Genomic DNA, 52,863 nt, shown 5'->3' with positions numbered 1-52,863 from the left:
TTTGCCTGGCGGCAACAGCGCGGTGGTCCCACCTGACCCCATGCCGAACTCAGAAGTGAAACGCCGTAGCGCCGATGGTAGTGTGGGGTCTCCCCATGCGAGAGTAGGGAACTGCCAGGCATCAAACCAGTAAAAAAGCCCCGGACGAGAGTCCGGGGCTTTTTTACGTCTGGCGATCGCTAAATCCACTTCACCCCTTGCAAAATCTCTCCCTAAAACTCCAGCTCTGTCACATTTTGTCATCCTGAACGGGCTCTGATTCCCCCGTACGGCCTACAGCTGCTTTACTCATTGCTTTAGCGATGTTCTTCGCAAGGAAATGAGGTAAAAGATGACCGACTTACAACAAAAATCGGCCCAGCCGGAAACGGCAGCCGTCAGTAAACAACGCATCTGGGCCATTGTCGGCGCGTCGTCCGGCAATCTGGTCGAATGGTTTGATTTCTACGTCTATTCGTTCTTTTCGCTCTATTTTGCCCATGTATTTTTCCCGGCCGGCGACACCACCACCCAGCTGCTGCAAACGGCCGGCGTGTTTGCGGCGGGCTTCTTAATGCGTCCCATCGGTGGCTGGCTATTCGGCTACATCGCGGATCGTCACGGCCGAAAAAGCTCGATGCTGATCTCGGTATGCATGATGTGTTTTGGTTCGCTGGTCATCGCCTGTTTACCCGGCTATGGCGAAATCGGCATTGCGGCGCCGGTGATTTTGCTGCTGGCACGCATGTTTCAGGGCTTATCGGTGGGTGGTGAATATGGTACCAGCGCTACCTACATGAGTGAGGTGGCACTGGAAGGGCGCAAAGGCTTCTACGCGTCGTTCCAGTATGTCACCCTGATTGGCGGTCAGCTGTTAGCCGTGCTGACGGTCGTGATACTGCAACAAATCCTCAGTGATGAAGCGCTGCGCAGCTGGGGCTGGCGAATTCCGTTCTTTCTTGGCGCGGTTCTGGCCGTGGTCGCTCTGTGGTTGCGTCGCTCACTGAATGAAACCTCCGAGAAAAAGCACCGGGAACATCGTGATGCCGGCAGCATTTTGGGCCTGCTGCGTAACCACTCGCGCGCCTTCCTGATGGTGCTTGGCTTTACCGCTGGCGGATCGCTGAGCTTCTATACCTTCACAACCTACATGCAGAAATATCTGGTGAACACGGCGGGTATGGATGCGCGCAGCGCCAGTGCGTTGATGACCGGCGCGCTGCTGGTATTCATGCTGATTCAGCCAATTGTGGGCGCGCTGTCAGATAAGATTGGCCGGCGGGCATCAATGATGATCTTTGGCGCTGGCGCGGCTATCTGTACCGTGCCGATTTTGATGTTGCTGCAGAATGTGCAAAGTAGCGGGCTGGCGTTCGTGCTGGTGATGCTGGCGCTGATTATTACCAGTTTCTACACCGCGATCAGCGGCATCCTTAAAGCGGAGATGTTCCCGCCGGAAGTGCGTGCACTGGGCGTGGGGCTTTCCTATGCGGTAGCTAACGCTATCTTTGGCGGTTCGGCCGAATACGTGGCGCTGTTGCTGAAGAAGCACGGCATCGAAACCACCTTCTTCTGGTATGTCTCGGCAATGGGTGCGCTGGCATTTCTGGTATCGCTGATGCTGCACCGCAAAGGCAAGGGGATTGCGCTGTGATTACTGGCTCAGGTTCCACAGCGCAATACCGCTGGCCGCACCGGCGACATCCCAGCTAAGATCCTTCCAGCTCCAGCCGCTCCCGGTTGCGCGGCTGTCCCAGGCTTCTTTGGCAACGCCGAAGCTCAGCGAAAACAGCATGCCAAAGCGCAGATTTTGCCCGCGGCCCTGATGTTGATGCTGAGAGATCTCACTGCCGGCGGCAGCCAGAGCGGCAGAGGAGAAAAAGTGTTGCGCTTTATCCTGGCCGGTCCAGCTGTCCTGCGCCACATGCGCACATCCGCTACACAGTAATACCGCACAGAAGATGAGCGCACGCATCGGCTACAGCAAACGACTGATGAGGCGATCGATACGGATGCGACGCAGGCGGCGGATCAGCTTGCGCACTTTGGCCGGATAGTCAGAAATGCTCTCCAGCTCGCGGAAATGTTTCACTACCGTGGTGTGCTGACGGATCAGCGTCAGTTCTTTGTCACGCTGCTCTGCCAGCTGGTTAAGCGGATCGTGGATCAGCACCGCATTTTCCAGATCGAGTCGCCAGGCGCGCGGATTGAGGTTATTACCGGTGATCATCATCCATTCGTCATCAACCCAAATGCCTTTCAGGTGATAGCTGTTATCACCATCTTTCCACAAGCGCACCGTCAGCTGGCCATTGTTGACGTAATACTGCAGCCGGCTGAGGAAACGACGAAGATTGATTTCATACAGGTAGGGTAGCGCACCGATAATCTTGAACGGCTCATGCGGCGGAATGTAGAAATCGTTGGCGGTTTTGTCACCGACAATGATCTCGACCTCTTTGCCCTGACGCAGCAGTTGAATCAGATTGCGCACCAGAATGGCCGGCAGGTTAAAGTACGGTGTGCACAGCGTAAGCTTACGCTCGGCGCAGGGCATTAAATGGAAGATGGTTTTGTTCAGCAGGCTACGTTTACCCAGCCCGACCAGCGGCGTGACGGCCAGTGATTCGTTGCCGGCATCACCGGTAAACTGATAGTTGAAGCTGCGCAGCTCCTGGCGAAACTGGCGGGTTTCATTCTTGATTTCCGGGCTGGAGGGACGTTCGGCCTGGTCGAGACGGTTAACGGCCTCAGAATGTTTGAGATTCTCACCAATCCACTGAAACATGGTGTCCGCCAGCTGCGGATTACGGATCAGCTGATAACGGTCATAACGGTATTTGTCATGCTGATGCAGATAAACATCGTTCAGGCTGGCACCGCTGTAGAGCAGCGTATCGTCAATGATAAAGCCTTTCAGATGCAGCACACCGAGCGCTTCACGGGTGTTCACCGGAATGCCATACACCGGAATCGCGATATCGGGATGCTGCGCCGCCATTTCGCAATACCAGTCGGCGTTCGTCAGGCCGCGCGCGGCACCGATACGGCCGCGCTGCGCACGATGCCAGTCCACCAGAATGCTGACATCCAGTTCCGGGCGCGCCTGACGCGCTGCATACAGCGCCTGCATGATGCTGCGTCCGCCGTCATCATTTTCCAGATACAGCGCGGCGATGCAGATGCGTTTTTCTGCCGTGGCGATTTTCGTCAGCAGGGTTTCACGAAACTCGGCGGGCGAGTAAAGCGTGGTCACATCCGACACGGACTGTGACAGTTTAGGCAGCTGTGCGAGGTGTTGTTGGTGTTTATTGCGTTTGAATTTAGACAACATCACAGTGCACTTCTTCTCTGTTCATTGTATGGCCTTTTGCCATCAAATCATGATCCTAACGGTAAATAATAACATCAACCGGCCGGTTAAGGAGGATTTTTACCTTTCTCTACAGCCAGGTCGCCAGTGTCAGCCAGCGGTAAATTCAGGCTGACAATGCCATCATCCAGTTGAATATTCACACGAAAATTGAGTTTTCGCGCCAGGGTAATCATGCCGGTATTGTGCGGCATGGTGATACCGTTCAATTGTTGCAGGCCGTGATCGCGCGTATAGCGGATCATCTTTTCCAGCAGCCGCCGGCCCATGCCCAGACCCTTCAGGTCGGAACGCACCAATACCGAAAATTCTGCGTCGATATTGTCAGCATCGGAGATCGCGCGCGTCACGCCGATGATCTCATCGGCACCGTTATGCTGGCGTACCGCGACAATCGCCATCTCCCGGTCGTAATCGATCTGCGTCATGTTCGCCAAATCGTCGTGGGTAAACTCATTGATCTCACTGAAGTAGCGATAGTAAAGGTCTTCTTTGGTGACCTGGGCGATGAAGGCACGTAGCTGCGGTTCATCCTCCGGCAGAATCGGCCGAAACAGGCAGCGCTGGCCATCTTTAAGCTGCACCTGCTCTTCCAGATGGTGCGGATAGGGACGAATCGCCAGCCGCGCCTCACTGTCGCCATCAAACGGAGCCAGCTGCAGCGTCACGTCCAGCAGGGTAAAGGTATTGGCGGATGCCAGCAGCGGGTGAATATCCAGCCGCTGAATCTCCGGACAGTCGACCACCAGGTTTGATACCTGCACCAGCAGCTGACTCAAACCGGTGATGTCCAGCGGTCGCAGTGCACTGCGGCTGCGCACTTTGCCGCTCTTCAGTGCCTGAATAACCAGATAGCGCGCCAGCGTCATATTCAGCGGCGGCAACGCCACGGCGGCCTGCTTGTCCGGCTGCCACTCCACACCGCCTTCGCCCAGCATGATGATTGGGCCAAACAGCGGGTCATGCTCAACCACCACCCGCAACTCCTGTGCACCGGCGCGGTTCGCCATACTTTGCACCAGCAGGCCGTCAATGCGCGCCTGCGGATGCGTTTCACGCACGCGATCGAAGATGGCGTCTGCTGCCTGTTCAACTTCTGCCGCGCTGCGCAGATAGAGCATCACGCCCTGTACATCCGACTTATGCGCAATATCTGGCGAGCGTAGCTTGAGCGCCACCGGATAACCAATCTGGTCGGCAATCTTAGCGGCAGACTGGCTGTCGCTGGCGATCCAGGTTGGCAGCGTCGCCAGCCCGTAAGCCTGCAGTATGGGCTGCACCTCGTGCGTATCCAGCGTGGTAATGCCGCTATCCAGTGCCTGTTGCAGCAGCTGATGTGCCTCGGCGCTGTTTTGCGTCAGGCCCAGCGGCAGCGCTGGCGTTTCGCGTAGCTGTTTCTGGTTACGCCGATACTCAACCTGGTGCATAAATGCCGTCACCGTGCCTTCTGGCGTGCGCCAGGTCGGAATGCCGGCCTGGGTGAATGCGCGGCGGGCTTCCTGCGAAGAGTGTTCGCCGCACCAGTTGGTCAGCAGCGTCACCTGCTTACCCCGCGGATGCGCGGCCACCGCCGCAATAATCTGCGCGGCGGTTTCACTGGCCGGAGAGACGGCGCTGGGTGAATGGATGATCATCAGCGCATCCAGTTCATGGCTGTCGAGCAACTGTGTTACGCAGGCCACGTACAGCGCGGGCGTCGCATGATCTTTCAAATCCAGCGGATTACCGCGCCCGATGCCCTCCGGCAGCAGGGCCGCCAGCGCCTGCAGCGTGGGCTCATCCAGCGTCGCCAGCTTGCCGTTACGCGCATAGAGTTCATCCAGCGCCAGCGCTGCCGGGGCTGCGCCGTTGCTGATAATCATCAGGCGCTCACCGCGCAGCGGGCGCATGTGGCTGAGCGACTCCACGGCGGAAAACAGCTCATGCGTGTCCTGCACGCGCAGCAGACCGGCGCGCTGAATGGCGGCATCCCAGGCGGCATCCAGCCCGCTGGCGGTGCCGATCATCGCCTGTGCCTGATGGCTGCGACCGCTTTTGATCACCAGAATCGGTTTATTACGCGCTGCGCTACGCGAGGCAGAAACGAAGCGCCGGGCGTCGCTCAGGTGTTCCAGGTAGAGCAAAATGGCGCTGGTTTTGCCATCGCGTGCAAGAAAATCCAGCAGGTCGTCGACATCAATATCCAGGCTGTCGCCCAGGGCGATAAACCACGAAAAGCCCAGGTTGCGCTGTTGCGCCCAGTCGAGAATGGTGTTGGAAACCGCCGCCGATTGCGAAATAAAGGCGATGCGTCCTTTCGCAATCGGTACCGGTGAGAAGCTGGCATTCAGCCCCTGCCAGGGGGCTAACAGGCCCAGACTGTTGGGGCCCAGCAGGCGCATCTGCCACTGGCTGGCACAGGCTTTCAGCGCCTCCAGCTGGCTGGCCGGGGCGGAGAGAATAATGCAGGCTTTACAGCCTTTTTCTCCCAGCTGCTGTAACAGTTCCAGGTTGCGCCTGGCGTGAGTGCAGATAATGGCCAGGTCGGGGGCGAAGGGCAGGCTGGCCACATCCGGCCAGGCCAGCACGCCGCTGACCGCCTTGTATTTGGGCGTGACAGGCAACACCGGACCGCCAAAGCCGCCCGCCAGCAGGTTGCGCATCATCAGATAGCCAGCGCGGCCCGGTTTTACCGACGCACCCAGCACCGCAATTGATTTCGGTCGTAACAGCGCTTCCAGTCCACGTTGGCTCATCATTCGCTCCTGCTCTCGGGATTGGCATGATTGTAAACGCTTTTACGCCGGTTGCCGATTTGTCGATGTCAGGCTGCGAGCCAGCTTCAGAAATTGTCTGTTTGTGCGTGTATCGGATGGTGGGGTTTGCCGGCCAGATAGGCCTGACGAAAGCGTTCAAAGTGCTGCTGCAACGCCTGCGCCGCCGAGGCGTCACCTGCCTGTTCCAGCAGCGCGGCGGCCACTTCGGCGGTGCAGTGCTGGCCCGGCGCATGGGCTTCGCGCAGCGTGTAGCGCGACGGTGTCGCCACATTCAGTGACATCACCGGAAAGCTATCCAGCCACGGACTTTTGCGGAACATTTTGCGCGCTTCGGTCCAGGTACCGTCGAGCATAATAAACAGCGGGGGCTTGCCGCCGGTGGGTGGCGTGGTCAGCACCTGGCGATCGGCATCGGCGTAGGCACCGGGAAAAACCACCATCGGCTGATAATCGGCCGTCTGCACTGCCGCCAGCAGCGCGGCGTCGGGCTCGGTGCGCGACCAGCCAAAGGCCTGGGTTTCCGGCAGAATGTCGGCAATCAGCCGGCCGGTATTACTGGGTTTCATTGGTTCAGTATCAAACATCACCAGGCAAAACCGGCTGCGCGCCTGTTGCGGCTGCAGGGTCGCGCACAGACAGTTTTTATGCGGCAGCAGGCAGCGCTGACAGCGCAGCACGCGGTTGCCTCGGGCGAGAAACGGGCGCGTGGCACGCGCTAAACGCTGCGCACGCAGGCGCAGGACGGCATTTTCAGACATAGCATCGCGGACAGGGAAAAACGCCAGTGTAATAGAAGGGCAAAAACAAGGCCAGCGCGTGGCTGGCCCTGGGGGATTAGAGTGATTCGTCGAGCCATTCGTTGAACGGCGCTTTCGGCATCGCACCATTCAGCATGTCCACCATCTCCCCATTTTTGAACAGCATAATGGTTGGGATGCTGCGGATGCGAAAACGCGTGCTGAGCGCAGGTTCCGCCTCAGTGTTCACTTTCACGAAGCGCACTTTGCCGCGCCGCTCGTCGGCGACGTCTTTAAACACCGGCGCGAAGTTCACACACGGCCCGCACCATGGCGCCCAGAAGTCGACCACGACCGGCAGATCGTCCTGCAGGTATTTATCCAGCGTGGCCGCCGTGGCATTCACCACTTCACCGCTAAACAGCGCATCGCCGCAGCGACCGCATTTGGCTCCGTCGGCCAAACGTTCCTCGGGAACGCGGTTAGTTGCCTGACAGGAGGCACATACAGTATTCATCGTCACCTCAAACCGGACCTGTAAATCTTAGGATTGGTGAACATTATGAAAAGGTTGAATGCTATGCTCAATCTGGATTAAGCAATAGGTTCAATAGTTGATAGCTAAGCGCCGACACATCAGGTAATCTTCGCGCTCTCAATGCTGGAGGAACAGATGAACGACGAATTTAAAGGCAAAAGCGGCAAGGTAAAAGTGATGTACGTACGTGATGAGGAGGGCGGTCAGAAGCCAAATCCCCGTACCGGCAAAGGCGGCCGTCCTGCTGCGCGCCAGGAAGAGAATCGTCGCTCTGGTCCTCGCAGCACCCGTAATAATGAAGAGAGCGGTCGTCCGCGCACCGCCCGTGGCGATGATGCCGGGCGTTCGCGTGGTCCGCGTGACGATAGCGCGCGCGGTCGCCGCAGCGATCGGGACGATCGCGGCTTCAGTGATTCACCGTGGCGCACCGTGTCACGTCCGCCAGTCGCCGCTGAAGCGGATGCGGGTGACGAAGCGGCCAGCAGCAAGCCGGTTATCGACCCGGAACTGATTCGCCGTCAGCGTCAGGAAGAGACGCGCGTATACGGCGAAAACGCCTGCCAGGCGCTGTTCCAGAGCCGTCCCGAAAGCATCGTCCGTGCGTGGTTCGTGCAAAGCGTCACGCCGCGCTTCCGCGAAACCCTGCGCTGGCTGGCGGCAAACCGCAAAGCCTATCACGTGGTGGACGACGCCGAGCTGGCGAAAGCGTCCGGGACTGAACACCACGGCGGCGTGTGCTTCATTATTAAGAAGCGCATGGGCATGCCGGTGGCGGAATGGCTGCAGCAGGCGCAGAGCAAAGACTGCGTACTGGCGCTGGAAGATGTCAGCAACCCGCACAACCTTGGCGGTATCATGCGCAGCTGCGCGCACTTTGGCGTCAAAGGTTTGCTGGTCAATGATGCCTCGCTGCTGGAGTCGGGTGCCGCAGTCCGCACGGCCGAAGGTGGTGCAGAGCACGTCCAGGCAATCAGCGGCGAAAGCTTTGCTGCGGGTCTGGAAGCGTTCCGCAAAGCCGGTTACACCATTGTGACCACATCCAGCCACGCCGGTACGCCACTGGCGCAGGCGGCGCTGCCAGCCAAAATGGTACTGGTGCTGGGTCAGGAGCGTGAAGGTCTGTCAGACAGCGCATTCCAGCAGGGCGATATCAGCCTGTCGATTGGCGGTACAGGCAACGTTGAAAGCCTCAACGTCTCGGTCGCGACCGGTATCCTGCTCGCCGAATGGTGGCGTCAGAACGCATAAATAAAAAAACGGGCCGCTGTGGCCCGTTTTTGTTTCTGTCACTCAGTGCGCGCCACCGCCGCCACCGCCCGCGCCAAACGGCGGACGGGCAAACCACACCAGAACCAGCAGGACCAAAAACACCCCCGCCGATGCCCAGAAGATCTCGTTAGCCGAGATAATCAGGCCCTGATTAGTAATTTGCTGGGCGATATAAGCCGACGCCTGCTGCTGCGTCATGCCCATGCTTTGCAGCTGGTCATACATTTGCTGCGAATTCGGATTGAATGGATTAACCGATTCCGACAGGTAGCTGTGATGCATCGATTCGCGGTCTGTCCACATGGTGGTGGTGATCGACGTTCCGATTGAACCCGCCAGCGTACGCACAAAGTTTGACAGGCTGGAGGCCGCCGCCATACGCTCTGGCGGCAAGCCGGACAGCGTAATGGTGGTCAGCGGCATAAAGAAGCAGGCCACCGCGAACCCCTGGATAAACTGCGGCCACGCGGAGGCACCGAAATCCATCCCCGGCTCAAACGTATACGCACGCCAGTAGAAGCACACCGCGTACATGATAAAACTAAAGGTTACCAGCCGCCGCATATCGAGCTTATGGGCGAAGCGGCCAATGATCGGCGACAGAATCACCGGAATGATCCCCACCGGCGCCGATGCCAGCCCTGCCCAGGTGGCGGTATAGCCGTATACCTCCTGGAGCAACTGCGGCAGCAGGACGATCGAGCCGAAGTACAGCATGTAAGCCAGACTGATCGACAGACAGCCGATGGTGAAATTTCGCTTCTTAAACAGCGACAAATCGACAATCGGGTGATCGTCGGTCAGCTCCCACACCAGCAGCACGGCCAGCGACACCACCGCGACCACCGTCAGCACGATGATTTCGGTTGAGCCAAACCAGTCGAGTTCTTTACCGCGGTCAAGCATCACCTGCAGAGAACCAATCCCCACCACCAGCAGCACCAGACCGACCATATCGATCGGACGGATCTCAGTTTTGGTTTCGCGCCCGCGCAGGGTTTGCAGCGTGAGCATCACTACCACCACGCCAATCGGCACGTTGATGAAGAAGATCCAGCCCCAGTGATAGTTATCGCTGATCCAGCCGCCGAGAATCGGACCGCAGATCGGCGCAACGATCACCGTCATCGCCCACAGCGACAGCGCCACGCTGCGCTTGGCCGGCGGGTAGTTGTTCAGCAGCAAACTTTGCGACAGCGGAATCAGCGGACCGGCCACCACGCCCTGAATCACGCGGAAGAAGATCAGCATCTCCAGACTTTCGGACATGCCGCACGCCCAGGAGGCCAGCGCGAACAGAATGGTCGACCAGGTGAACAGCTTCACTTCACCGACGCGTTTTGCCAGCCAGCCGGTGATCGGGATCGAGATGGCATTCGCCACCCCGAACGAGGTGATCACCCAGGTGCCCTGCGAGTTGGACGCCCCGAGGTTACCGGCGATGGTCGGGATCGCCACGTTAGCGATGGTGGAGTCGAGTACCTGCATGAACGTCGCCAGCGACAGGGCGATGGTCATCAGGACTAACGGCGCACCTTCAAGCGGCTTTTGTGCCATAACAGCCTCCCGCGAGGTTATTGCGCGTTGGCACGGACAATGTCAGCGATCAGCTGGTTAACCGGCGCAAGGTCGATTGCCAGCGCGTTACTTTCATACGCGGCCTGGGTGCGGACATTGCTGGCCAGCGCGGCGCCATCTTTGTTCTGGGTATCTACTTTCACCAGCGTGGACAGGCCGATACGCAGCGGATGTTGCGCCACTTGCTGCGGATCGAGTTCGATACGCACCGGCAGACGCTGTACCACTTTGATCCAGTTACCGGTGGCGTTCTGCGCTGGCAGCAGCGAGAAGGCGCTACCGGTGCCCATATCCAGACCAACCACTTTGCCGTGATACTCCACATCATCGCCGTAGATATCACTGATGACCGTGGCGGGCTGACCGATGCGCACGCCTGCCAGCTGCGTCTCTTTAAAGTTGGCGTCAACCCACAGGTTGGTGGCCGGCACCACCGCCAGCAGCGGTGTGCTGGTGGAGATCTGTGAACCGACCTGCACGCTGCGACGCGAGACATAGCCGTCCATCGGACTGCGGATGTCGGTGCGCTGCAGCGCCAGCCAGGCATCGCGCAGCTCAGCGGCGCTCTGTTTTACCGCCGGCTGGTTTTCGAGGTCGGTATTCAGGATCATCGCCTGGTTCGCGTTGTACTGCTGAATCGCCACGTCCAGCTGGGCTTTCGCCGTGGCCACGGCATCACGCGCGTGCTGCAGCTCTTCGCGACCAATCAGATTGGCGGCACCGAGCGGCTCGCGACGTTTCAGGTCGGATTCGGCCTGATCCAGCGCGGTCTGTTGCAGCTTGATGGTAGCCTGATACTGTTTGCCGTTGATCATCAGCTGGTGCGTCTGGCGCACGCTGGTGGCCAGCGCGGTCTGCGCTTTCTCGAATGCCTGCTGCGCATCGGTTTTATCCAGCGACACCAGAATGTCGCCTTTTTTCACCCGATCCGTATCCTCGAACCACACTTTATTCACGCTGCCGGAAACCTGGGCCATCACCTGCACCTGGTTGCCTGCCACGTAGGCGTCATCGGTTTCCTGGAAGTGGCGCAGCACCAGATACCAGTAAGCCAGATAACCCACACCAATCACGATAAACACGATAGCCAGCAGGATCAGCGCACCTTTGCGCTTCTTCTTTTTGTTCGCTGGCTGTTGCGGGCTTTGAGCTTCCGCTGTCGCACTCATGTCGTTCTCCACGTTTGCCATTTAGTCGGGATGTGTTGATCCATCAACACGGTCGCCCGAGTCGAAAAAGCCAGCGTTTGCAACGCTGGCCGGATAAAAGGGGATTAAAATAGCGATTTCGGTGGGTGATTGTGTCGCAGTTCTTGCTATTAACGCGACAGGGAAGCGATAACCTGATCTTCGTCCATTTTATCGAGACGGTTAAGCAACTTACGCGTGATGGCTTCCAGCTGCTCCTGCTCGGTATCAGTCAGCGAGGACCACAGATACTGCAGGCTCTGATGCTGTGGTGGCAGCAGCTGACGTAAGAATTCGTTACCTTTTTCCGTCAGGTGCAGGTGCAGGCAACGGCGATCGTTGTCGCTCTCACGACGCTCGATCCAGCCGCGCTTTTCCAGTTCATCAGCGATGCGCGTCGCGTTGGTGCGGGAAGAACCCAGCGCCGAGCTCAGCTCAGAAGGCTGAATGCTCTGGTTTTCCTGCGCGTCCAGCGTAATCAGCGCCATGAATAAAGTTTCGTTAATTCCCTGCGCCTTCAACATTTTGTTGCGATTATCCAGCAGCTTACCCTGCATGTGCATGCACAGACGGGTCAGGATGATCTCCTGCAGCGGAAAATCTTTGTGGCGATTAGCACGGATGTTTAGCATCTGCTCAATGGGAGTAAACGAGCTTTCCATTAAAAACCTCTTAGTTGCAACAAATATAATAATGAGGGTGACAGATTAAGCGTAGTCATATTTTCCGCCTGTGATTGTTTGCACCGTCACACTGTCAGCACCTGGCGTTCCAGGTCGGTCCATAACCCTGGGCTCTGCGCCCTGACCAGCCGCTTTGCAGACAAAGCCGCCATCGTCATCAATTCGCTAAGCGAAACCTTCAGTGGATTGAATAATTTCGCGAGTAAAAATAACTTAGGTGAATAACTGTGTGGCTAACCATAACAAAGCCAATCATTAATGAACAGTATCGCTCACCACTTTGCATTGATCTTTACGTTTTCTAAACACTTTTCCCGGCCGGCTTTGCTGGAGTAAATCAATGGGTTAATCGACAAGGCACCGGTTATTCCGGGTAACGCGCCAGCACCAGCGGCGTGATGAATTCCGTTCGTCGTCTGCCGTATAACCGGCCTGTGGCAGGGTGAATGCCACCGATAACGCAGACTCATCCTGGCGCAACGGACCTGATGCGGGCGGCGGAAAGGAGACATAGCTGGTGGGAAAAGCGGGTAAATAATCATATGTGGGTAATAATAACCCAAAAAATTATTTCAATGTTGTGTTAATTAACAGGACGTACCAGTGCGCTATAGCGCACGCTTCGCTTACTGACGGGGCGGGAGGGCGGAAAATGGCGGCACCACGTGGCTGAGACGAGATGCCGCGTGGGCTTATTTCGCCGCCGCCATGGCGTCGCTGACCCATTTATCAAATTCCGCCTGATGAGCTTTGATCCAGCCGTCAACGTGGCCGTTGATGTCCGCTTCTGAGGCGTGACCGGCATGCATCGCGGCGTTCTCGGCATTGATGTCGCCAATCGGCAGCTTCATTTCAGCAAACAGTTTTGCCGCCGCCGGATTCTTCTCCGCCCAGGCTTTGTTGGCCACGATATGCATGGTGTTCACCGGGAAGCCATAGTTGGCGCCGTTGGCCAGTCTGGTATCCACTTTGCTCTGCGCGCCTGGCAGTGAGGAGAACGGCACCTGCAGCCACACCACATCTTTACCCGGCTTCAGTACGTCGCTGACCCAGTATGGCGTCCAGGTGTAATAGAGAATCGGTTTACCCTGTTTGAAGCGCGTAATGGTGTCGGCAATCATCGCCGAGTAGTTACCCTGGTTGTGTACCACGGTATCGCTCAGTTTGTAGGCCTCGATCTGATGGTTAATCACCGCCTCACAGCCCCAGCCAGGCGTACAGCCTGTCAGGTCTGCTTTGCCATCGCCATTGGTATCAAACAGTCTGGCCAGCTTCGGATCCTTCAACTGCTCAATGTTGGTGATGTGGTACTGATCGGCGGTTTTCTTGTCGATCAGGTAACCCTGCGCGGCACCGCTGACGTAGGTGCCCTGGCGATAAAATTTATTATCACCGCCGGCGGCTTTGTACATGTCGTCATGCAGCGGTTGCCAGTTGGTAGCGATAAACATGGCATCACCGCCGGCAATGGTGGTGTAAGCCACGTTGTAATCCACTTCACTCGGCTTCTCAACGGTGTAGCCCAGCTTCTCCAGCGCGCGGCTCACCAGCAGCGTCTGGAAGGTCTCTTCGGAAATGGTACTCTGAGCCGGTTTAACGGTAATGCCTTTGCCCGGAAGGTCGGCGGCGGACACGTGCGTCGCGGCAACCGTGGTCAGGACGGCGGCGAATAGAGCTGTCTTGCGCATAGTCATTCCTTATTTTACGTGTGACGTCGGAGACGGGCGACCGCAGCGGGCCGCCCAAAGAAATCAGGCTTTTTTACTGAATGGACGCAGCAACAAACCCAGCGGCCCGCTGCTGTACCAGTGGCGGCTGCCACGGCTGCGGCTGTCGCGACCTACTGACTGTGTCAGGCGGTCGAGAATGATGGCGAGGATCACGATACCGACGCCGCCCACGCTGGCGAGCCCCATATCGAGACGGCCAATACCGCGCAGCACCATCTGGCCCAGACCGCCAACGGCAATCATTGAGGCGATGACCACCATCGACAGCGCCAGCATCAGCGTCTGATTGACACCGGCCATGATGGTCGGCATCGCCAGCGGCAGCTGGACCTTGAACAGCATCTGGCGCGGGCTGGCACCGAAAGATTCACTGGCTTCGATAAGGTCAGCCGGCACCTGCTTGATGCCGAGTATGGTGAGACGTACCACCGGTGGCAGGGCAAAGATAATCGTCACCACCACGCCCGGCACGTTGCCGATACCAAACAGCATGACGATGGGCACCAGATAGACGAACGCCGGCGTGGTTTGCATTGCATCCAGCAGGGGCCGTACGATACGCGCTGCGCGCTCACTGCGCGCCAGCCAGATGCCAAGCGGCAGGCCAATCAATACGCAGAACAGCAGGGCGGTGAGCACCAGCGCCAGCGTCACCATCGCCTGGGACCAGGCGCCGATCATGCCAATCAGCACCAGCGATATCAGCGTGGCGAGGCCCATCGCCGGGCTGGCAATCTGCCAGGCAATCAGCGCAAACACCACGATCGCCACCGGCGCAGGCAGACCCATCAGCAGTTGCTGGAAGGCGCTGAGGATATAATCCACCGGCACGCGAATGCCCTGAAACAGCGGGCGAAAGTGGGTAACTACCCAGTCGATGCCTTCGGTGACCCAGCGATCCAGCGGAATCAGCGTGGTGTGGAACGGATCCAGCAGGCTGAAGTGCTCCGGCGCCGCGGCCGGTGCGCTGCTCAGCCAGTCGCTGCTGCTGGCGGCGCTGCTGACGGCATCGTGTCCACTACTGCTGGCGGCATCCGATGTACTGCCGGCGGCGTTGCCCCAGGCATCGGCGGCGCTGGCGCTGCTGTCAGCCGGTGTGCTGCTGCCTGTCGCGGACCACGGATCGCTGCTGGCGGCGGCGGCGTTGCTGGTGGCGGGTGGTGCGCTGGTCTGGCTGGCGCTTTCCCATGGATTGGCGTTTTGTGCACTCATGGCTGGGCTCCTTCACGATCTAAAGCGCGTAACAGCGTGCTTTTGGAAATGATACCGACGTACTGCTGATCTTCGCCGATAACCGGCACCGCACAGGGTGCCTGCGCGACGTGAGAGAGCAAATCGTTGAGCGAGGTATCGGCAGGAACCGCCAGCGGTGCGTCGAGCAGCGCGTTATCCAGCCCTTCACCGGCGGCGAGTGCCGCTTTCAGCGAGTCAGTGGAGACGACGCCGATGAATTTCTGTTTCTCCAGCACGTAGCCATATTCGCGGTCTTCATCCTGCAGCAGTTTGATCGCCGAACGCGGACCGAAACCGGCGGCCTTACGAATCAGCGCGCCGGCGCTGCGGCGGGCGATATCTTTGGCGCTGAAGACGTGACTGATATCCACGCCGCGGAAGAAGGTGCGCACATAATCGTTGGCCGGATTATTGAGGATTTCATCCGGCGTGCCGACCTGCACCACTTCGCCGCCCTGCATGATGGCGATGCGGTCGCCAATACGCATCGCTTCATCCAGATCGTGGGAAATAAAGACGATGGTGCGCTGATGTTTCGCCTGCAGTTTTACCAGTTCATCCTGCATTTCCGTGCGAATTAATGGATCAAGTGCGGAAAAGGCTTCGTCCATTAGCAATATATCCGGATTAATCGCCAGTGCGCGGGCTAATCCAACACGCTGACGCATTCCGCCGGAGAGTTCATCGGGCCAGGCGTGAGCATAATTTTCCAGCCCGACCTGACGCAGCGCGTCGAGCGCTTTTTCCTGCCGCTCCTGCAGCGCCACGCCAGCTAATTCCATGCCGAACGCGGTATTATTTAGCACCGTCATGTGCGGCATCAGTGCGAATGACTGGAATACCATGCTGATTTTATTTCTGCGCACATCACGCAATTCTGCGTCGGATATTTTGGCAATATCGACGCCATCAATAATCACCTGGCCGCGTGTCGGCTCGATCAGACGATTGAGAAGGCGAACCATAGTGGACTTGCCGGAGCCGGACAGTCCCATGATGACAAAGATCTCGCCTTCTTCAATGGCCAGACTGGCATTTTTGACGCCGAGTGAGAGGCCGGTTTTCGCCAGAATACTCTCTTTACTCTCGCCTTTTTCAATCAGCTTAAATGCCTTTTCGGGATGATCGCCAAATACCTTATATAAATTCTTTACTTCGAGTTTAATTGCCATGCAGTAATGAAATTCCTGGTTAAATGTCTGACTATTTCTTGTTGTACCCTGCGTAAATTTAAGCGCCTATACCGTAGCATAGTGAGATTATCTGACAACCCTTGACGGAAATATCTGGCGTGACACGTATGGCGCGACAGTGGCTAATTCCAGTGCCTGCAAGGGATGAGACGGGATAAATTTTTTCTGAATTTTTTGTGAAATTAAACCGGTTTTGGCCAGAATTATTGCCGGAAGGCGGATAAATCACGCTTAGTCAGGCGAAATATTCCGGCGATGAATGGCGCTAAATAGGTAAAATAATCACGCGCGGAATTAACCTTATTTCAGGGGAACGGCGGGAATGCAGGAGAGGAAAATGAATGAGCAGAACATGGTGGGATCGGCATGAAATTAACCTGGTCGGCATAAATGCCGACCCTGTGGAGGTATCATCAACCTAACCGCTGGGGGCGCGTTCCGGTCGGCATCAATGCCGACCCTACGGATGCATCAATATTACCGCTGCGGGAGGGTTCCGGTCGGCATCAATGCCGACCCTACAGATGCATCAACCTAACCGCTGGGTGCATTTCAGGCGACATGATTAACCCAACCGTAGGGTGCGCATTGATGCGCACCGCTTACGGTGCAATGTGCACCCTTTACCGCGCACCGCACGCGACTAAAAATTCCAGTCCTCGTCCTCGGTTTCAACCGCTTTGCCCATCACATAGGATGAACCGGAACCCGAAAAGAAATCGTGGTTTTCATCGGCGTTGGGCGACAGCGCCGACAGAATCGCCGGATTCACCGCCGTCAGCTCAGCCGGGAACAGCGCTTCGTAACCCAGGTTCATCAGCGCCTTGTTGGCATTGTAATGCAGGAAGGTTTTCACCTCTTCAGCCCAGCCCACGTCGGCATACAGCGCTTCGGTGTACACCACCTCGTTTTCATACAGCGCCAGCAGTAAATCGATGGCGAACTGCTGCAGCTCAGCGCGGCGCGCATCGTCAACGGTTTCCAGCGCTTTCTGGTACTTATAGCCGATGTAATAACCATGCACCGCTTCATCACGGATAATCAGCCGAATCAGATCGGCGGTATTGGTCAGCTTGCCGCGGCTTGACCAGTACATCGGCAGCCAGAAGCCGGAGTAAAACAGGAACGACTCCAGAAAGACGCTGGCGATTTTCTTCTTCAGCGGATCGCTGGCGCGGTAGTGATCCAGCACGATTTTCGCCTTGTTCTGCAGGGCGGTATTCTCCTCACTCCAGCGGTAGGCGGCATCCACGTCGGCGGTGTTACACAGCGTGGAGAAGATCGAACTGTAAGAGCGCGCGTGAACCGCTTCCATAAAGCTGATGTTCGACAGCACCGCCTCTTCGTGCGGCGTCAGCGCATCTTCCATCAGTCCCGGTGCGCCAATGACGTTCTGAATGGTGTCGAGCAGCGTCAGACCGGTAAACACCCGAATCGTCAGCTGCTGCTGCTGCGGGTCGAGCGACTGCCATGCCGGCAGATCGTTGGACAGCGGCACCTTCTCTGGCAGCCAGAAGTTGCTGGTAAGACGGTTCCACACTTCGAGATCTTTCTCGTCCTGGATGCGGTTCCAGTTAATCGCCTGAATCTGTTTAAGTTGCATAGTCATCATCACAGTGCACAGGAAACGCAGCCCTGTACCTCCGTGCCTTGTAGCGCCATCTGACGCAGTCGAATGTAATAGAGGGTTTTGATGCCTTTCTTCCAGGCGTAGATCTGCGCTTTGTTGATATCGCGCGTCGTGACGTCATCGCGGAAAAACAGCGTCAGCGACAGTCCCTGATCGACGTGCCGGGTGGCTTCGGCGTAAGTATCAATAATCGCTTCTGGACCAATCTGATAGGCATCCTGATACAGCTCAAGGTTGTCATTGGTCATAAACGGAGCCGGGTAATAGACGCGGCCGGTTTTGCCCTCTTTACGGATCTCAATGCGCGACACAATCGGGTGGATGCTCGACGTGGCGTGGTTGATGTAAGAGATGGAACCGGTCGGCGGAATCGCCTGCAGGTTCTGGTTATACAAACCGTGCTGCATCACCGACGCACGCAGCGCCTGCCAGTCCGCCTGGTCGGGCAGGGCGATGCCGGCATCGGCAAAAATCTGCGCCACCCGGGCAGTGCGCGGCTGCCAGCTGTGTTGGGTATATTTGTCGAAATAGGCACCGCTGGCGTACTGCGACCGCGCAAAGCCGTCAAAGCTCGCGCCGCGCTCCTGCGCCAGCAGGTTGGAGGTGCGCAGGGCGTGATACGTCACGCAGTAGAAATAGAGGTTGGTGAAATCCAGCGCCTCTGGCGAACCGTAAGCCATGCCTTCACGCGCCAGATAGCCGTGCAGGTTCATCTGCCCGAGACCGATAGCGTGTGAACGGCGATTGCCTTCCGCCACCGACGGCACGGAGGTGATGTCACTCATCTCGGAAACCGCCGTCAGTGCGCGCACCGCCACTTCCACGGTTTGCGCCAGATTACGCGAGTCCATGGCGTGGGCGATATTCAGGGAGCCGAGGTTACAGGAGATATCTTTGCCGACGCGGCGATAGCTCAGGTCGTCGTGATACTCGCTGGCGCTGTTAACCTGCAGGATCTCCGAACACAGGTTACTCATGTTGATGCGACCGGCAATCGGGTTGCTGCGGTTCACGCTGTCCTCATACATGATGTAGGGATAGCCGGACTCAAACTGAATTTCCGCCAGCGTCTGGAAGAAGTCGCGCGGCTTAATGAAGGTTTTGCGAATGCGATCGTCGGCCAGCATCGCCTCGTAGTGCTCGCTGATACTGATATCAGCAAACGCCTTGCCGTAAATACGCTCAACGTCGTAAGGCGAAAACAGCGCCATATCGCGGTTCTCTTTGGCCAGCTGGAAGGTGATATCCGGAATCACCACGCCGAGCGACAGCGTTTTGATGCGGATCTTCTCGTCAGCGTTTTCACGTTTGGTATCGAGGAAGCGCAGGATATCCGGATGGTGCGCATTCAGCCACACCGCGCCCGCGCCCTGACGCGCACCAAGCTGATTGGCGTAGGAGAACGCATCTTCCAGCATCTTCATCACCGGAATTACGCCGGACGACTGATTTTCAATGCGCTTGATCGGCGCGCCGGATTCACGCAGGTTGGAGAGCAGAAACGCCACGCCGCCACCACGCTTCGACAGCTGCAGCGCCGAATTCACCGCGCGGCCAATCGACTCCATATTGTCTTCAATGCGCAGCAGGAAGCAGGAGACCAGCTCGCCGCGCTGCTGTTTACCGCAGTTGAGGAAGGTGGGCGTAGCCGGCTGGAAGCGACCGCTCAGCATCTCGGCCAGCAGTTCCCGCGCCAGCGTTTCATTGCCGCGCGCCAGCGTCAGCGCCACCATGCAGGCGCGCTGCTCAAAGGTTTCCAGATAGCGTTTGCCGTCGAAGGTTTTCAGCGTGTAGCTGGTATAAAACTTCCACGCACCGAGGAAGGTGTGAAAACGGAAGCCCCAGGCGTCAGCCTCTTCGTGCAGCTGGCACAGGAAGGCGAAATCGTACTGGTTCAGCACCCCAGCTTCATAATAGCCTTCGGCCACCAGATAGCGCAGGCGTTCGCCGTGCGAGTCGAATGGCACGCTGTTGGGCTGGACGTGCTGCAGGAAAAACTGGCGTGTGGCTTCATGATCTTTGCTGAACTGGATGCGGCCATCGGCGTCATACAGGTTCAGCATCGCGTTGAGCGCGTGGTAGTCCAGCTGTGTGCTGTTCAGGGTGTCTGTCGTTGCCAAAATTGGGTCACTCCCGCTTTAACATGGGCAATATCGTCGGCGGTTCCCATCAGCTCAAAGCGGTAGAGATAAGGAACCTGACATTTCTGCGCAATGATGTCGCCCGCCAGGCAGAAGCCCGCGCCAAAGTTGCGATTGCCCGCAGCAATCACACCGCGAATACCGCGCCGGTTGGCGTCATCATTAAGGAACTGAATCACCTGTTTCGGCACTGCTCCACGCGCGCTGCCGCCGCCGTAGCTCGGCACCACTAAAATATAGGGCTGGTCGATGTGCAGGCGCTGCGTGGCGTCGAGCGGAATACGCCGCGCAGGCAGGCCGAGACGGGTGATAAACCGGTGCGTGTTTTCCGACTGGCTGGAAAAATAGACCAGTGGAAACATCGCTTTATCCCCCGACGGCAGCGAGCTGGCGCAGGCCGGCGATTTTGTCGGGACGGAAGCCGCTCCAGTGGTCGTTGTGCGTCATCACCACGGGCACCTGGCGATAGCCAAGCGATTTGAGCTGATCGATGGCTTCCGGCTGGCTATCGAGGTTAATCAGCTGATAGTCGATGCCACTGCGATCCATGGCATTTTTGGTCGCGTCACACTGGACACACTGGCTCTTAGTGTAAATAATAATGCGCATGATTCGTATTTCCCTATGGTTATGGTCAGGTTGCGAGATACGAAGCAAAAACCCTTTTGCTGCGAACGTCGTCCCTGCTGATATCTGATAGCGAGTTGATGTGTTGAATACTAGATGTAGTGGTGTTGGTGGTCAAGCCCACCAGATATAGGGTTTTGTGATTTAATTAGTCAGATTAGGGCGAATGCCAGCGATGATGCGCCCTGGCGCAGGGAAAAAATTTTTGTAAAGGGTTTTGCGGCAATTTTAACCAGCCTGACAGCCGCCAGATCGGCGCGCTAATGCGGAGTGACGCGCAAAAAAAAGCCCCGCATACGCGAGGCTCCTGATGATTTTTTAGCGATTTAGCGGCGTGACATCAGCAGCGCGCCCAGCACCAGACCGACGGCGGCACCTACACCCACGCCGTACCACGGTTTGTCATGCACGTAAGCATCCACCTGGTAACCCGCATCGCGCGCGGCCTGAGTCACGCGGTTGCCACTGCCGTTGAGTTTAGCGCGCGTCTGTTTCAGCAGGGCCTGCGCCTGGCTGCGTGCGCTATCCACTTCATCTTTGGCTTCGCTGCCGTAAGATTTCAGTAAGGCTTCCAGCGAATCGGCCAGTTCGTTTACATCCTGATTGATATCAATGTCATCGTTTTTGCTGGTTCGATTAAACATTTTTCGCTCCCTTTGACTTAAAACGTAATACTAAGTGTAGACGAAACGTGACTAAACGCAGCCGTGTGCCAGGCTTTAGGGAAATTCCGAATGTCCTGTGCTGTCGTGCTGATGTAAGGTTGCGGGGCTGTGAGAAGAGAGGAGCAAGCATGTATTTACGTCCGGATGAGGTAGCGCGCGTACTGGAAAAAGCAGGATTCGAAATGGACGTCCTGACACCCAAAACTTATGGTTATCGCCGTGGCGAAAACTATGTCTATGTGAATCGCGAAGCCCGCATGGGGCGCACAGCGTTGATCATTCATCCCACCCTGAAAGAAAAAAGTCAGCATTTCGCTGAACCCGCATCAGAGATGAAAACCTGCGACCACTACACGCAGTTCCCTCTCTACCTGATGGGAGATTCGCAGGAGCACTACGGTATTCCCCACGGTTTTAGCTCGCGCATGGCGCTGGAGCGTTATCTGCAGGGCGTCTTCGGCGCCTGACTGGTGTGCCCCGTCGCGGCGGGGCCGCACACGCTTTCCCAATCCTTACCCTTTCCCACGTTGCAAATTGCCGCGCGGATGCGTATAACTCTGTGTCCATATAGAAGTTTAGACGTCCATATGGATATAAAGAATGCAAACTGAACCGACGCCTTCGCAGGCAAACTTCAAGCGCAGCATGAAGGTGCGGCATCTGGTGATGCTGTCGCTCGGCGGCGTGATTGGCACCGGGCTGTTTTTCAACACCGGCTACATCATCTCCACCACCGGCGCAGCGGGCACGCTGCTGGCCTATCTGATTGGTGCGCTGGTGGTATGGCTGGTGATGGTGTGTCTTGGCGAGCTGGCGGTGGCGATGCCGGAAACCGGCGCATTTCACGTCTACGCCGCGCGCTACCTCAGTCCGGCGACCGGTTACACCGTGGCCTGGCTCTACTGGCTCACCTGGACGGTGGCGCTCGGCTCCAGCCTGACCGCCGCCGGTTTCTGCATGCAGTACTGGTTTCCGACGGTGCCGGTGTGGCTGTGGTGCCTGGTGTTCTGTGTCGCCATTTATCTGCTGAATAGTGTCTCGACGCGCTTCTTTGCCGAAGGAGAGTTCTGGTTCTCCATCATTAAAGTGATCACCATCATTGCCTTTATCGTGCTGGGCGCGGCGGCGATACTGGGGTTCATCCCGATGAAAGACGGCAGCGCGGCGCCGGGATTACATAACCTGACCGCTTCCGGCTGGCTGCCGCACGGTACGCTGCCGATTCTGATGACCATGGTGGCGGTGAATTTTGCCTTCTCCGGGACCGAGCTGATCGGCATTGCGGCGGGTGAAACCGAGCAGCCGCAGAAAGCGCTGCCGCTGGCGATTCGCACCACCGTGGCGCGCCTGATCATCTTCTTTATCGGCACGGTGTTTGTGCTGGCCGCGCTGATCCCGATGGATCAGGCGGGCATCGTTAAAAGTCCGTTTGTACTGGTGTTCGAAAAGATCGGCATCCCGTACGCGGCGGATATTTTCAACTTCGTGATCCTCACCGCGATCCTGTCAGCGGCGAACTCCGGACTGTACGCCTCGGGACGGATGCTGTGGTCGCTGGCCAATGAAAACACGCTGCCGCGCTGCTTTGCCCGGGTCAACCGGCGTGGCATTCCGCAGCTGGCCATCACCGTCAGTATGCTCGGTGGCCTGCTGGCGCTGTTTTCCAGCGTGATCGCGCCGGATACGGTGTTTGTGGCGCTGTCAGCGATTTCCGGCTTTGCCGTGGTGGCGGTGTGGCTGAGCATTTGCGCCTCACACTACATGTTCCGTCGTCGCTATCTGCAGGCGGGCAATGCGCCGCAGCAGCTGGCGTACCGCGCGCCGTTCTATCCGCTGGTGCCAATCCTCGGATTTACCCTGTGTCTGCTGGCGTGCATCGGGCTGGCCTTTGACCCGTCACAGCGCATCGCGCTATGGTGCGGCATTCCTTTTGTACTGTTCTGCTACGCTGCTTATTATCTGACGCAAAAACGCCAACACGCTTTCAACGCTAAGGAGACCGATGATGTCGCGTAACCCCATCGCTGCGGCCCTGACCCACACTGATACCCTGATTCTGGATGGCGCGCTGGCGACAGAGCTGGAAGCGCGCGGCTGTAATCTGGCCGATACGCTGTGGTCGGCCAAAGTGCTGATGGAAAATCCCGAACTGATTTATCAGGTGCACTATGACTATTTCGCCGCCGGCGCTAACGTGGCGATCACCGCCAGCTATCAGGCGACGCCGCTGGGCTTTGCAGCCCGCGGACTGGATAGCGGCCAGGCCAGCGCGCTGATTCGCCAGAGCGTGACGCTGGCCCAGCGGGCGCGCGACGATTACCGTGCTGCTTCTGGCAGCGAGGCACCGCTGCTGGTGGCCGGATCGGTCGGTCCTTATGGCGCTTATCTGGCCAACGGCGCGGAATATCGCGGCGACTACGCCTTACCGGCTGCTGAAATGAAAGATTTCCACCGTCCGCGCGTGGCGGCGCTGCTGGAGGCGGGCGTGGATTTGCTGGCGTGTGAAACGCTGCCGTCGTTTGGTGAAATTCAGGCGCTGATTAGCCTGCTGGCGGAGTTTCCGCACAGCAGCGCGTGGTTCTCTTTCACGCTGCGCGATGCGCAACACCTGAGTGACGGTACGCCGCTGAGCAAGGTGGCGGAAGTCATCAATGCCGCGCCACAGGTGGTCGCTGTCGGCCTCAACTGCGTGGCGCTGGAGAGCGTGACGCCGGCGCTGCAAACGCTACAGGCGCTGACGGACAAGCCGCTGCTGGTCTATCCTAACTCCGGCGAGCAGTATGATGCGGTCAGCAAAAGCTGGCACTCAGCGCCGTCTGGCTGCACGCTGCACGATAAGTTTCCCGAGTGGCAACAGGCGGGCGCACGGCTGATTGGCGGCTGCTGTCGCACCACGCCTCAGGATATCGCGGCGATTGCCGCCTGTTGTCAACCGTAATAAAGCGCAGAAAAGCGCCACTGATAGCGCGATTGAGGCGAGTGAAAAGGCAGAGAGGGCAGTTTAGACTGTCCTTTCTGATTCTGAAGCGGACCTGCTATGAACCTGCGACATCTTCTTCCCGCCTGTGCGCTGCTGCTGAGCGGCTGTGCCACCATTGTCGGCACCGAAACGCAACCGGTAAAAATTGACTCTGTGCCGCAGGGCGCGCGTTTCACCGTGCAGGATGAAACCGGCCGCGCGGTGGCGCAGGGCTATACGCCGCAGACGGTGGATCTGGCGAAATCCAATGGCACCTATTTCGGTAAGAAACATTATCAGGTGATGCTGGAGAGTCCGGGCTACGTGCCGCTGACGCTGCCCATCGAGGCTAGCGCCAACCTGTGGTACGTGCTGGGCAATATTCCGCTGCTCGGTTTCCCCGGCTGGCTGGTGGTCGATCCGTTTTATGGCGGCATGTATGACCTGAAGCCAGCGCACCCGCAGCCGCATCTCAACGTGGTCGGCGCGCGCGGCGGTTAATTTGCACGGATGCGTAGCGGCGCGATTTATCGCGCTTAGTTAAATACGCGCAATAAATTGCGCCGCTACGGTTCGTGCCGAGGGTTATTATTGCGCGGTAGGTTTCACCATCGCATTACCGGATTTATGCTGCGCCAGATACTGCTGCTGGAAAATGCACATGCGGATGGTGTTGCGGTACTCGCCGTTAATGAAAAACTCGTGCTTCAGCACGCCTTCCACCTCGAAACCGAGCTTGGTGTAGATATGAATCGCCTTCTCGTTCTCCTGATCGACAATCAGATACAGCTTGTAGAGATTGAGCACCGAAAAGCCGTAATCCATCGCCAGCTTTGCCGCTCTGCTGGCTAAGCCCTTGCCCTGATGCGCCGGGTCGATGATGATCTGAAACTCCGCCCGGCGATGCACGTGGTTGATCTCCACCAGCTCGACCAGCCCGGCTTTTTGCCCGTCGTGTTCCACCACAAAGCGCCGCTCGGTCTGATCGTGGATGTGCTTGTCATACAGGTCAGAAAGCTCCACAAACGCTTCGTACGGCTCTTCAAACCAGTAGCGCATCACGCTGGCATTGTTATCCAGCTGATGGACAAAGTGCAGATCTTCCCGCTCCAGCGGACGTAATTTTACCGTCATACGGTGTTCCTTTAGATGACTGAATGGCTGTTGGGCAGCGGCGCAATCTACCTTCGGGATAAAGCGCGCCGCGTTGCGCTCATGTCATGCTAACTAACAATCCGGCCCTGCGCCATGCGCGCGGCGCGATCGCACATATGATCGATCACGTCAGGATCGTGGCTGACCAGCACCATCGTCAGGCCATCATTCTGTTTGAGATCGTTAAGCAGATTCAGGATCTCGGCCTGCACAGACATATCCAGCGCCGACGTCGGCTCATCCAGCAGCAGGATCTTAGGCTCCAGCAGCAGGGCGCGCACGATGGCCACGCGCTGACGCTGTCCGCCGGACAGCTGATGCGGATAGCGATCCGCCAGCGCCGGATCCAGACCGACATGGCGGAAGCCCGCGTTGATGCGATCGTCGATGTTATCGCGTCGCAGCAGCTTAAGCGGTTCCGCCAGCGTGCGGCGCAGCCGGTGGCGCGGATGCAGCGAAGCGTAGGGATCCTGAAACACCATCTGCACATCGCGCCGCAGCTGGCCGGTAAAGGGTTTGCCCGGCTGCACGGCGGTATTCGCCAGCGTCATCTGGCCGCGCCAGTGCGGATTCAGTCCGGCCATCACCCACAGCAGCGACGATTTACCGCAGCCGGAAGGCCCCACCAGACCGAAACACTCGCCGGCCGCCACCTGCAGGTTCACATCGTGCACCACGGTGCGCAGTTCATAACCCTGTTTGTGCGAGACGCTCAGGTTGGCTAATTCAATCATGCATCTTCTCCAGCGCCGCGCGATCCAGCACCGGCAGGCGTTCGCCATGCGTCGCTTTACCCGGACGGCAGGCCCACAGCGTGCGGGTATAAGGATGGCTGGCGTCCGACAGCTGCGCCGCCGGCAGGGTGTCCAGCAGGCGGCCTTTATACATCACCATCACCCGCTGACAGTGCTCGGAGACCTGTTGCAGATCGTGACTGATCAGCAGCAGGCCCATGTTGCGCTGCTCCACCAGGCGACGAATCAGCGCCAGCACCTGATCGCGCATGGCGTGATCGAGCGCCGAGGTTGGCTCATCGGCAATCAGCAGATCGGGATCGGTAATCAGCGCGATCGCCAGCATCACGCGCTGGCCCATGCCGCCGGAGAGCTGATGTGGATAGCGCTTCATCAGCTGGCGCGGCTCGGGCAGGCCCACCGCGTCCAGCATCTCGCACACTTTCTCTTTGCGCTCGGCGCGGCTCAGCTTGCGGTGCAGCACCAGCGGCTCTTCAACCTGCCAGCCAATGGTGCGCGTCGGGTTGAGCGCGTATTTCGGATCCTGCATGACCATCGCCACTTTGCCGCCGCGCAGGCCAATCCAGTCGCGCTCGCGCAGGTGCAGGGCGTCTGCGCCCGCCACCTGCAGCCGGTCAGCCTGCAGCTGCAGCGCGGGCGACAGCAGGCCCATCAGCGCACGCGCGGTCAGGGATTTGCCCGAGCCGGATTCACCGACCAGCGCCACGCGTTCGCGGCCAAGGGTAAAGCTGATGTTATCCACCAGCAGCGCGTCGTGGCTGCGGATCGTCAGCCCCTGCGCATCAATTAACAGATCATTTGGCATGGCGGGTATCCAGTCGGTCACGCAGGCCGTCGCCTGTCAGGTTAAACGCCAGGCTGGCGAACAGAATGGCTGCGCCGGGTGCTGCCGCCACCCACCATTGGTCGAAAATCACTTTACTGCCTTCTGCTACCATCGAGCCCCATTCGGCGGTTGGCGGCTGCACGCCCATACCGAGGAAGCCCAGCCCGGCGGCAGAAAGAATAATCCCGCCGAGGCTCAGCGCGGCACGCACCACGGCGGTCGGCAGGCAGAGCGGCAGAATGTGGCCAAACATCAGGCGCAGGCCAGTAATACCCTGCATGCGCGCGGCGGCGAGGTAATCGCTGCGGCGCAATGCCAGGGTTTCCGCGCGTGCCTGCCGGGCAAACGGCGGCCAGCTGGTGAGCGCCAGCGCCAGTGCGCCGTTCATCAGGCCCGGACCCAGCATCGCCACCAGCGCCAGCGCAATCACCAGGTTGGGCAGCGACAGGAAAATATCGGTGATGCGCATCAGCACGCGTTCGGTCCAGCCGCCGACGTAGCCGGCAGTGATACCGACTAACAGGCCAACCGGGATGGTCAGCACCAGAATTAGCGACACCAGCAGCAGCGTCGGACGTGCGCCGTAGATCACGCGCGACAATAAATCGCGGCCGAAGCCGTCGGTGCCGAACCAGTGCAGCGCCGACGGCGCCAGCAGACGCTGTTCAATCACCTGCGCGTTAGGATCAAACGGCGCCAGCAGCGGCGCCAGCAGCGCCATGGCCACCAGCACGATCACCAGCGTCAGGCCGATGGTCAGCGAAGTGATACGCGCCCGGCGCCGGCGCGGACGCACGGTTTCCAGTTCATGAAGTTGTTGAGTCATCGGGTTCTCGGATCGGTTAACCAGGTGAGGGCGTCGGCCACGGCATTGAGCAGGATAAAGCAGCTGCCAATCAGCAACGTAGCGCCGAGAATCGCCGGAACATCCGCGGAAAACAGCGCGTTGGTCATATAGCGACCGACGCCCGGCCAGGCGAATACGGTTTCCGTCAGCACGGATCCTTCCAGCAGCGTGGCGTAGGAGAGGGCGATCACGGTGATCAGCGTGCCCAGCACGTTGGGGAAAATATGACGCAGCAGAATGCGCGCCCGGCCAGCGCCTTTCGCGCGCGCCAGCACCACATACTCTTTGCTGCTCTCTTCCAGCAGCGCCGCGCGCAGCAGGCGCGTAATGCCTGCCATCGCCAGCAGGCCGAGAATCACCACCGGCAACCACAGATGCGCAATTGCGTTGCGAAACATTTCCGCATCGCCGGAGAGCCAGCTATCAATCAGTACAAAGCCGGTCTTTGGTTCAAGGGTATAAATCCAGATATCATCCAGCTGGCCCGGACCAGCGGACCAGTGCAGCACGGCGTAGAACAGCAGCAGGCCCAGCAGGCCGAGCCAGAACACCGGCACCGAGTAGCCCAGCAGCGAGATAAAGCGCGCCACGTTATCGATGACGCTGCCCGGTTTCCACGCCGCCAGCAGCGCGAGCGTCACGCCGAACACCGCAGCGAAAATCATCGAACAGGTCGCCAGCTCAAGCGTGGCGGGGAAGGTGCGCATCAGGTCGGCGCTGACCGGCTGATTGGTGAGATGCGACAGGCCGAGATTGCCCTGCGCCAGATGGCTGATATAGCGCCAGAACTGTACCAGTACCGGCTGATCCAGCCCAAGGTCGTGACGCACCTGAGCATAGGTGGCTTCGCTGGCGTGATCGCCGGCGATTTGCTGCACCGGGTCGACTGGCGACAGGTGCGACAGCATGAAAGTAAACGCTAACAAACCCACCAGCGTCACCAGCAGCGACAGCAGGCTGGTGACGAGGCGGCTGAAGCGCTGCCAGAGTGGCCGGGCGAACCCGGCCGATGACGCTGACGCTGCCATTACTTCGAAACCTGCGCGTAATACACCATGTCCGGGTTGATCCCCTGCACATAGCCCTGCAGATTGTCGCGCAGCGCAATCAGGTTACGCGCCTGCAGGCCAATCACGTACGGCGAGTTCTTCAGCACTTCGCGCTGCATCGCCTGATAAAGCGCAACGCGCTTGTTGCTGTCGGCTTCGGCCGTCGCCGCCAGCGTCTGTTTGCTCAGCTCCGGGATGTGCCAGTCTGAACGGTAAGCAATGGTTTTGCTGCCATCTTCCGGGTTGTAAGCGAAGGAGGCGGCGTTGGTGTTCGGGTCGAAGTAATCCGCGCCCCAGGCGTTGAGCGTAGCTTCATACTGATGCGCCTTCACGCGGGTAGACACTTCAGAGCTTAAGCCCGGCTGCACTTCCACCTTCACACCGCCTTTGGCGAAGCTGCCCTGCAGTGCCTGCGCGATATCAAGGTACGGCGGCTGATTGCTGGTGGAGAGCTTAAAGCTGACGTTGGTCAGGCCGGCCTTCTGCAGAATCGCTTTGGCTTTCTCCGGATCGTAGCTGTAAGGCGTGTCGTTCAGCGCACCGAGGAAACCCTTCGGCAGGAAGGTCTGGTGCACTTCAAACTGGCCTTTCAGCAAGTCATTCGCGATACCTTTATAGTCGAACAGGTAGCGTGCTGCTTCCCACAGCGCCGGGTTCTTCAGTACCGGATTGGCACCGACGTTGAACTGAATGTAGTAGAGCGACGCCATCGGAATCGCTTCGGTCTTCACGCCGGCTTTGCCCTTCAGCGCAGCGATCTGGTCAGCACCGAGGTTACGCGCGATATCGACATCGCCCTGTTCCAGCAGCAGACGGCGCGCTGCCGGCTCCGGCACGTTTTTAATCAGAATGTTTTTCAGCTTCGGTGCACCGGCCGGTGAGGTCGGGTTGGCGCTGAGCAGTATCGCTTCATGCAGCACCACTTTGCGAATCTGGAACGGGCCGCTGCCGGCCGAGTGGGTGCCGAGCCACGCATGGCCGAAATCACCGTTTTTGGCGTTGGCCTGCGCGGTTTTTTCATCAACGATCGAGGAGACCGGCGCGGACAGCAGGCTCAGCACATAGGCCGGGCTGACGTTGGCGCTCCAGCTAATCTGTACGTGGTCTTCATCGACCTTTTTCAGGAAGCTGTCGACGTTGTCTTTGTTCCAGCCGAGCTGGGTCAGAATAAAGGACGGATCGAGGTTGAGTTTCACCACGCGCCCCAGCGAGAAAATGACATCTTCCGGACGCAGCGGGTTACCGCTGGCGAACTTGGCGTCTTTGCGCAGCGCAAACGTCAGGCTGCGGTTATCGCTGCCCGGTTGCCACGACGTGGCCAGCGTTGGCTTAAGATCGGTTGGATTGGCCGGATCGGACTGCACCAGGCGCTGATAAATGTTAGTGAACGCTTGCACCGTGGTAAGTTCAAAGCCCTGGGCCGGATCAAAGCTGTCCGCATCATCCGTAGACTGCGCAATCACCAGCGTATCTTTTGGCGTGGCGGCCTGCGCGGAGAAGGCGGCTACCAGCGACAGCGCCAGCAGTGAGGGAATAATTTTTTTCATGTTGTTTCCTTGCCTTAAAAAAGTAACGCGAGTTTACGAGAGCGCTACAGTGAAGAATAGTCAATTTATGGCTATGCATATGCCGTAAGGTTCTAAGCGGTGCGCTTCAGTTATAAGCAAGAGGGCGTAACGCGATCGGATTAATCTGGCGCACCTTATATCCGCACGCTTTATCAACCAAATCGCAACGAAAATTAAATCAACCTGAACCCCAGGATAATTAACTTTACTTCGCTTTTCGCCCTCCTATAATAGCCGCAACTTCACACAGGAGAATTCAGTTGGACAGTCACCCTTATCGATGGCAATACAAGGCAAGCTGACGCGCGAATTCTTTTGTCGCTGCTTGCCAACATGGCGGGCAGCAATCCTCACCTGTTTCTGATGATTGTTCCCTGATAATGACACCATTGCGGGCTGATGCCCGTGGGAATAGCATCATGCACATGATTTTAAACGCACTTTTTCCTCCGCCTCGATGCGCGCGCTGATCTTCAGCGTGCTGAGCTTCCCTGCGCGTTAAGCCGCTTCAGGCTGCTGCTGCGCGCAGCGTTATCCAGGATTATGTTATTTCACTCGTTATTCAGCGAGCGACTTTCTTCGCCCATTATTTCCGGGAGGTAATATGGAAATTCCCGACAGGTTATTTTTAATTTAATCCGGTCACGCCGTGACAATTAATGTTTTCGACTTGTGCGCCTGGCGCGCAGGGATCGTTATTGCCGTAAAAAAATAAACGAGGAGTGTCATCATGACTGACATGAAACTCAACCAGGAAAAAAAAGCCTGGAACACCGTGCGTCCGGCACGTCAGAAAACCGCACGCTATCTGATTGAAGACGAAGCCGCTTTTACCGCCGACGAAACGCTGCTGCGCCTGCGCAGCGATGCGCTGGGGCTGGTCGAACGCGAAGCGGAAGCGCGGCTGCAGATTTATGGTCGCAATCAGGTGGAGCATGATAAAGCGCCACCGGCGCTGGTGCAGCTGATCCAGGCTTTCAATAATCCGTTCATTTATGTGCTGCTGGCGCTGGCGCTGGTGAGCTTTTTCACCGACTACTGGATGCCGCTGCGCCATGGCGAGGAGACCGATCTGACCGGTGTCATCATCATTGTGACGATGGTAACGCTCAGCGGTTTGCTGCGCTTCTGGCAGGAGTTTCGCACCAACAAAGCGGCACAGGCGCTGAAATCGATGGTGCGCACCACCGCCACCGTGCTGCGCCGGGAATCGGTACAGCAGGCACCGCAGAAACAGGAAGTGGACATCACCAGCCTGGTGCCCGGCGACATCATCTATCTCTCGGCGGGCGATCTGGTACCCGCCGATGTGCGGCTGCTCGACTCACGCGATCTGTTTATCAGCCAGGCGATTCTGACCGGCGAATCGCTGCCGGTGGAGAAATATGACGTCACCGGCCACGTGGCCAGCAAGCAGGCCAGCGCCAGCGACAAAGATGCATCGCTGCTGGAACTGGGCAGCGTATGTCTGATGGGCACTAACGTCTCCAGCGGCAGCGCCAAAGCGGTGGTGGTGGCGACCGGCGGGGAAACTTATTTCGGCAGCCTGGCGAAATCGATTGTTGGTAACCGCACACAAACCGCTTTCGATCGCGGCGTCAACAGCGTCAGCTGGCTGCTGATTCGTTTCATGCTGGTGATGGTGCCGGTGGTGCTGCTGATTAACGGCCTGACCAAAGGCGACTGGCTGGATGCTTCGCTGTTCGCGCTGGCGGTGGCGGTGGGACTGACGCCGGAAATGCTGCCGATGATTGTCAGCTCGAATCTGGCCAAAGGGGCGATTGCCATGTCGCGCCGTAAAGTGATCGTCAAACGCCTGAACGCGATCCAGAACCTCGGCGCCATGGACATTCTGTGTACCGACAAAACCGGCACGCTGACGCAGGACAACATTATCCTCGAGCACCATCTCGATTGTGCCGGGGTAGAGAACTCGCGCGTCCTGATGCTGAGCTGGCTCAACAGCCATTACCAGAGCGGCACGCCTAACCTGATGGATCGCGCCATCCTGCGCTACGGCAAAGGACGCATCAGCGCGGACATGAGCGACTACTACAGCAAAGTGGATGAGCTGCCGTTTGATTTTGTGCGTCGGCGCGTTTCAGTGGTGGTGCGTGACCGCCGCCTCAACCAGCAGATGCTGATCTGTAAGGGCGCGGTCGAGGAGATGCTGAGCATTGCCAGCGCCGAACGCGAAGGCAAACTGATTCAGCCGCTCAATGAAACCCGTCGTGCGGAGCTGCTGGCGCTGGCGCATCAGTACAATCAGCAGGGCTTCCGCGTGCTGCTGGTGGCCAGCCGCGCGCTGGCGGAGCCGGGCCTGCAACAGGCGCTCAGCGTCGCGGATGAGCAGGGGCTGACCATCGAAGGGCTGCTGACCTTCCTCGATCCGCCGAAGGAGAGTGCGGCGAAGGCGATTACCGCACTGAACGAGAACGGCGTAACGGTCAAAGTGCTGACCGGCGATAATCCGGTAGTGACGGCGCGCATCTGCCAGCAGGTGGGCATCGACTGTGGCGAGATCCTCACCGGCGAGGCGATTGCGGCGATGAGCGATGAGCAGCTGGCGCAGGCCGCGGCGCGCAGCTCGGTGTTTGCCAAACTGACGCCGCTGCAGAAGTCACGCATTCTGCGTGCGCTGCAGCAGCAGGGCCATACGGTGGGTTTTCTCGGTGACGGCATTAATGATGCGCCGGCGCTGCGTGACGCCGATGTGGGGATCTCGGTCGACAGCGCGGCGGACATCGCCAAAGAGTCTTCAGACATCATCCTGCTGGAAAAGGATTTAATGGTGCTGGAAGAGGGCGTGATGAAGGGGCGCGAGACGTTCGGCAACATCATCAAGTACCTGAACATGACCGCCAGTTCGAACTTCGGCAATGTGTTCTCGGTGCTGGTGGCGAGCGCGTTCATCCCGTTCCTGCCGATGCTGGCGATTCACCTGCTGATTCAGAACCTGATGTACGATCTGTCACAGCTGGCGCTGCCGTGGGACAAAATGGATCGCGAGTTCCTGCGCAAACCACGCAAATGGGACGCGCGCAACATCAAACGCTTTATGCTGTGGATTGGGCCAACGTCGTCAATTTTTGACATCACCACCTTTGCGCTGATGTGGTACGTGTTCGCGGCGAATTCCCCAGCGATGCAGTCACTGTTCCAGTCCGGCTGGTTTGTTGAAGGGCTGCTGTCGCAGACGCTGGTGGTGCACATGCTGCGCACGCGCAAGATTCCGTTTATCCAGAGCCGCGCGGCGCTGCCGGTGCTGCTGACCACCGCCTGCGTAATGATTGCCGGCATTCTGCTGCCGTTCTCGCCGCTCGGCGCGATGGTCGGCCTGGTGCCGCTGCCATGGAGCTATTTCCCGTGGCTGCTGGCCACGCTGCTCGGCTACTGCCTGGTGGCGCAGGGCATGAAAACGCTGTACATCAAGCGCTTTGGCCAGTGGTTCTGAGTGCAGGAGGCGTCATGAAACAACGCAACCTGGATAAAACGGTGTGCCACCTGCTGATAATTATGGTGGTCATCGTCGTGCTAACGTTAGTGTTCCGGTAAGGACAACAGGGCAGGGTATCCTGCCCTTTTTCGTGGCACACCAACCAGCGAGGAACAGATGAGCCAACAACAGCGAGCATTGATTATTGGGGCGTCAAAAGGCATTGGCCTGGCGGTGGTGCAGCAACTGCTGCAGGCGGGGTGGGAGGTGACCGCCACCTACCGTTCCACGGCGGTTTCGTTTCAGCATCCGCAACTGCAGTGGCTGGCGCTGGATATCACCGATGGCGCGCAGCGTGACGCGCTGGTCCGGCAGCTCGGCGACGCACCTTTTGACTGTATCCTGATCAACGCCGGGATTATCGGTCCGCAGGCACCGCAGCTGCGCGACGTGGACGATGCGCAGCTCAGCGAGCTGTTCTTGACCAATGCGGTGGCGCCGGTGCGCCTGGCGGAGAGCCTGCTGCCGCTGCTGCGCGATAAACAGAGCGTGCTGGGCCTGACCACATCGCGTCTCGCCAGCCTCAACGAGAACCGTGACGCAGCGATGCCGTTCTACTCGGCCAGCAAAGCGGCGCTGAATATGCTGAGCCGCTCGCTGGAGATGCAGATGCGCGCGCAGGGCAGCACGCTGCTGTCACTGCATCCGGGTTGGGTAAAAACGGATATGGGCGGCGAGGGCGCGGATATCACCGTCACCGAGAGCGCGCAGGGCATGGTCACGCAGCTGCAGCAGTTTAGCGGGCGTGGCGGCCATCATTACGTGGATTACCGCGGCCAGTTGCTGAACTGGTAATGCTTAGCCTGCTGGTTAGCGCCAGCAGGTTTTTTTCTTACTCATCCGGCGAATAGTATTGCACGCCGATTTCGATACGTTCGCGTCCGCTCGCCACGCGGTGGCGGTTGGTATCGCGCAGCGAATAGATGCAGCCGCAATACTCCTGCTGATAGAAGCGCTCGCGCTTGCTGATCTCAATCATGCGCGACGAACCGCCACCTTTACGCCAGTTAAACTCCCAGTACAGCATATCCGGATAGCGCGCCGCCGCGCGTACGCCGCAGTCGTTGATTTGCTGCATATTCTTCCAGCGCGAAATGCCGAGTGAACTGGTGATCACCGGGAAGCCGTGTTCATGCGCGTATAGCGCGGTGCGCTCGAAGCGCATGTCGAAACACATAGTGCAGCGCACGCCGCGCTCCGGCTCCCACTCCATGCCACGCGCGCGCTCGAACCAGTTGTCTTTGTCGTAATCGGCATCAACGAAAGGCACGCCAAACTGCTCGGCAAAGCGGATGTTCTCCTCTTTGCGCAGCTCGTACTCTTTCAGCGGATGGATGTTCGGGTTGTAGAAGAAGATGGTGTAATCGATGCCGGAAGCCAGCATCGCTTCCATCACTTCTCCCGAGCAGGGAGCGCAGCAGGAGTGCAGCAGCACTTTATTGTGGCCATTCGGCAAGGGCAGCGGCTGGCGTTGAAATGTATCGGACATAAAGTTAATTAATGGTTAAGGGCGATGCGGCAAGTGTAGGGGCAAAGGCCGTCCGATGCAAAGCGCCGGTGGCGTTTTAGGGGGGCTGTGGTACTGCGTGGTACCCGCTTGCCGGAGATGCTTAGCGGCGCGATTGATCGCGTAAAACATTGCGCCGCTTGCAGGGTCAATGACCCACCTTCGCGCATCACTGCGCAGGCTGCGCGAGGTCAGGTCTCGTCGTGAATGGTGGTTGACGCACCGTTCTGCTGCACCGAGCGGATGCCGTTTTCCGCCGCCTGTTTGGAACTGTACATCTCGCTGGTGGCGATGGTTTCGCCGTTGCTGGCTTTAAGCACAAACCAGTATTTCTGTGACAATGCTGTATCACTTTTTCTCAGTACGTAATATCCCATGTGCTTTCTCCTTGTGCCGGCACCCGATGGCCGGTTCGCTTACTATTCGCGCAGCCTGCTTATTAATCAATCACTGATTAGGAATTTGCCCGAATCCAGGAGCGGGATCGCAGCGTTTTGTATCAATCCGGTTGCTGGCAGGCACAAAAAAGGCCGCATCGCGGCCTTCTGGGGTAATGAGTTCGTGTCTATCACGCGGGTAAAGCCGAGATGTTCATGAATCGGGTAAATGCTTTACTGCGGGAGACACCTTTCGGATCGCTGAAAAATGGCAACTGGAATTTCGGTGAATCTTCCAGTGTCAGGCCCCAGATATAATCACCGATAAAACGAAACTGAAGTGAATGGTCACTGATATGCAATTGCTCAAATGTGCCGGAGTTATACTCATTGCCAATAGTGACAATTTCCTGAATGCCCTGAGAGGAATCAATCAGCACAATAGTCAGTGATTCCTCGTAGAGCACGTCATCCGTGACAAACAGCACATAGCGGTTATCAGTGACTTTGACTGCTGCCTCAAGGATTTTTCCGGGGATGATTATGCCGGTAGAACTACCGCTGACTAATACCTCTGATTTCGCCTGTTCGCGGTCCGTTGCGTGTTGCACCTCAACCAAGGATACATCATTAACTATTTGCATCAGCGCCAAATCCATCCCATTTGCCATGCCGCGAGAGCAGCTCCTGCGAATGAAATTTAACTAAGTTCGCTGCGGATTAATATGCTTATGATGTAAAAACGCCTGATGCAGTGCACCAGGCGTTTTCGACTCAAATGAATGCAGAGCAATCGCTGTCTACATCAGAAGAAATTACTCAGAGACTTTCTTCTTCAGATCGCTGGCACCTTCTTTGGTTTTGTTCCAGCCTTTCTGCGCGCCTTCTTTGGTGGCGTCCCAACCTTTTTCAGTACCTTCTTTGGTGCTGTTCCAGGCTTTCTGTGAGTTTTCACTCGCTTTGCTGGTCAGGCTATCGCTTTTGCCTTCGGCAGCATGTTTGGCTTTGAGCTGCTGCTCTTCACCCTGATGCTGCGCCTGATGCAGTTTCTCTTTCGCCGTATTGGCGCCCGCTTTGGCGTCAGCGACGGTTTCATCGGTTGCGTGTGTGGCGGCAAACGCCGTAGAAGTCAGAAGAATGGCGGATAACGCAATAATCGTCTTTTTCATAATATATTCCCTCATTAAGCATCATAGTGTTATGAGCGTAGTTAAGAGTGGCACAGAGCGCAACGCAGGGCATTAGGAATAAACTGTAAGTGAATCGTACCGTTTCTGTGGGCGTTTCTGGCATAAATGCGCAACGGTGTGCCGTAGGGGCCAGCCATGCGCAATGCTGGCGCAGCGCAGAGGATAAAGAAACGATGTGTGCTAAATGCAATAGTCGGCTAGAGAAAAGGCGGGGCAGCAGCGCAAGCCTAAAAGTCGTGCGATTTTTTGTGCAGGTACTGGAAGTAAGACGTAAAAGACAGCTCGAATCTCGCCATAGCCGATCAGGCATGACTTTGATTGAGATTACCGAAGCCCTGAGCAGTAGGTTGATTGACTCAAAAGCTTCAAATAATGCAGACAAGATCATTATAATGTCTATCTGAGTCAGGCCAGGGAGGTAAGAATTATGGATGAAAAAACCAACAAGAAGTTGAAGAAGATTCAATCAAAAATTCGGGGTAATGATTTTAACAGGGCTGAGTTACTTAGTTTCAGAGCCGGTTATAAAGAGATAAATTCGGTTTTTACAAAGAAAATTACCTCGGATATTAACCTGCGTTCAGTCATCGCGATCTTGTCAAATGATGTGTCTTCAGTTGTCGTTATTTATCTTTATATTCTGATTCTTTTTACGGCGGCTTTTTGTTTTGTCGGTGAAACAGAAGGTGCAGGATTATTTTTTGGCATGATAGGTATTTCTGCTGTAGTGCATTTCATTTACACGGCCAGGAAAAATAAATTAGGACTCTTCACCCAAGTGAAGCTGGTTAATCTCTATATTAGAAGTATTTTTTAAAAATCCTTCTTGTAACCCCCTCTTCGGAAACGACAGACTCGAACAATTTATTGCCTGTTTGAGACGTCGTTAACCGTGAATGTTGACACAGCATTGTGCGAAAAATCAACTGCGCCACGCAGGCTCACCGGACAGGACTGAACGCTCGAGTGCGCGGGTTTCCCGAATATTCCGGGCTGGCGGTGAACCAAACAGCCGTGAGTATTCACGAGTAAACTGCGTCACGCTCTCATATCCCACCGCATTAGCGGCAATACCGATCGCTGTCCCTTCCGTCAGCATTAGTCTCCGCGCTTCAAGCAGGCGCAGTTGTTTCTGGAATTGCAGCGGGGTGAGCGTGGTGACATGGCGGAAATGCGTATGAAATACCGAGAGGCTCATACCGGCGGCATCAGCGAGGGTTTTCATGCGCAGCGGTAGCGCATAATTAGCCCGAATGATCGCGACTGCCCGCGCAATCCGCCGGGCATGGCTGTCAGTGCTGCCGAGGGTGCGCAGCGCGCTGCCGTGTCGTCCTGACAATAGCCAGTAATGTAACTCCCGCACCAACTGGCTGCCCAGCACGGCGAGCGCGCGCGGTCTGCGGAGCATGTTCAGTAGACGCAAAGCGGCTTCTGCCACATCTTCTTCGATCTGATCAATGCTTACGGGCAAATCCGTGGCAGCCTCCAGCCCGACCATGTTTGCCATCAGTTCACTAATCACCGCCGCATCCAGTTCCACGACCAGAGAATAATAAGGGGTGTCGGCACTGGCGCTGATAACCTGACTCACGGTTGGCACGTCCATGGTGATCAGCAAGGATTCCCCCGCGCCAAAATCAAAACGATCGCTGCCCATGGTCACGCGTTTGCTGCCTTGCAGCACCATTGCGATTAGCGGTTTAGTGATAGCGAATTGCAACGCGGTAGGCGCGGTCTCGCGCAGAATGAACACCCCATCAACTGGCGTTGCAGCAACGCCCGCTCCGTTGTGGTGTTCATCAGCGTAGTGTCGTGCCGCCTGCAGCAAAGCCGCCATCCTCCCGGCAGAGTCAAATTCATTGTCTCCTGCAGGGCGTTCCTCATACGAGTGATCACGCTTTTTCATATTATCAGGCAATTAATAAAAAATTTCAGATGCGACCATTCTAGTAAATACGGCATCGAATAAAAATATAAAAATAATCAGGCAATAATTAAAAATTATTGGGCAACCCTGGAAGTTTGTCGATTGTTAGAATCACTCTCCCACTATTGAGGAGATATTTCATGACAACCCTTTCTCTTGTTACTGGCGCCAGCCGGGGTCTTGGCCGTAATACCGCACTGAGCATTGCCCGCCATGGTGGTGATGTCATCGTGACTTATCGTAATGGTAAAGAGGCGGCGGATGCCGTGGTGAATGAAATTCAGGCGCTTGGCCGTAAGGCAGTTGCGCTGCAACTGGACACCAGTAACGTATCGTCCTTCCCGGGTTTCGTCGCCGCCGTGGGCAATATCCTGAAAGGTGACTGGGGACGCGAAACGTTCGACCATCTGATCAACAACGCCGGGCATGGGGAAATGGCCGACTTTAGCGCAACCACGGAAGAGCAGTTCGACGCGTTATTTAACGTACACGTCAAAGGAGTGTTTTTTCTGACGCAGTCGCTGCTGCCGCTGCTGGTCGATGGCGGACGCATCGTCAACTTCTCTTCGGGGCTGACCCGCGTGTCGTTCCCGGGCTTCTCAGCCTATTCGGCTGCCAAGGGCGCCGTTGAAATTCTCTCCGTGTATATGGCGAAAGAACTGGGCAGCCGCGGCATCACCGTGAATACCGTGGCCCCGGGAGCGATTGAGACCGACTTCCTGGGTGGCGCGGTGCGTGACATCCCCGATTACAACCAGGCGTTTGCTGGCATGACCGCGCTGGGTCGCGTGGGCCTGCCTGATGACATCGGTCCGATGATTGCCAGCCTGCTGGGACCGGACAACCGCTGGGTCACCGGTCAGCGTATTGAAGTCTCCGGTGGGCAGTCAATTTAGTTGCCCGATGATGGATTCCGCCCGGTGCGGAATCCATCCTGTTCCCTGATGCAATAAGAGGTATTTGATGCCTAAAATGATCATTCATGCGCCAGCAGGTACCTTTGATGCGGCTGAGCGTCAACAGGTTGCCAGAGATCTGACGCAGTTAGGACTTGATTGCGAGGCGCTGCCAGACTCCCCTCTGGTTCGTAGTACGGTATGGACCTACTTTGCCGAATACTCTTCTGATGCCGTTTTTATGGGAGACAAACCCGCATGGTTGCCGGTTGTGTCCCTTCAGATATATGTCATCAAAGGTGGCCTGGATGAGGGTGCAAAGAAGAGGCTGATTATGGGAGCAACCGCAATTCTGGATCGTCGTCCGTCAGGCACCTCTGTCGCTCCTGTCTATGTGGTGATTCATGAAGTCGAAGAAGCCAACTGGGGGATATTCGGTCAGCAGGCCGATCTGGCAGTGCTTCGCGCCAGCGATGTAAATGCTGCGGCGATTTGAAGGAAATGTTTTTGATAGGGGGGCGAGAAAACTATCAGGGAATGGTGTGAAGATTACAGTGTTGCGGCTATTGAGTATGTCTGATGTTACTTACGCATGCTGAAGGAAAGATGTACTTCAATATCAGATGTGATTACCTCAGCTAAGCTGGCTGAGTTGACATTCGGCAGAGCATAAGAAGGTAAGGAATAGAATGAAACAGGAATGGTAATTGCCCGGCCCTGGGTTTAAGATTTGACTCGTATAAAGCGAAAGGAGAAGGTAATGGATACCACCGAACAGCTAAATGGAACGTACTTTTATGGTGGACTAACAAATCTCAGTGCTGGGGAATTATTCTTCTGGATTATGGTAGACGTAACCGCAGAACATTTCACTGGCGCGAAGGATGTTCTGGCGGCAGCAGCAATTTATAGCGGTCAGAACACTATCACCGTCAGAGGCAAGCTGGGTAGTGCTACGCCCGGCACAAGTTATGCCTCAAAGTATTCAAGGAAACTGCTTAGGGATATTCGACTCCCTTTCCGCTTACCTACCTGGATTCAAAATCCCGCAAATCCTTTTGAAGTTAAAAGAATAATGACATCAAAGCTTTCGACGTTTGTAGGGCGAGCTATTCCTGTGGTTGGCTGGGTGATCCTGGCGGGCGATGTGGCGCAAATAGGTTATCAGTCTATGGTACGTTACAATCGCATTGTCACAGAGGAAGATAAGATATGGTAAGGCAGGATATTGAGCAGGCAGTTTATTCACTTCTGGCCGAGTACAATGGTAGAAGCCTTCTTACCTTTCGACGTTATCCTTTAAAGCATTCTACTGATTTGAATAAGGATTTTCGTATGGATCCTCTTGATGCCTATGAGCTACTTGAAAGGTATTCTGAAAGGTTTGGCATTGATCCCAAATCAATTAATTTTCAGCGATACTTCCCAGATGATTTCAGCGAAGCGCATAAGCCACTTACTGTTCAGCTCCTGATCGATTCTGCGGAAGCCGGGCGATGGCTGGATGATTGATGCATCTCTAGGCGCTTCGTTGATATGAGCCTTGGATTGAAAATGCAGAATTGCCAACTGACTTAGCGGTGGGTTGGGGATTCGATCGAAAAAAGCAGAGCAGGCCAAGCTGAACTGATTGCGGTGAGTGGATGCGCAACTTGCGAATCGCCTCCATATGTGAAGCGCTGGCGGAATCTGAATAAACTCGCAAGCCCATGTATTTATGCGTTTTTATCTAATTCAACTTTGTTTCGTGTACCTAACGTGTACCAATTATTGGATCTCATACCCCGTAACGGCAGGGCAATGCTAACGAATACCCGGCACTAAATCCAAAATAAAATGATTTCAGGGAAAAGTGTTCACACTGTTCACTTTTTGATTTTATGCATTAAATTCATTGCGTTAGGTGGTGAATGGTTTTTAAGTGGGATGTACACTAGTCTGCACTGAGGGTGATCACATTAGCCAAGATGACGAAAGTTACCTGAGCCACTATGCTTAACATGAAGTTTTAAGGCGCTAATGTTGTCAATGATTAATTTTACAGCGCACTCATCATATGAACTGGTTCTACTTATGGCTACCGTTAAAATGGTGCGATTACCATTTGATCTATTTCTTCTTTTCTTACATTGTACATACTAATTAATTTCAGTTTTGTGAGGTCAGGGAAATGTCGTTAGAGGAAACAAGGGCTAGGTTGCTAACTGCATGTGAAACGGAAGGAGATCTGCTTGCTCTGATAAGCGATTTGTATGTTCAAGAAATAAAATCTAAAGAAAAATACTTAGCAGCAGCGCTAACTGAACTACATAACTCTAATATAATTGATATCGTCAAAATAGTTAAAGACGTTGATAAAAACTCCTGTGGAAGAAATTTATTTACTATTTTAATTGCCTTTGAAAAAACGCTTCCTGAACTAGATTCAAGAGTTGAAGATGTTTTAGATTGCTTGGTTCATCTCACACAACAGGTTGGAGCGGATGCAGCTATCTCTGGAATCTATACAGCATTTCAGCGTTACTGTAGCGCGGGAGTGCAGCGCCCTAGAGAAAGCATTAGATTTATCCTTGCTCAAAGTGAATTGAACGCCTATGCCCCATTTCTATCCAACTCGATTCTCGCTTATAACTCAGATTCTGTTTTGGAAGCGATCCAAGCAACAGAGGATTTAATTTTCAATAGTAATGAAATTATCAGAAACCAAGCCTATCTAACGTTGGGGTGGCTTGATGTCAATGAAACAAAAGCTAATGATCTTTGGGCGTTAATCAGTAGCAATGCCATTAGTGAGAATGATAATGGTTGTCGTACATCGATATTAAGGGCAATATTTCATTTCGGAAAAAAATTCCCCACTTACTGGCCGATGATAGAATCGTTGTTAAATACTGTTCTTGAGAAGATATCCATCGACAATCTTTATATGCTCTCGGCTGATGTCGCCTTTCAAAGGTTCGGTCTTCCGAAAAGCATTCTGCACCTCATAGTTAAGCAGCTAACCAACGTATCCCCTGAGCACAAAAATCTTATAGATAATATTGATCATTTATTAGTTATGCTAGTTGAAATAGAAGAGCCCTGCCTTGCTATAGAATTATTGGAATCAATTCTGGTTAAAGGAATTAAATTTAAATCTCTGGACTATTTTTCTAACGAGTTAATAACTAAGTACCATGAACTACGTAATCATATTATTACAAAATGGCTTCTGGATGGGGACGTTCAGCTTTGTCGTAGTATCATGAATTTACTCCATGATTCCACGGGGAAGGTTGTTGAGTTAAAAGCAGAAACGGCACTGCTAGATAATGACGTGAAGCAAGTATTTGTAAGTCATAAGGTCATAGGATGGTTATTTACAACACCTGTAGCGGCGGCAAGTTTCATTATTTCCATCTTAGAAGTTGCCTCAGCAGACACAATCAAAAAGCTTGAGGGTATATTGTACTATCCTTTGCTTATAAGTTATCCTGGAGAACTTGGTGAATTTCTTCAGTCATTGATTGATAAAGGAGTTCAAAAGAATCTATGTGAGAGGTTGCTAGAAAAAAATAAATCTTACAATACTAATATTGAAAAAGTTTTTAAAGTTAATGAATTGAAAGCTCCGAGCGAAAATTTAAATGCTTATTGGAGGAATGTCGAAAAAGGTATGCAAGAAGCTCACGATGAAGCATCAAGGTCTTCTTTTATACAAATGATTGCAAAAACCAATATCTTATTGTACGGAAATAGTTCAGTCTATTATATGCATCAAGATGAAGGCAACTCCATACGGCAAGAAATGCAAATGCATAGTTTTTCTCATTCTACTGAAATGCCAAGGTTGAATGTCTTAGATCCCGTGTCGCTAGAATATTTTTTGATGACATGCCGTTGTGAGAAAATGAAAAAATGAAGTTAATTCTTAAGCAGTACCTAGCCTCACTTAAAGAACGAGCGGAATTAGATGCTGTGCTTCCTGATTTATTGAGCAGCATGGGGATGAATGTTTTTATTTCACCAACTCGCGGAGTTAAAGAATATGGAGTGGATATAGCTGCTATAGGTAAAGTAAATGGTGAGGAAAAAAAAGTCTATTTGTTCTCTGTTAAATCTGGAAACCTGACTCGTGAGACTTGGAATGGAAACGCAGATCAAGCTCTAAGACCTTCGTTAGATGAAATTCAGGATTCATTTATCCCCAGTCGTCTACCACCTGAACACAGAGATAAGAAAATAGTTATTTGCTTATGCTTTGGTGGGGATGTTAATTCAGGTATCAGGCAAGAGGTCTCTGGATATGAGAGGAGAAATACTCAAGATAATATTTCTTTTGAGGAATGGAATGGAGATAAGTTATCAGAGCTTATTCAACTGCATTTGTTGAAAGAAGAATTGTTACCTAGCTCCAGCCAAGCTCTATTAAGGAAATCTTTGGCCCTACTCGAAGAACCCGAAAGCTCAAACAAGTACTTCTTACTTTTGATTAATAGGATTTTCTCAAACGCAACTGATCCAGATTCTGTCGCATCGTCGATAATACGTATTAACGTCTGTTTATGGGTCTTGTTTTCTTGGTGTCGTGATGGCGGGAACTTAGAAGCAGCATATCTTTCATCTGAGCGAGCATTGCTGTTGGCTTGGGATAAGGTCAAAAACTACTACACAGGAAAAAACAGGCCATCACAAGCATTTGATAGTATTTTAGATACCTATCATCAAATCACTGATTGCTATATTGAACGTTGTTTAATTCCATATGTTGAATATGAATATGCTCTGTCTCATGCGGTTCAATCTCCATGCTCTATTGATGTAAATATTAAACTTTTTGACGTGTTAGGGCGCTTATCAATTAAAGGGCACTGGGTTTTAGATTCATTATCAAAGAGTTATGCTGAAAATCCACCAGTCGATGGTGAGAGCAAAGAACAAGTAACTTTATGTCTGCGTCTTCAGGAAATAACAAAATCGATTAGACTATTGATTAATAATAACCCGACGCTGATGTCACCACGAAAAGATTCGCAAGCAATTGATATTGGTTTGGCTCTGTCGCTACTCTCAAACAACTCAGATTTCGATGGGTTTGTGCAAGGGTGGCTCTCTGAAATTATTAATAGATGTATTTTCTCTTTCATTAGCGATAATATGTATCCAATTATCTATGACTCTTACGAAAAACTGCTTGAAAATTGCAGCTTAGGTAAGGAAGATAATCTTTATAAAAATAAAGTTACGGGAGCTAGTGTTTTATATCCGCTATTGGCGGTTTTTTGCTCTCTGTATGAGTTGGATTCTTTAAGCAAAGAATTAGAAGATTTTTCTAAAGAAAAACTCTCACATAGCACGTTACAATATTGGTATCCAAATCAACACAGTGAACAGAACATGTACTCGAACTCAGATACGCATGGCTCTGCCTCAACAGACTTCCCAATGAATGGACATCTGGCAAAAAAATTTATTGCACGAGAGTGTCAAAATGCAGATTCATTTAGAAATATGTCAGCTGTGATTAAAGGGAAAGCACCAATAGTACTAATGGCATGTCGTTGTTATCGATATCCAGTTCCTTTTCATTATATTGAAGATTGGCTGCTTGATACCCTAAAGTAAATAATGTCTGCTTTTCGAAGCATAGAAGCTCTTGGCCGACATGGATAATTATATCAAATATAAATAAACCGGCCTAAGCTGATTTATTTAAGATGATTTATTAGGCCCTGCATGCGGGCAACCAATCTGCCTCGCTGTCTTCATGCAGGGTGAGATTGGTTTGTATGCCGTTATTCGTTCGGCGCTTAAGCAGCACGCGCTCGTATTCTTTCAGCGTCTGCGGCACTGCCTGGCCGAAAGCCGTCAGGCTGAGTGGGTGCTGATGGCCGCGCGACTCCATAAAGGACAGATACGCGTGGTAGAGATAGCACTTCGGGTTTATCGGTCGAATGTTGGCGTTACCTATAAACAGCCCGTTCGGCGTGCTCAGCGGCATCAGGTAGCCCCAGAAGTCGACCAGCGGGTCAGCCTGGCGTTTAATCTCCAGCGCTTCGTCGGATGTCTGCTGCGCCTGTAGCAATTCTCGCGCATCGTCCGGCTTGCTGAAGCGCTGCATCAGATGACGCACGATAATGGCCAGCTCGGTGCTGCTTTTTTCCAGCAACTGCGGGTCACGTTCTTTTGCCGGTATGACTTCCGGGAACGTCAGAATAACCCGGCGGCGTGACACACCGCCGCTGCGATCGCTGAAACGCATCGGGTTATTGTTTACCGCCAGAATTACCGCCGGGATGTGCATTGAATAGGCGTCACGGTATTTGGGATCAATTGCCACCGCATCACCGCCGGTAATCGCCTTGATGCCCGCGCCGTCGCCGCTCCATTTCTCTTGGTCTGGCAGGATAATCAGAGAGAAGCCAACCACGCTGGCGCGTTCCCGTGATGATTTTAGCGTATCAATGGTGGCGGACGTGGTGTTATCGCGGCCAGCGAGCAGCTTAGCAATCGAAGCTAGCACACTTTCCCGCTTCCACCTGGACCGGTTACTTCAAGAAACATCTACCAGTCGTAGCGGTTTGCCAGCACCATAAATAACTCCGCGTGGATACGCTCCTGTTTGTCGTGATTATGCCCGGCGGGCCGCGTCAATGAGCGCCGGACGCCTGCGAGGTTTTTCGCCCGGACGCTGTGCGAACTAAACGTGCCGGTGGCAATATCAAACACGCGAATACGGAAGCCAGTCAGGCGGCGGGATTGTTCCCCCATGCGTGGCGCTATCAAATTCGCCTTGTGGATGAGTTATTACGTTCAAGCTGGTGCACATTTTTTCTAACGCCAATGTGTATACCAAACCTATACCTAATTATTCAGAATTCAGGTGGGTTATCCCGGAAGATTACAGGCACAAAAAAGCCCGCAGGGCTTGCGCCGTGCGGGCTCTCAGGACTTCATCGGATGACTCTGGTAATCACCGATGGAGAATTTTGGTGGAGCTGGCGGGAGTTGAACCCGCGTCCGAAATTCCTACATCCTCGGTACTACATGCTTAGTCTGGTCTTTACATTCGCTTGCCAGCTGCGGACAGACACGCCACTAACAAACTAGCCTGATTAGTTTTAACGCTTCAACCCCAGGCAGGGCATCCACGCGATCTCTTTTAGGTTTGACCTCTCTTGATCCCCGTCCTAAGAGCGGAGGCTAGGGAGAGAGGGCTATAAGCAGGTTATTAAGCTGCTAAAGCGTAGTTTTCGTCGTTTGCGACTATTTTTTTGCGGTTTTTTAGCGAGGCCTACCGCACCTCGGCATGCACCTTGGGTTTCGCGAATCCCGTCGAATCCAGAATCAGCCCCAAGACTTGTTACTCTAGCAAAAAATTATAAAAGATTCCAGTGGTTAACGGCTGGCATTCTTCATAATTCGTGCTTTGTCCATCTTCCACTCGCGATCTTTAATGTCCGCGCGCTTGTCGTGTTCTTTCTTACCGCGTGCCACACCAATCTTCAGCTTGGCCCAGGCGTTTTTCCAGTACAGCGACAGCGCGACCACGGTGTAACCTTCGCGGTTAACGCGGCCGTACAGGGAATCCAGTTCACGCTGGTTCAACAGCAGTTTACGGTTGCGCGTGGGATCGCACACCACGTGGCTTGATGCCACTGCCAGCGGCTGAAAAGTGGAACCGAACAGATAGGCTTCGCCATCGCGCAGCAAAATATAGCTGTCGCTGATGTTGGCTTTACCGGCGCGCAGTGATTTGACTTCCCATCCTTGCAACGCCATGCCGGCCTCGAACTCTTCTTCAATGAAGTATTCATGGCGGGCGCGTTTGTTGAGGGCAATAGTGGCTGAACCGGGTTTGTGAGCTTTTTTCTTTGTCATAGTGCGGCGTAGTCTACATCACTCAGTCTGTGGGCGCATCCCCTGTCCTGCGGGGCGGTAAAAAACACACTATTTTAGCACAGCTGGCAAAGGCGTGAATTTTTGTTTAGTAGCTTAAAATGGTATAATTCAACGGTTTTGTGACCAACAGGAACCATTATGGCCCAGATTAGCCGTTCAGCGCTGGTCCCGTATAGCGCTGAGCAGATGTACCGGCTCGTGAATGATGTGGATGCTTATCCTGAATTTCTTCCGGGCTGTACCGGCAGCCGCGTGCTGGATAACAGCGGTAATCAGATGACCGCCGCGGTGGATGTCTCCAAAGCCGGCATCAGTAAAACTTTTACCACGCGTAACACCCTGACCGATAACCAGAGCATTCATATGCAGCTGGTCGATGGGCCGTTCCGCAAGCTGACCGGCGGCTGGAAATTTATCTCGCTCGGCGACGATGCCTGCAAGGTTGAGCTCAGCCTCGACTTTGAGTTCACCAATATGCTGGTCGAGATGGCGTTTGGCCGCATCTTTAAAGAGCTGGCCAACAGCATGGTGCAGGCGTTTACCCAGCGTGCCAAAGAGGTTTACCGTGGCTGACATCAGCGTTGAAGTGGTGTACGCGCTACCGGATAAACAGTATCTGCGAGAGGTTAGTCTGGAAGAGGGCGCGACGGTTGAGCAGGCGATTCAGGCATCCGGACTGCTGACGCTGCGCAAAGATATCGACCTGAGCAGCAACAAAGTCGGCATTTTCAGCCGTCCGGTCAAGCTGAGCGATACGCTGCAGGATGGCGATCGGGTAGAGATTTATCGCCCGCTGATTGCTGATCCAAAAGAGATGCGCCGGCAGCGGGCAGAGCGCGCGGCAACGAAAAAGTAAATTACAGGCGTTAAAAAAGGCGCTCAGGCGCCTTTTTTGTTGCGGCTCACTCAGTCTTCAGTGCCGGTGAGACGCGGTTTGTTATCGATGTTCGTCAGCGTACCGTTGCTGTCGAAGGTCAGCGTCAGCGTCTGCTGCTTCACGCTCTCATGACCTGGCTCCTGACGGAACACGTAATACCAGACGTTGCTGCCAAACGGGTCGTGCATCATCGGCGTACCGAGCGTGTAAGCAACCTGCTGCTGCGTCATGCCGGTGTGAATCTTCGAAACGTCGTTGGCGACCAGGTAATTCCCCTGATTGATATCCGGACGATACACAACGCGCTCAAGGGTGGAACATCCGGCGGTCATCATCAACATTACCACTGCCGCGGCAGTCAGCGTTTTACAGCGCATCTATACATTCCTTTTCTGGGGCCAAACGCCTTTCATCAGGCAGTTTTGTTGCCATCAAATTCTGAACTCTGCATACGGCAGGCTTTATTATGGCGATATGACTGCCGATGATAATAAACCTTTGAGCTATTGGAAACCTCTACAGAGCAAGCATATGACCACCAGGCCGCAAAAAAGTGCGGTGTCAGGCTGCTAAAAGTTCTTTTGCGTTCGCCAGCGTGTTGCGTGTGACTTCGCTGCCGCCGAGCAGGCGCGCCAGTTCCTGCAGACGCGCACGCTTATCCAGCGGCTGCATGTGGGTTTCGGTCATCGCACCGTCGGTCTCTTTGCTGACGAAGAAGTGCTGATGACCACAGCCCGCCACCTGCGGCAGGTGAGTTACGCACATTACCTGAGTCGATTCGCCCAGCTGGCGCAGCATCTGGCCAACGACAGCGGCCGTCGGACCACTGATACCGACGTCAACCTCATCGAAAATCATTGCCGGAGTTTCCATTTTCTGTGCGGTGATCACCTGAATCGCCAGCGCAATACGTGACAGCTCACCTCCTGAGGCCACTTTACCCAGCGGCTGCAGCGGCTGGCCCGGGTTGGTGGTGACACGGAAATCAATACGGCTGGCACCTTCGGCCGTCAGCTGATCGGCATTGAATTCCAGCATAATGGCAAACTCACCGTGCGGCATGGCGAGGGTGCGCATGCTTTGCGTAATCAGCTGGCTCAGCTCCTGCGCCGAGGCAACGCGTTGCTGATGCAGGATTTCGGCACAGGCCAGCGCAGCCTGATGATGAGCCACAACATCACTCTGCAGGCTTTCCTGATCGCTCTCCTGCTGCGACAGCTGTTCCGCTTCATCCAGCAGCTGCTGATACAGCACCGGCAGCGCTTCCGGTGAAACATGGTGCTTGCGTGCCAGCGCAATCTGCCGCGACAGACGCTGCTCCAGCTCGTACAGGCGATTAGGATCGAGGTCGAGCCGTTCACAGTAGTGGCGCAGCTCATCGCTGGCTTCACTCAGCTGAATCGCGGCTTCTTCCAGCAGGTTAAATACGCCGCTGACTTTATCATCCAGCGAGACCAGCTCACTCAGCATATTACGCGCGCTGTAGAGCAGGCTTTGCAGGTTGGTGTCATCGCTGTCGGCAAGAATTTGCAGCGCCTGCTGGCTGGTAGACAGCAGCTGACCGCTGTTCGCCAGGCGCTTGTACTCTTCATCAATCTGCTCAAACTCGCCTGGCTGCGGCGCAAATTCGTTGAGTTCTTTCAGCTGATACTGCAGCAGTTCGCGGCGGGCTTCACGCTCCTGCGACAGCTGCTGATGCTGTGCCAGCGCGCGGCAGCTGTGGTGCCAGCGCTGATAGTGCTGACGCATCTCCGCCAGCCGATCGTCGTGCGCGGCGTAGGCATCCAGCAGGTGTTTCTGGTGATCGGTTTTAAGCAGCAGCTGATGCGCATGCTGACCGTGGATTTGAATCAGTAACTGACCGAGTTCGCGCAGCTGCGACAGCGGTACGGACGTGCCGTTGATAAAGCCACGTGAGCGGCCATCGGCACTGATCACGCGGCGCAACAGGCATTCGTTGCCGTCGTCGAGCTGGTTCTCCGCCAGCCAGCGCTGGGCTGAGGGTGACGCTTTCAGCTGGAAGCGCGCGCAGATATCTGCGCGGCTGGCCCCCTGACGCACCATGTCTGCTTCAGCACGGCCGCCAAGGCACAGGCCCAGCGCATCAATCGCGATGGATTTTCCTGCGCCGGTTTCGCCGGTGATCGCTGTCATGCCACGATGAAAGTCGATCTCCAGTTCACGAACGATTGCAAAATTACTGATGGTCAGTTGTGCCAGCATACAATCACCTGTATGTAAAAACAGATATGGTTTTTCATACAGTATAAACTGGTTTTTTATCCAGTAAAGTAGCCGGCAGGCCTTTTCAGAATAATTTTTTTGACCATCCGAGTTTTGAACTTAAGGTGTTAAAATAATTATAATTTTTTGGATGAATTAAATTGAGGTGATTGGCGCTGCGGCGAATCAGCACATCTTCTCCTTCCTGAATCGGCAGGGCGATCTGGCTGTCACAGCTGATCTCCAGGTCGCTGCGCAGCGAGGAAAAACGCAGGCGAATGGTGCTGCTACTGTTGATCACCAGCGGACGCGCCGACAGCGTGTGCGGGAACATCGGCACCAGCGCAATCGCATCGAGCGACGGCGTTAATATCGGCCCGCCCGCCGAAAGCGAATAAGCGGTTGAACCGGTTGGCGTGGAGATAATCAGCCCGTCCGAGCGCTGGGAAAAGGCGAACACTTCGTCGATATAGACTTCAAATTCAATCATGTGCGCCACTTTGCCCGGATGCAGCACCACTTCATTGATGGCGCTGCCGATGCGCGGCGAACACTCTTCTTTGCATACCTGCGCTTCCAGCAAAAAGCGGCTTTCCACGAAATAATCGCCCTGCAGCACGTCATCCAGCTGCTGCTGCGCGTTATCCGGATCGAGGTCCGTGAGGAAGCCGAGATTGCCGCGGTTGATGCCAATCACCTTGATGTCGTAACGAGCCAGCACGCGCGCGGCGCCCAGCATGTTGCCATCGCCGCCAACCACCACCGCCAGATCGGCGTACTGGCCGATGTCCGCCAGGCTGCCGGTACGCACATCCTGCAGGTTCAGCTCGCGAGCGATTTGCTGTTCCACGATCACATCATAGCCTTTGTCAGTCAGCCAGCGCCAGAGCATTTCATGGGTGGTTAACGCAGTGGGATGGCGCGGATGGCCGACGATCCCAATGCAGTTAAAGTGTTTGTTCATTTAGCGGGTGTTCCTCATAAGCCAAAACGGCCAGGCAATGTGATGGGTTCACTTGAAACCGTCAAACTGATCCCCATAATAAGCCAACCAGCGAGATGAATGTGCAAAACGCGGAGAAATTCATGAGTAGTAAAGAACAGAACACCCCAAACGAGCAAGTCTCAGACGAAATTCAACAGGAACAACAGCAGCCGGAAGCGGAGACAGCAACTGAGGTGGATCCGCGTGATGAGCGTATCGCCCAGCTGGAAGCTGAATTAGCGCAGGCGCAGGGTGGCGTGCGTGACGCCCAGCTGCGCGCGCAGGCTGAGATTGAAAATATCCGTCGCCGCGCCGAAATGGACGTGGAAAAAGCGCACAAGTTTGCGCTGGAAAAGTTTGCCAACGAACTGCTGCCGGTGATTGATAGCCTGGAGCGCGCGCTGGAAGTGGCGGATAAAGAGAACACCGAGCTGGCTTCGATGATTGAAGGCATCGAGCTGACGCTGAAATCACTGCTGGGTGCGGTGCGTAAGTTCGGCGTGGAAGTGGTGGGCGAAACTAATGTGCCGTTCAACCCGGATGTGCATCAGGCGATGTCGATGATGGAGTCTGAAGAAGTGGCGCCAAACCACGTGCTGATGGTAATGCAGCGCGGTTACACCCTCAACGGTCGCCTGCTGCGTCCGGCGATGGTTGCGGTATCGAAAGCCAAAGGCTAAGCCGCTCCCGTGCAACAACGGCCGCTGATGCGGCCGTTTGTGTTTTCAGGGCAGCACCGGCGTCCAGTCAATGGGCGTCTGGCCGGCCTGGCTCAGCAGCGCATTAGCTTTGGAAAAATGCTGACAGCCAAAAAAGCCGCGATGGGCCGAAAGCGGCGAAGGATGCGGTGCTTTCAGTACGTGATGACGCTGCGCATCAATGATGCTGCCTTTCTTCTGCGCGTGCGATCCCCACAGCAGGAAAATCACCCCTTCGCGATGGGAGTTGATGGCGCTGATCACGTTATCGGTAAAGGTTTCCCAGCCGAAACGCGCGTGCGAATGCGCTTTGCCGGCTTCCACGGTT

Annotated in this window: 50 protein-coding genes, 1 rRNA gene, 1 other RNA gene and 1 pseudogene (1 of these 53 cut by a window edge); 19 read left to right on the top strand and 34 right to left on the bottom strand. The window is 55.3% G+C overall.

The window, feature by feature from the left end; all coding sequences use genetic code 11:
- Positions 1 to 4: 4 nt before the first annotated feature.
- A 5S ribosomal RNA gene (gene rrf, locus F3J41_RS18865) occupies positions 5 to 120 on the top strand.
- Between the two features lie 211 nt (positions 121 to 331).
- Positions 332 to 1,633 (top strand): MFS family transporter, encoded by a 1,302-nt coding sequence (locus F3J41_RS18860; protein WP_166712047.1) that lies wholly within the window; start codon positions 332 to 334, stop codon positions 1,631 to 1,633.
- On the opposite strand, the gene F3J41_RS18855 is transcribed toward F3J41_RS18860, so the two are convergent.
- The 5 genes from F3J41_RS18855 to trxC form a co-directional block, all read right to left on the bottom strand.
- Positions 1,634 to 1,954 carry a YfiM family lipoprotein gene (locus F3J41_RS18855; protein ID WP_166712045.1) on the bottom strand — a complete coding sequence of 107 codons (321 nt, stop codon included), beginning with the start codon at positions 1,952 to 1,954 and terminating at the stop codon, positions 1,634 to 1,636.
- A gap of 3 nt (positions 1,955 to 1,957) precedes the next feature.
- The gene (pssA, locus tag F3J41_RS18850) at positions 1,958 to 3,316 is read right to left on the bottom strand and encodes a CDP-diacylglycerol--serine O-phosphatidyltransferase (RefSeq protein WP_193752257.1); all 1,359 of its coding nucleotides are present in this window, start codon (positions 3,314 to 3,316) and stop codon (positions 1,958 to 1,960) included.
- A gap of 83 nt (positions 3,317 to 3,399) precedes the next feature.
- Positions 3,400 to 6,087 carry a bifunctional acetate--CoA ligase family protein/GNAT family N-acetyltransferase gene (locus tag F3J41_RS18845; RefSeq protein ID WP_166712063.1) on the bottom strand — a complete coding sequence of 896 codons (2,688 nt, stop codon included), beginning with the start codon at positions 6,085 to 6,087 and terminating at the stop codon, positions 3,400 to 3,402.
- A gap of 86 nt (positions 6,088 to 6,173) precedes the next feature.
- Positions 6,174 to 6,866, bottom strand: a complete 693-nt coding sequence (locus F3J41_RS18840) for a tRNA-uridine aminocarboxypropyltransferase (protein ID WP_166712043.1) — start codon at positions 6,864 to 6,866, stop codon at positions 6,174 to 6,176.
- A 76-nt stretch (positions 6,867 to 6,942) separates the two neighbouring features.
- Positions 6,943 to 7,362, bottom strand: coding sequence for a thioredoxin TrxC (gene trxC / locus F3J41_RS18835; RefSeq protein ID WP_021313847.1), 420 nt, complete (start codon positions 7,360 to 7,362; stop codon positions 6,943 to 6,945).
- Between the two features lie 156 nt (positions 7,363 to 7,518).
- On the opposite strand from trxC, the gene F3J41_RS18830 reads away from it, so the two are divergent.
- Positions 7,519 to 8,631: a tRNA/rRNA methyltransferase gene (locus F3J41_RS18830; protein ID WP_141496556.1), complete on the top strand. Its 1,113-nt coding sequence runs from the start codon at positions 7,519 to 7,521 to the stop codon at positions 8,629 to 8,631.
- Positions 8,632 to 8,673: 42 nt separating this feature from the next.
- Here the strand turns inward: F3J41_RS18830 and emrB are convergent, their stop codons facing one another.
- From emrB to F3J41_RS18775, 11 genes are all read right to left on the bottom strand, one after another.
- Positions 8,674 to 10,209, bottom strand: a complete 1,536-nt coding sequence (emrB, locus tag F3J41_RS18825) for a multidrug efflux MFS transporter permease subunit EmrB (protein ID WP_021506464.1) — start codon at positions 10,207 to 10,209, stop codon at positions 8,674 to 8,676.
- Between the two features lie 17 nt (positions 10,210 to 10,226).
- Entirely contained in the window at positions 10,227 to 11,399 is a 1,173-nt protein-coding gene (gene emrA, locus F3J41_RS18820; RefSeq protein WP_058770894.1) for a multidrug efflux MFS transporter periplasmic adaptor subunit EmrA, read from the bottom strand.
- A 149-nt stretch (positions 11,400 to 11,548) separates the two neighbouring features.
- Positions 11,549 to 12,079 carry a transcriptional repressor MprA gene (gene mprA / locus F3J41_RS18815; protein WP_021506466.1) on the bottom strand — a complete coding sequence of 177 codons (531 nt, stop codon included), beginning with the start codon at positions 12,077 to 12,079 and terminating at the stop codon, positions 11,549 to 11,551.
- A gap of 713 nt (positions 12,080 to 12,792) precedes the next feature.
- Complete coding sequence (proX, locus tag F3J41_RS18810) at positions 12,793 to 13,788, bottom strand: glycine betaine/L-proline ABC transporter substrate-binding protein ProX (protein ID WP_166712041.1); 996 nt, start codon at positions 13,786 to 13,788, stop codon at positions 12,793 to 12,795.
- A 63-nt stretch (positions 13,789 to 13,851) separates the two neighbouring features.
- Positions 13,852 to 15,042, bottom strand: a complete 1,191-nt coding sequence (proW, locus tag F3J41_RS18805; protein WP_166712039.1) for a glycine betaine/L-proline ABC transporter permease ProW — start codon at positions 15,040 to 15,042, stop codon at positions 13,852 to 13,854.
- Positions 15,039 to 16,235 carry a glycine betaine/L-proline ABC transporter ATP-binding protein ProV gene (gene proV / locus F3J41_RS18800; protein WP_021506469.1) on the bottom strand — a complete coding sequence of 399 codons (1,197 nt, stop codon included), beginning with the start codon at positions 16,233 to 16,235 and terminating at the stop codon, positions 15,039 to 15,041. The genes proW and proV overlap by 4 nt, the downstream gene beginning before the upstream one ends.
- A gap of 664 nt (positions 16,236 to 16,899) precedes the next feature.
- Complete coding sequence (nrdF, locus tag F3J41_RS18795) at positions 16,900 to 17,859, bottom strand: class 1b ribonucleoside-diphosphate reductase subunit beta (RefSeq protein ID WP_058781804.1); 960 nt, start codon at positions 17,857 to 17,859, stop codon at positions 16,900 to 16,902.
- 8 nt (positions 17,860 to 17,867) lie between these two features.
- Positions 17,868 to 20,006, bottom strand: coding sequence for a class 1b ribonucleoside-diphosphate reductase subunit alpha (nrdE, locus tag F3J41_RS18790; protein WP_166712036.1), 2,139 nt, complete (start codon positions 20,004 to 20,006; stop codon positions 17,868 to 17,870).
- Positions 19,985 to 20,389, bottom strand: coding sequence for a class Ib ribonucleoside-diphosphate reductase assembly flavoprotein NrdI (gene nrdI / locus F3J41_RS18785; protein ID WP_021506472.1), 405 nt, complete (start codon positions 20,387 to 20,389; stop codon positions 19,985 to 19,987). The genes nrdE and nrdI overlap by 22 nt, the downstream gene beginning before the upstream one ends.
- 4 nt (positions 20,390 to 20,393) lie before the next feature.
- Positions 20,394 to 20,636 (bottom strand): glutaredoxin-like protein NrdH, encoded by a 243-nt coding sequence (gene nrdH, locus F3J41_RS18780; protein WP_021506473.1) that lies wholly within the window; start codon positions 20,634 to 20,636, stop codon positions 20,394 to 20,396.
- A gap of 344 nt (positions 20,637 to 20,980) precedes the next feature.
- The gene (locus F3J41_RS18775; RefSeq protein WP_021506474.1) at positions 20,981 to 21,298 is read right to left on the bottom strand and encodes a DUF883 family protein; all 318 of its coding nucleotides are present in this window, start codon (positions 21,296 to 21,298) and stop codon (positions 20,981 to 20,983) included.
- A 149-nt stretch (positions 21,299 to 21,447) separates the two neighbouring features.
- On the opposite strand from F3J41_RS18775, the gene F3J41_RS18770 reads away from it, so the two are divergent.
- The 4 genes from F3J41_RS18770 (at position 21,448) to F3J41_RS18755 (ending at position 24,779) form a co-directional block, all read left to right on the top strand.
- On the top strand, positions 21,448 to 21,786 hold the full coding sequence (locus F3J41_RS18770; RefSeq protein WP_021506475.1) for a DUF2002 family protein: 339 nt from the start codon (positions 21,448 to 21,450) through the stop codon (positions 21,784 to 21,786).
- 133 nt (positions 21,787 to 21,919) lie between these two features.
- Positions 21,920 to 23,335, top strand: a complete 1,416-nt coding sequence (gene mmuP / locus F3J41_RS18765; RefSeq protein WP_166712034.1) for an S-methylmethionine permease — start codon at positions 21,920 to 21,922, stop codon at positions 23,333 to 23,335.
- Positions 23,325 to 24,257 carry a homocysteine S-methyltransferase gene (gene mmuM, locus F3J41_RS18760; protein WP_058781692.1) on the top strand — a complete coding sequence of 311 codons (933 nt, stop codon included), beginning with the start codon at positions 23,325 to 23,327 and terminating at the stop codon, positions 24,255 to 24,257. Before mmuP ends, mmuM begins: the two co-directional genes overlap by 11 nt.
- A 99-nt stretch (positions 24,258 to 24,356) precedes the next feature.
- Positions 24,357 to 24,779, top strand: a complete 423-nt coding sequence (locus F3J41_RS18755) for a hypothetical protein (RefSeq protein ID WP_058758247.1) — start codon at positions 24,357 to 24,359, stop codon at positions 24,777 to 24,779.
- 87 nt (positions 24,780 to 24,866) lie between these two features.
- Here the strand turns inward: F3J41_RS18755 and speG are convergent, their stop codons facing one another.
- The 6 genes from speG to F3J41_RS18725 all read right to left on the bottom strand — a co-directional run bounded on the left by speG (position 24,867) and on the right by F3J41_RS18725 (position 30,457).
- Complete coding sequence (gene speG, locus F3J41_RS18750) at positions 24,867 to 25,412, bottom strand: spermidine N1-acetyltransferase (RefSeq protein WP_021506478.1); 546 nt, start codon at positions 25,410 to 25,412, stop codon at positions 24,867 to 24,869.
- An 89-nt stretch (positions 25,413 to 25,501) separates the two neighbouring features.
- Positions 25,502 to 26,167, bottom strand: a complete 666-nt coding sequence (locus tag F3J41_RS18745) for an ABC transporter ATP-binding protein (RefSeq protein WP_166712032.1) — start codon at positions 26,165 to 26,167, stop codon at positions 25,502 to 25,504.
- Entirely contained in the window at positions 26,160 to 26,993 is an 834-nt protein-coding gene (locus tag F3J41_RS18740; RefSeq protein ID WP_088515750.1) for an ABC transporter ATP-binding protein, read from the bottom strand. Before F3J41_RS18740 ends, F3J41_RS18745 begins: the two co-directional genes overlap by 8 nt.
- Positions 26,983 to 27,840: an ABC transporter permease gene (locus F3J41_RS18735; protein ID WP_031279350.1), complete on the bottom strand. Its 858-nt coding sequence runs from the start codon at positions 27,838 to 27,840 to the stop codon at positions 26,983 to 26,985. Before F3J41_RS18735 ends, F3J41_RS18740 begins: the two co-directional genes overlap by 11 nt.
- A complete protein-coding gene (locus F3J41_RS18730) occupies positions 27,837 to 28,889 on the bottom strand; it encodes an ABC transporter permease (RefSeq protein ID WP_021506482.1) in 1,053 nt (350 codons plus the stop codon). Before F3J41_RS18730 ends, F3J41_RS18735 begins: the two co-directional genes overlap by 4 nt.
- A complete protein-coding gene (locus F3J41_RS18725; RefSeq protein WP_058776471.1) occupies positions 28,889 to 30,457 on the bottom strand; it encodes an ABC transporter substrate-binding protein in 1,569 nt (522 codons plus the stop codon). Before F3J41_RS18725 ends, F3J41_RS18730 begins: the two co-directional genes overlap by 1 nt.
- Positions 30,458 to 31,208: 751 nt before the next feature.
- On the opposite strand from F3J41_RS18725, the gene mgtA reads away from it, so the two are divergent.
- Together mgtA and F3J41_RS18715 are read left to right on the top strand one after the other, a co-directional pair.
- The gene (mgtA, locus tag F3J41_RS18720; protein WP_166712030.1) at positions 31,209 to 33,932 is read left to right on the top strand and encodes a magnesium-translocating P-type ATPase; all 2,724 of its coding nucleotides are present in this window, start codon (positions 31,209 to 31,211) and stop codon (positions 33,930 to 33,932) included.
- Between the two features lie 159 nt (positions 33,933 to 34,091).
- Positions 34,092 to 34,769 carry an SDR family oxidoreductase gene (locus F3J41_RS18715; protein WP_166712028.1) on the top strand — a complete coding sequence of 226 codons (678 nt, stop codon included), beginning with the start codon at positions 34,092 to 34,094 and terminating at the stop codon, positions 34,767 to 34,769.
- Between the two features lie 37 nt (positions 34,770 to 34,806).
- On the opposite strand, the gene F3J41_RS18710 is transcribed toward F3J41_RS18715, so the two are convergent.
- From F3J41_RS18710 to F3J41_RS18695, 4 genes are all read right to left on the bottom strand, one after another.
- Positions 34,807 to 35,463 (bottom strand): epoxyqueuosine reductase QueH, encoded by a 657-nt coding sequence (locus F3J41_RS18710; RefSeq protein ID WP_031279356.1) that lies wholly within the window; start codon positions 35,461 to 35,463, stop codon positions 34,807 to 34,809.
- Positions 35,464 to 35,672: 209 nt separating this feature from the next.
- A complete protein-coding gene (locus F3J41_RS18705; protein ID WP_021506487.1) occupies positions 35,673 to 35,858 on the bottom strand; it encodes a YegP family protein in 186 nt (61 codons plus the stop codon).
- 191 nt (positions 35,859 to 36,049) lie between these two features.
- Complete coding sequence (locus F3J41_RS18700; RefSeq protein ID WP_247656307.1) at positions 36,050 to 36,529, bottom strand: hypothetical protein; 480 nt, start codon at positions 36,527 to 36,529, stop codon at positions 36,050 to 36,052.
- Between the two features lie 144 nt (positions 36,530 to 36,673).
- Complete coding sequence (locus F3J41_RS18695; protein WP_021506488.1) at positions 36,674 to 37,027, bottom strand: hypothetical protein; 354 nt, start codon at positions 37,025 to 37,027, stop codon at positions 36,674 to 36,676.
- 448 nt (positions 37,028 to 37,475) lie between these two features.
- Between F3J41_RS18695 and F3J41_RS18690 the strand changes: the two genes are divergently transcribed.
- Complete coding sequence (locus tag F3J41_RS18690; RefSeq protein WP_104094052.1) at positions 37,476 to 37,865, top strand: hypothetical protein; 390 nt, start codon at positions 37,476 to 37,478, stop codon at positions 37,863 to 37,865.
- A 105-nt stretch (positions 37,866 to 37,970) separates the two neighbouring features.
- Here F3J41_RS18690 and F3J41_RS18685 read toward each other — a convergent pair whose 3' ends face one another.
- Positions 37,971 to 38,885 carry an AraC family transcriptional regulator gene (locus F3J41_RS18685; protein WP_166712059.1) on the bottom strand — a complete coding sequence of 305 codons (915 nt, stop codon included), beginning with the start codon at positions 38,883 to 38,885 and terminating at the stop codon, positions 37,971 to 37,973.
- A gap of 230 nt (positions 38,886 to 39,115) precedes the next feature.
- Here F3J41_RS18685 and F3J41_RS18680 point away from each other — a divergent pair, with 230 nt between their 5' ends.
- The 6 genes from F3J41_RS18680 to F3J41_RS18655 all read left to right on the top strand — a co-directional run bounded on the left by F3J41_RS18680 (position 39,116) and on the right by F3J41_RS18655 (position 45,475).
- Positions 39,116 to 39,871, top strand: a complete 756-nt coding sequence (locus tag F3J41_RS18680; RefSeq protein WP_058770882.1) for an SDR family NAD(P)-dependent oxidoreductase — start codon at positions 39,116 to 39,118, stop codon at positions 39,869 to 39,871.
- A 67-nt stretch (positions 39,872 to 39,938) separates the two neighbouring features.
- Positions 39,939 to 40,367 carry a tautomerase family protein gene (locus tag F3J41_RS18675; RefSeq protein ID WP_166712026.1) on the top strand — a complete coding sequence of 143 codons (429 nt, stop codon included), beginning with the start codon at positions 39,939 to 39,941 and terminating at the stop codon, positions 40,365 to 40,367.
- A gap of 264 nt (positions 40,368 to 40,631) precedes the next feature.
- Positions 40,632 to 41,090 carry an STM2901 family protein gene (locus F3J41_RS18670; protein WP_021506492.1) on the top strand — a complete coding sequence of 153 codons (459 nt, stop codon included), beginning with the start codon at positions 40,632 to 40,634 and terminating at the stop codon, positions 41,088 to 41,090.
- Positions 41,084 to 41,383, top strand: coding sequence for a DUF1493 family protein (locus tag F3J41_RS18665; RefSeq protein ID WP_166712024.1), 300 nt, complete (start codon positions 41,084 to 41,086; stop codon positions 41,381 to 41,383). The genes F3J41_RS18670 and F3J41_RS18665 overlap by 7 nt, the downstream gene beginning before the upstream one ends.
- A 658-nt stretch (positions 41,384 to 42,041) precedes the next feature.
- The gene (locus tag F3J41_RS18660; RefSeq protein WP_166712022.1) at positions 42,042 to 43,772 is read left to right on the top strand and encodes a hypothetical protein; all 1,731 of its coding nucleotides are present in this window, start codon (positions 42,042 to 42,044) and stop codon (positions 43,770 to 43,772) included.
- Positions 43,769 to 45,475 carry a hypothetical protein gene (locus tag F3J41_RS18655; RefSeq protein WP_166712020.1) on the top strand — a complete coding sequence of 569 codons (1,707 nt, stop codon included), beginning with the start codon at positions 43,769 to 43,771 and terminating at the stop codon, positions 45,473 to 45,475. Before F3J41_RS18660 ends, F3J41_RS18655 begins: the two co-directional genes overlap by 4 nt.
- A 100-nt stretch (positions 45,476 to 45,575) precedes the next feature.
- Here F3J41_RS18655 and F3J41_RS18650 read toward each other — a convergent pair.
- The 3 genes and pseudogenes from F3J41_RS18650 to smpB all read right to left on the bottom strand — a co-directional run.
- Positions 45,576 to 46,654: pseudogene (locus tag F3J41_RS18650) on the bottom strand (primase-like DNA-binding domain-containing protein); the annotation flags it as partial.
- 186 nt (positions 46,655 to 46,840) lie between these two features.
- Positions 46,841 to 47,205, bottom strand: a transfer-messenger RNA (tmRNA) gene (ssrA, locus tag F3J41_RS18645).
- A 43-nt stretch (positions 47,206 to 47,248) separates the two neighbouring features.
- Positions 47,249 to 47,731, bottom strand: a complete 483-nt coding sequence (gene smpB / locus F3J41_RS18640; protein WP_021506506.1) for an SsrA-binding protein SmpB — start codon at positions 47,729 to 47,731, stop codon at positions 47,249 to 47,251.
- A 159-nt stretch (positions 47,732 to 47,890) separates the two neighbouring features.
- Between smpB and F3J41_RS18635 the strand changes: the two genes are divergently transcribed.
- Both F3J41_RS18635 and F3J41_RS18630 read left to right on the top strand, forming a co-directional pair.
- On the top strand, positions 47,891 to 48,325 hold the full coding sequence (locus F3J41_RS18635) for a type II toxin-antitoxin system RatA family toxin (protein ID WP_021506507.1): 435 nt from the start codon (positions 47,891 to 47,893) through the stop codon (positions 48,323 to 48,325).
- A complete protein-coding gene (locus tag F3J41_RS18630; protein WP_021506508.1) occupies positions 48,318 to 48,608 on the top strand; it encodes an RnfH family protein in 291 nt (96 codons plus the stop codon). The genes F3J41_RS18635 and F3J41_RS18630 overlap by 8 nt, the downstream gene beginning before the upstream one ends.
- Positions 48,609 to 48,658: 50 nt before the next feature.
- Here the strand turns inward: F3J41_RS18630 and bamE are convergent, their stop codons facing one another.
- The 3 genes from bamE to nadK form a co-directional block, all read right to left on the bottom strand.
- Positions 48,659 to 49,006 (bottom strand): outer membrane protein assembly factor BamE, encoded by a 348-nt coding sequence (bamE, locus tag F3J41_RS18625; protein ID WP_021506509.1) that lies wholly within the window; start codon positions 49,004 to 49,006, stop codon positions 48,659 to 48,661.
- 184 nt (positions 49,007 to 49,190) lie between these two features.
- Entirely contained in the window at positions 49,191 to 50,852 is a 1,662-nt protein-coding gene (gene recN, locus F3J41_RS18620) for a DNA repair protein RecN (protein WP_166712018.1), read from the bottom strand.
- Positions 50,853 to 50,937: 85 nt separating this feature from the next.
- On the bottom strand, positions 50,938 to 51,816 hold the full coding sequence (gene nadK, locus F3J41_RS18615) for an NAD(+) kinase (protein WP_058758272.1): 879 nt from the start codon (positions 51,814 to 51,816) through the stop codon (positions 50,938 to 50,940).
- A 122-nt stretch (positions 51,817 to 51,938) separates the two neighbouring features.
- Between nadK and grpE the strand changes: the two genes are divergently transcribed.
- Entirely contained in the window at positions 51,939 to 52,517 is a 579-nt protein-coding gene (gene grpE, locus F3J41_RS18610; protein ID WP_031279366.1) for a nucleotide exchange factor GrpE, read from the top strand.
- Positions 52,518 to 52,562: 45 nt separating this feature from the next.
- Here grpE and ung read toward each other — a convergent pair whose 3' ends face one another.
- Positions 52,563 to 52,863: the 3' portion of a uracil-DNA glycosylase gene (ung, locus tag F3J41_RS18605; protein WP_127834787.1), read on the bottom strand. The gene runs 377 nt beyond the window's last position; only the last 301 of its 678 coding nucleotides appear in the window; the start codon falls outside the window, past its right edge; the stop codon is at positions 52,563 to 52,565.

It is taken from the genome of Pantoea sp. Ap-870, assembly GCF_011752515.1.
GTDB lineage: Bacteria > Pseudomonadota > Gammaproteobacteria > Enterobacterales > Enterobacteriaceae > Pantoea > Pantoea dispersa.
The sequence above is the reverse complement of the archived record's forward strand: the minus strand, read 5'-3'. Positions and strand labels throughout refer to the sequence as shown.

Excerpts from the sequence above, each read along its gene's own strand:
- F3J41_RS18860 (WP_166712047.1), top strand. The coding sequence starts at position 332 with ATGACCGACTTACAACAAAAATCGGCCCAGCCGGAAACGGCAGCCGTC.
- F3J41_RS18855 (WP_166712045.1), bottom strand. The coding sequence starts at position 1,954 with ATGCGTGCGCTCATCTTCTGTGCGGTATTACTGTGTAGCGGATGTGCG.
- F3J41_RS18845 (WP_166712063.1), bottom strand. The coding sequence starts at position 6,087 with ATGAGCCAACGTGGACTGGAAGCGCTGTTACGACCGAAATCAATTGCG.
- F3J41_RS18840 (WP_166712043.1), bottom strand. The coding sequence starts at position 6,866 with ATGTCTGAAAATGCCGTCCTGCGCCTGCGTGCGCAGCGTTTAGCGCGT.
- trxC (WP_021313847.1), bottom strand. The coding sequence starts at position 7,362 with ATGAATACTGTATGTGCCTCCTGTCAGGCAACTAACCGCGTTCCCGAG.
- F3J41_RS18830 (WP_141496556.1), top strand. The coding sequence starts at position 7,519 with ATGAACGACGAATTTAAAGGCAAAAGCGGCAAGGTAAAAGTGATGTAC.
- emrB (WP_021506464.1), bottom strand. The coding sequence starts at position 10,209 with ATGGCACAAAAGCCGCTTGAAGGTGCGCCGTTAGTCCTGATGACCATC.
- emrA (WP_058770894.1), bottom strand. The coding sequence starts at position 11,399 with ATGAGTGCGACAGCGGAAGCTCAAAGCCCGCAACAGCCAGCGAACAAA.
- mprA (WP_021506466.1), bottom strand. The coding sequence starts at position 12,079 with ATGGAAAGCTCGTTTACTCCCATTGAGCAGATGCTAAACATCCGTGCT.
- proX (WP_166712041.1), bottom strand. The coding sequence starts at position 13,788 with ATGCGCAAGACAGCTCTATTCGCCGCCGTCCTGACCACGGTTGCCGCG.
- proW (WP_166712039.1), bottom strand. The coding sequence starts at position 15,042 with ATGAGTGCACAAAACGCCAATCCATGGGAAAGCGCCAGCCAGACCAGC.
- proV (WP_021506469.1), bottom strand. The coding sequence starts at position 16,235 with ATGGCAATTAAACTCGAAGTAAAGAATTTATATAAGGTATTTGGCGAT.
- nrdF (WP_058781804.1), bottom strand. The coding sequence starts at position 17,859 with ATGCAACTTAAACAGATTCAGGCGATTAACTGGAACCGCATCCAGGAC.
- nrdI (WP_021506472.1), bottom strand. The coding sequence starts at position 20,389 with ATGTTTCCACTGGTCTATTTTTCCAGCCAGTCGGAAAACACGCACCGG.
- nrdH (WP_021506473.1), bottom strand. The coding sequence starts at position 20,636 with ATGCGCATTATTATTTACACTAAGAGCCAGTGTGTCCAGTGTGACGCG.
- F3J41_RS18775 (WP_021506474.1), bottom strand. The coding sequence starts at position 21,298 with ATGTTTAATCGAACCAGCAAAAACGATGACATTGATATCAATCAGGAT.
- F3J41_RS18770 (WP_021506475.1), top strand. The coding sequence starts at position 21,448 with ATGTATTTACGTCCGGATGAGGTAGCGCGCGTACTGGAAAAAGCAGGA.
- mmuP (WP_166712034.1), top strand. The coding sequence starts at position 21,920 with ATGCAAACTGAACCGACGCCTTCGCAGGCAAACTTCAAGCGCAGCATG.
- mmuM (WP_058781692.1), top strand. The coding sequence starts at position 23,325 with ATGTCGCGTAACCCCATCGCTGCGGCCCTGACCCACACTGATACCCTG.
- F3J41_RS18755 (WP_058758247.1), top strand. The coding sequence starts at position 24,357 with ATGAACCTGCGACATCTTCTTCCCGCCTGTGCGCTGCTGCTGAGCGGC.
- speG (WP_021506478.1), bottom strand. The coding sequence starts at position 25,412 with ATGACGGTAAAATTACGTCCGCTGGAGCGGGAAGATCTGCACTTTGTC.
- F3J41_RS18745 (WP_166712032.1), bottom strand. The coding sequence starts at position 26,167 with ATGATTGAATTAGCCAACCTGAGCGTCTCGCACAAACAGGGTTATGAA.
- F3J41_RS18740 (WP_088515750.1), bottom strand. The coding sequence starts at position 26,993 with ATGCCAAATGATCTGTTAATTGATGCGCAGGGGCTGACGATCCGCAGC.
- F3J41_RS18735 (WP_031279350.1), bottom strand. The coding sequence starts at position 27,840 with ATGACTCAACAACTTCATGAACTGGAAACCGTGCGTCCGCGCCGGCGC.
- F3J41_RS18730 (WP_021506482.1), bottom strand. The coding sequence starts at position 28,889 with ATGGCAGCGTCAGCGTCATCGGCCGGGTTCGCCCGGCCACTCTGGCAG.
- F3J41_RS18725 (WP_058776471.1), bottom strand. The coding sequence starts at position 30,457 with ATGAAAAAAATTATTCCCTCACTGCTGGCGCTGTCGCTGGTAGCCGCC.
- mgtA (WP_166712030.1), top strand. The coding sequence starts at position 31,209 with ATGACTGACATGAAACTCAACCAGGAAAAAAAAGCCTGGAACACCGTG.
- F3J41_RS18715 (WP_166712028.1), top strand. The coding sequence starts at position 34,092 with ATGAGCCAACAACAGCGAGCATTGATTATTGGGGCGTCAAAAGGCATT.
- F3J41_RS18710 (WP_031279356.1), bottom strand. The coding sequence starts at position 35,463 with ATGTCCGATACATTTCAACGCCAGCCGCTGCCCTTGCCGAATGGCCAC.
- F3J41_RS18705 (WP_021506487.1), bottom strand. The coding sequence starts at position 35,858 with ATGGGATATTACGTACTGAGAAAAAGTGATACAGCATTGTCACAGAAA.
- F3J41_RS18700 (WP_247656307.1), bottom strand. The coding sequence starts at position 36,529 with ATGGCAAATGGGATGGATTTGGCGCTGATGCAAATAGTTAATGATGTA.
- F3J41_RS18695 (WP_021506488.1), bottom strand. The coding sequence starts at position 37,027 with ATGAAAAAGACGATTATTGCGTTATCCGCCATTCTTCTGACTTCTACG.
- F3J41_RS18690 (WP_104094052.1), top strand. The coding sequence starts at position 37,476 with ATGGATGAAAAAACCAACAAGAAGTTGAAGAAGATTCAATCAAAAATT.
- F3J41_RS18685 (WP_166712059.1), bottom strand. The coding sequence starts at position 38,885 with ATGGCGGCTTTGCTGCAGGCGGCACGACACTACGCTGATGAACACCAC.
- F3J41_RS18680 (WP_058770882.1), top strand. The coding sequence starts at position 39,116 with ATGACAACCCTTTCTCTTGTTACTGGCGCCAGCCGGGGTCTTGGCCGT.
- F3J41_RS18675 (WP_166712026.1), top strand. The coding sequence starts at position 39,939 with ATGCCTAAAATGATCATTCATGCGCCAGCAGGTACCTTTGATGCGGCT.
- F3J41_RS18670 (WP_021506492.1), top strand. The coding sequence starts at position 40,632 with ATGGATACCACCGAACAGCTAAATGGAACGTACTTTTATGGTGGACTA.
- F3J41_RS18665 (WP_166712024.1), top strand. The coding sequence starts at position 41,084 with ATGGTAAGGCAGGATATTGAGCAGGCAGTTTATTCACTTCTGGCCGAG.
- F3J41_RS18660 (WP_166712022.1), top strand. The coding sequence starts at position 42,042 with ATGTCGTTAGAGGAAACAAGGGCTAGGTTGCTAACTGCATGTGAAACG.
- F3J41_RS18655 (WP_166712020.1), top strand. The coding sequence starts at position 43,769 with ATGAAGTTAATTCTTAAGCAGTACCTAGCCTCACTTAAAGAACGAGCG.
- smpB (WP_021506506.1), bottom strand. The coding sequence starts at position 47,731 with ATGACAAAGAAAAAAGCTCACAAACCCGGTTCAGCCACTATTGCCCTC.
- F3J41_RS18635 (WP_021506507.1), top strand. The coding sequence starts at position 47,891 with ATGGCCCAGATTAGCCGTTCAGCGCTGGTCCCGTATAGCGCTGAGCAG.
- bamE (WP_021506509.1), bottom strand. The coding sequence starts at position 49,006 with ATGCGCTGTAAAACGCTGACTGCCGCGGCAGTGGTAATGTTGATGATG.
- recN (WP_166712018.1), bottom strand. The coding sequence starts at position 50,852 with ATGCTGGCACAACTGACCATCAGTAATTTTGCAATCGTTCGTGAACTG.
- nadK (WP_058758272.1), bottom strand. The coding sequence starts at position 51,816 with ATGAACAAACACTTTAACTGCATTGGGATCGTCGGCCATCCGCGCCAT.
- grpE (WP_031279366.1), top strand. The coding sequence starts at position 51,939 with ATGAGTAGTAAAGAACAGAACACCCCAAACGAGCAAGTCTCAGACGAA.